56 protein-coding genes, 2 tRNA genes and 1 pseudogene (2 of these 59 cut by a window edge) are annotated in these 56524 nt (G+C 58.4%); 30 read left to right on the top strand and 29 right to left on the bottom strand.

Features of this window, described 5'->3' with window-relative positions; genetic code table 11:
- Together clpB and RA27_RS20910 are read right to left on the bottom strand one after the other, a co-directional pair.
- On the bottom strand, positions 1 to 2374 hold the 5' portion of the coding sequence (gene clpB / locus RA27_RS20915) for an ATP-dependent chaperone ClpB (protein WP_039543481.1). Its footprint begins 245 nt before the window's first position; the window shows 2374 of its 2619 coding nt (coding positions 1-2374); the start codon lies at positions 2372 to 2374; its stop codon lies beyond the left edge, outside the window.
- Positions 2375 to 2500: 126 nt separating this feature from the next.
- Positions 2501 to 2830: a hypothetical protein gene (locus tag RA27_RS20910; protein WP_039543562.1), complete on the bottom strand. Its 330-nt coding sequence runs from the start codon at positions 2828 to 2830 to the stop codon at positions 2501 to 2503.
- A 152-nt stretch (positions 2831 to 2982) separates the two neighbouring features.
- On the opposite strand from RA27_RS20910, the gene pyrF reads away from it, so the two are divergent.
- Positions 2983 to 3687, top strand: a complete 705-nt coding sequence (gene pyrF / locus RA27_RS20905) for an orotidine-5'-phosphate decarboxylase (RefSeq protein WP_039543477.1) — start codon at positions 2983 to 2985, stop codon at positions 3685 to 3687.
- 264 nt (positions 3688 to 3951) lie between these two features.
- Here the strand turns inward: pyrF and RA27_RS20900 are convergent, their stop codons facing one another.
- Entirely contained in the window at positions 3952 to 4350 is a 399-nt protein-coding gene (locus RA27_RS20900) for an NUDIX hydrolase (protein WP_039543560.1), read from the bottom strand.
- A gap of 91 nt (positions 4351 to 4441) precedes the next feature.
- Here RA27_RS20900 and RA27_RS20895 point away from each other — a divergent pair, with 91 nt between their 5' ends.
- A complete protein-coding gene (locus tag RA27_RS20895; protein WP_082025221.1) occupies positions 4442 to 5695 on the top strand; it encodes a DNA polymerase IV in 1254 nt (417 codons plus the stop codon).
- Positions 5696 to 5697: 2 nt separating this feature from the next.
- Here RA27_RS20895 and RA27_RS20890 read toward each other — a convergent pair whose 3' ends face one another.
- On the bottom strand, positions 5698 to 6570 hold the full coding sequence (locus RA27_RS20890; protein ID WP_039543558.1) for an N-formylglutamate amidohydrolase: 873 nt from the start codon (positions 6568 to 6570) through the stop codon (positions 5698 to 5700).
- A gap of 149 nt (positions 6571 to 6719) precedes the next feature.
- Here RA27_RS20890 and RA27_RS20885 point away from each other — a divergent pair.
- Positions 6720 to 6794 (top strand) — tRNA-Val (locus RA27_RS20885).
- A gap of 91 nt (positions 6795 to 6885) precedes the next feature.
- The gene (ykgO, locus tag RA27_RS20880; protein WP_005648635.1) at positions 6886 to 7011 is read left to right on the top strand and encodes a type B 50S ribosomal protein L36; all 126 of its coding nucleotides are present in this window, start codon (positions 6886 to 6888) and stop codon (positions 7009 to 7011) included.
- A gap of 82 nt (positions 7012 to 7093) precedes the next feature.
- Here the strand turns inward: ykgO and RA27_RS20875 are convergent, their stop codons facing one another.
- Genes RA27_RS20875 through RA27_RS20860 form a run of 4 tightly spaced genes read right to left on the bottom strand, consistent with a single transcriptional unit; the run spans position 7094 to position 10248 of the window.
- Entirely contained in the window at positions 7094 to 7882 is a 789-nt protein-coding gene (locus tag RA27_RS20875) for an ABC transporter permease subunit (RefSeq protein WP_039543472.1), read from the bottom strand.
- Positions 7879 to 8631 carry an ABC transporter permease gene (locus RA27_RS20870; protein ID WP_039543470.1) on the bottom strand — a complete coding sequence of 251 codons (753 nt, stop codon included), beginning with the start codon at positions 8629 to 8631 and terminating at the stop codon, positions 7879 to 7881. Before RA27_RS20870 ends, RA27_RS20875 begins: the two co-directional genes overlap by 4 nt.
- 9 nt (positions 8632 to 8640) lie before the next feature.
- A complete protein-coding gene (locus RA27_RS20865; protein WP_039543468.1) occupies positions 8641 to 9405 on the bottom strand; it encodes a transporter substrate-binding domain-containing protein in 765 nt (254 codons plus the stop codon).
- A gap of 45 nt (positions 9406 to 9450) precedes the next feature.
- Entirely contained in the window at positions 9451 to 10248 is a 798-nt protein-coding gene (locus RA27_RS20860) for an ATP-binding cassette domain-containing protein (protein ID WP_039543464.1), read from the bottom strand.
- 77 nt (positions 10249 to 10325) lie between these two features.
- Here RA27_RS20860 and RA27_RS20855 point away from each other — a divergent pair, with 77 nt between their 5' ends.
- The 7 genes from RA27_RS20855 (at position 10326) to RA27_RS20825 (ending at position 16957) form a co-directional block, all read left to right on the top strand.
- A complete protein-coding gene (locus tag RA27_RS20855; RefSeq protein ID WP_039543463.1) occupies positions 10326 to 10982 on the top strand; it encodes a TetR family transcriptional regulator C-terminal domain-containing protein in 657 nt (218 codons plus the stop codon).
- Positions 10979 to 12163, top strand: coding sequence for a pyridoxal phosphate-dependent aminotransferase (locus RA27_RS20850; protein WP_039543460.1), 1185 nt, complete (start codon positions 10979 to 10981; stop codon positions 12161 to 12163). The genes RA27_RS20855 and RA27_RS20850 overlap by 4 nt, the downstream gene beginning before the upstream one ends.
- Positions 12160 to 13764, top strand: a complete 1605-nt coding sequence (locus tag RA27_RS20845; RefSeq protein WP_039543458.1) for a 5-guanidino-2-oxopentanoate decarboxylase — start codon at positions 12160 to 12162, stop codon at positions 13762 to 13764. Before RA27_RS20850 ends, RA27_RS20845 begins: the two co-directional genes overlap by 4 nt.
- Positions 13765 to 13767: 3 nt before the next feature.
- Entirely contained in the window at positions 13768 to 14550 is a 783-nt protein-coding gene (locus RA27_RS20840) for an arginine deiminase family protein (protein ID WP_039543455.1), read from the top strand.
- A gap of 205 nt (positions 14551 to 14755) precedes the next feature.
- Entirely contained in the window at positions 14756 to 15772 is a 1017-nt protein-coding gene (locus RA27_RS20835; RefSeq protein WP_039543452.1) for a Fe(3+) ABC transporter substrate-binding protein, read from the top strand.
- A gap of 115 nt (positions 15773 to 15887) precedes the next feature.
- Complete coding sequence (locus RA27_RS20830; protein WP_039543450.1) at positions 15888 to 16442, top strand: helix-turn-helix transcriptional regulator; 555 nt, start codon at positions 15888 to 15890, stop codon at positions 16440 to 16442.
- Positions 16439 to 16957 carry a GNAT family N-acetyltransferase gene (locus RA27_RS20825; RefSeq protein WP_039543448.1) on the top strand — a complete coding sequence of 173 codons (519 nt, stop codon included), beginning with the start codon at positions 16439 to 16441 and terminating at the stop codon, positions 16955 to 16957. The genes RA27_RS20830 and RA27_RS20825 overlap by 4 nt, the downstream gene beginning before the upstream one ends.
- Positions 16958 to 16991: 34 nt before the next feature.
- Here RA27_RS20825 and glp read toward each other — a convergent pair whose 3' ends face one another.
- The 9 genes from glp to RA27_RS23840 form a co-directional block, all read right to left on the bottom strand.
- Positions 16992 to 18236 (bottom strand): gephyrin-like molybdotransferase Glp, encoded by a 1245-nt coding sequence (gene glp, locus RA27_RS20820; protein ID WP_052265426.1) that lies wholly within the window; start codon positions 18234 to 18236, stop codon positions 16992 to 16994.
- Positions 18229 to 18717 (bottom strand): plastocyanin/azurin family copper-binding protein, encoded by a 489-nt coding sequence (locus RA27_RS24495; protein ID WP_052265425.1) that lies wholly within the window; start codon positions 18715 to 18717, stop codon positions 18229 to 18231. The genes glp and RA27_RS24495 overlap by 8 nt, the downstream gene beginning before the upstream one ends.
- Before the next feature lie 14 nt (positions 18718 to 18731).
- On the bottom strand, positions 18732 to 20942 hold the full coding sequence (locus RA27_RS20810; RefSeq protein ID WP_039543445.1) for a HEAT repeat domain-containing protein: 2211 nt from the start codon (positions 20940 to 20942) through the stop codon (positions 18732 to 18734).
- Positions 20943 to 21089: 147 nt separating this feature from the next.
- Complete coding sequence (locus RA27_RS20805; protein ID WP_039543443.1) at positions 21090 to 23771, bottom strand: arsenate reductase (azurin) large subunit; 2682 nt, start codon at positions 23769 to 23771, stop codon at positions 21090 to 21092.
- 14 nt (positions 23772 to 23785) lie between these two features.
- Positions 23786 to 24355, bottom strand: a complete 570-nt coding sequence (locus tag RA27_RS20800) for an arsenate reductase (azurin) small subunit (RefSeq protein WP_039543441.1) — start codon at positions 24353 to 24355, stop codon at positions 23786 to 23788.
- A 5-nt stretch (positions 24356 to 24360) separates the two neighbouring features.
- The gene (locus RA27_RS20795; RefSeq protein ID WP_039543439.1) at positions 24361 to 25536 is read right to left on the bottom strand and encodes a cytochrome c peroxidase; all 1176 of its coding nucleotides are present in this window, start codon (positions 25534 to 25536) and stop codon (positions 24361 to 24363) included.
- A gap of 11 nt (positions 25537 to 25547) precedes the next feature.
- Positions 25548 to 26654, bottom strand: a complete 1107-nt coding sequence (locus tag RA27_RS20790; protein WP_241484121.1) for a cytochrome c peroxidase — start codon at positions 26652 to 26654, stop codon at positions 25548 to 25550.
- Positions 26655 to 26949: 295 nt separating this feature from the next.
- Complete coding sequence (locus tag RA27_RS23845; RefSeq protein ID WP_082025219.1) at positions 26950 to 27156, bottom strand: hypothetical protein; 207 nt, start codon at positions 27154 to 27156, stop codon at positions 26950 to 26952.
- 311 nt (positions 27157 to 27467) lie between these two features.
- Positions 27468 to 27722: a BolA family protein gene (locus RA27_RS23840; protein WP_082025218.1), complete on the bottom strand. Its 255-nt coding sequence runs from the start codon at positions 27720 to 27722 to the stop codon at positions 27468 to 27470.
- 107 nt (positions 27723 to 27829) lie between these two features.
- Between RA27_RS23840 and RA27_RS20780 the strand changes: the two genes are divergently transcribed.
- On the top strand, positions 27830 to 28453 hold the full coding sequence (locus RA27_RS20780) for a DnaJ domain-containing protein (RefSeq protein ID WP_039543434.1): 624 nt from the start codon (positions 27830 to 27832) through the stop codon (positions 28451 to 28453).
- 33 nt (positions 28454 to 28486) lie between these two features.
- Here RA27_RS20780 and dld read toward each other — a convergent pair whose 3' ends face one another.
- From dld to RA27_RS20765, 3 genes are all read right to left on the bottom strand, one after another.
- Positions 28487 to 30169, bottom strand: a complete 1683-nt coding sequence (gene dld, locus RA27_RS20775) for a D-lactate dehydrogenase (RefSeq protein WP_039543432.1) — start codon at positions 30167 to 30169, stop codon at positions 28487 to 28489.
- A 14-nt stretch (positions 30170 to 30183) separates the two neighbouring features.
- The gene (locus RA27_RS20770; RefSeq protein ID WP_039543429.1) at positions 30184 to 32250 is read right to left on the bottom strand and encodes a TRAP transporter large permease subunit; all 2067 of its coding nucleotides are present in this window, start codon (positions 32248 to 32250) and stop codon (positions 30184 to 30186) included.
- 128 nt (positions 32251 to 32378) lie between these two features.
- Positions 32379 to 33431: a TRAP transporter substrate-binding protein gene (locus tag RA27_RS20765; protein ID WP_039543427.1), complete on the bottom strand. Its 1053-nt coding sequence runs from the start codon at positions 33429 to 33431 to the stop codon at positions 32379 to 32381.
- A gap of 329 nt (positions 33432 to 33760) precedes the next feature.
- On the opposite strand from RA27_RS20765, the gene RA27_RS20760 reads away from it, so the two are divergent.
- From RA27_RS20760 to RA27_RS20715, 9 genes and pseudogenes are all read left to right on the top strand, one after another.
- Entirely contained in the window at positions 33761 to 34534 is a 774-nt protein-coding gene (locus RA27_RS20760) for a FadR/GntR family transcriptional regulator (RefSeq protein WP_039543424.1), read from the top strand.
- A 69-nt stretch (positions 34535 to 34603) separates the two neighbouring features.
- Positions 34604 to 35341 (top strand): annotated as a pseudogene (locus RA27_RS23835) (IS5 family transposase).
- A 209-nt stretch (positions 35342 to 35550) separates the two neighbouring features.
- Positions 35551 to 36753: a 3-oxoadipyl-CoA thiolase gene (gene pcaF / locus RA27_RS20745; RefSeq protein ID WP_039543422.1), complete on the top strand. Its 1203-nt coding sequence runs from the start codon at positions 35551 to 35553 to the stop codon at positions 36751 to 36753.
- 15 nt (positions 36754 to 36768) lie between these two features.
- Positions 36769 to 37761: a 1,2-phenylacetyl-CoA epoxidase subunit PaaA gene (paaA, locus tag RA27_RS20740; RefSeq protein ID WP_039543419.1), complete on the top strand. Its 993-nt coding sequence runs from the start codon at positions 36769 to 36771 to the stop codon at positions 37759 to 37761.
- 23 nt (positions 37762 to 37784) lie between these two features.
- Positions 37785 to 38069, top strand: coding sequence for a 1,2-phenylacetyl-CoA epoxidase subunit PaaB (paaB, locus tag RA27_RS20735; RefSeq protein WP_039543416.1), 285 nt, complete (start codon positions 37785 to 37787; stop codon positions 38067 to 38069).
- Complete coding sequence (paaC, locus tag RA27_RS20730; protein ID WP_039543414.1) at positions 38069 to 38827, top strand: 1,2-phenylacetyl-CoA epoxidase subunit PaaC; 759 nt, start codon at positions 38069 to 38071, stop codon at positions 38825 to 38827. The genes paaB and paaC overlap by 1 nt, the downstream gene beginning before the upstream one ends.
- 6 nt (positions 38828 to 38833) lie before the next feature.
- Positions 38834 to 39295: a 1,2-phenylacetyl-CoA epoxidase subunit PaaD gene (gene paaD, locus RA27_RS20725; RefSeq protein WP_039543412.1), complete on the top strand. Its 462-nt coding sequence runs from the start codon at positions 38834 to 38836 to the stop codon at positions 39293 to 39295.
- 13 nt (positions 39296 to 39308) lie between these two features.
- On the top strand, positions 39309 to 40382 hold the full coding sequence (gene paaE, locus RA27_RS20720) for a 1,2-phenylacetyl-CoA epoxidase subunit PaaE (protein WP_039543408.1): 1074 nt from the start codon (positions 39309 to 39311) through the stop codon (positions 40380 to 40382).
- 15 nt (positions 40383 to 40397) lie between these two features.
- Positions 40398 to 41156 carry a Phenylacetic acid catabolic protein gene (locus RA27_RS20715; protein ID WP_039543407.1) on the top strand — a complete coding sequence of 253 codons (759 nt, stop codon included), beginning with the start codon at positions 40398 to 40400 and terminating at the stop codon, positions 41154 to 41156.
- Positions 41157 to 41160: 4 nt separating this feature from the next.
- On the opposite strand, the gene RA27_RS20710 is transcribed toward RA27_RS20715, so the two are convergent.
- The 5 genes from RA27_RS20710 to paaG form a co-directional block, all read right to left on the bottom strand.
- Complete coding sequence (locus RA27_RS20710) at positions 41161 to 41376, bottom strand: hypothetical protein (protein WP_039543404.1); 216 nt, start codon at positions 41374 to 41376, stop codon at positions 41161 to 41163.
- Between the two features lie 70 nt (positions 41377 to 41446).
- Positions 41447 to 42043, bottom strand: a complete 597-nt coding sequence (locus RA27_RS20705) for a TetR/AcrR family transcriptional regulator (protein WP_039543403.1) — start codon at positions 42041 to 42043, stop codon at positions 41447 to 41449.
- Positions 42044 to 42064: 21 nt separating this feature from the next.
- Positions 42065 to 43372, bottom strand: coding sequence for a phenylacetate--CoA ligase PaaK (gene paaK, locus RA27_RS20700; protein WP_039543401.1), 1308 nt, complete (start codon positions 43370 to 43372; stop codon positions 42065 to 42067).
- Positions 43373 to 43387: 15 nt separating this feature from the next.
- The gene (paaI, locus tag RA27_RS20695) at positions 43388 to 43816 is read right to left on the bottom strand and encodes a hydroxyphenylacetyl-CoA thioesterase PaaI (RefSeq protein WP_039543400.1); all 429 of its coding nucleotides are present in this window, start codon (positions 43814 to 43816) and stop codon (positions 43388 to 43390) included.
- Between the two features lies 1 nt (position 43817).
- Positions 43818 to 44603 carry a 2-(1,2-epoxy-1,2-dihydrophenyl)acetyl-CoA isomerase PaaG gene (gene paaG, locus RA27_RS20690; protein ID WP_039543546.1) on the bottom strand — a complete coding sequence of 262 codons (786 nt, stop codon included), beginning with the start codon at positions 44601 to 44603 and terminating at the stop codon, positions 43818 to 43820.
- Positions 44604 to 44803: 200 nt separating this feature from the next.
- Between paaG and RA27_RS20685 the strand changes: the two genes are divergently transcribed.
- The 8 genes from RA27_RS20685 to RA27_RS20650 all read left to right on the top strand — a co-directional run bounded on the left by RA27_RS20685 (position 44804) and on the right by RA27_RS20650 (position 53336).
- A complete protein-coding gene (locus RA27_RS20685; protein ID WP_039543398.1) occupies positions 44804 to 45823 on the top strand; it encodes a TRAP transporter substrate-binding protein in 1020 nt (339 codons plus the stop codon).
- A gap of 58 nt (positions 45824 to 45881) precedes the next feature.
- Entirely contained in the window at positions 45882 to 46385 is a 504-nt protein-coding gene (locus RA27_RS20680; protein WP_039543397.1) for a TRAP transporter small permease subunit, read from the top strand.
- Positions 46385 to 47737 (top strand): TRAP transporter large permease, encoded by a 1353-nt coding sequence (locus RA27_RS20675; RefSeq protein WP_039543394.1) that lies wholly within the window; start codon positions 46385 to 46387, stop codon positions 47735 to 47737. Before RA27_RS20680 ends, RA27_RS20675 begins: the two co-directional genes overlap by 1 nt.
- A 28-nt stretch (positions 47738 to 47765) precedes the next feature.
- A complete protein-coding gene (gene paaZ / locus RA27_RS20670; protein ID WP_039543393.1) occupies positions 47766 to 49790 on the top strand; it encodes a phenylacetic acid degradation bifunctional protein PaaZ in 2025 nt (674 codons plus the stop codon).
- Positions 49791 to 49843: 53 nt separating this feature from the next.
- On the top strand, positions 49844 to 50644 hold the full coding sequence (locus RA27_RS20665; protein ID WP_039543391.1) for a PaaX family transcriptional regulator C-terminal domain-containing protein: 801 nt from the start codon (positions 49844 to 49846) through the stop codon (positions 50642 to 50644).
- Positions 50645 to 50735: 91 nt separating this feature from the next.
- Positions 50736 to 52211 carry an NAD(P)/FAD-dependent oxidoreductase gene (locus RA27_RS20660; RefSeq protein WP_039543390.1) on the top strand — a complete coding sequence of 492 codons (1476 nt, stop codon included), beginning with the start codon at positions 50736 to 50738 and terminating at the stop codon, positions 52209 to 52211.
- Complete coding sequence (locus RA27_RS20655; RefSeq protein WP_039543389.1) at positions 52208 to 53176, top strand: alpha/beta hydrolase; 969 nt, start codon at positions 52208 to 52210, stop codon at positions 53174 to 53176. The genes RA27_RS20660 and RA27_RS20655 overlap by 4 nt, the downstream gene beginning before the upstream one ends.
- 83 nt (positions 53177 to 53259) lie before the next feature.
- A tRNA-Met gene (locus RA27_RS20650) sits at positions 53260 to 53336 on the top strand.
- Positions 53337 to 53516: 180 nt separating this feature from the next.
- Here RA27_RS20650 and RA27_RS20645 read toward each other — a convergent pair.
- From RA27_RS20645 to RA27_RS24135, 3 genes are all read right to left on the bottom strand, one after another.
- Entirely contained in the window at positions 53517 to 53969 is a 453-nt protein-coding gene (locus RA27_RS20645; protein WP_193746558.1) for a DUF2513 domain-containing protein, read from the bottom strand.
- Positions 53970 to 54035: 66 nt separating this feature from the next.
- Positions 54036 to 55085, bottom strand: coding sequence for a collagen-like protein (locus RA27_RS23345; protein WP_052265424.1), 1050 nt, complete (start codon positions 55083 to 55085; stop codon positions 54036 to 54038).
- Positions 55078 to 55440: a hypothetical protein gene (locus RA27_RS24135; RefSeq protein ID WP_039543384.1), complete on the bottom strand. Its 363-nt coding sequence runs from the start codon at positions 55438 to 55440 to the stop codon at positions 55078 to 55080. Before RA27_RS24135 ends, RA27_RS23345 begins: the two co-directional genes overlap by 8 nt.
- 219 nt (positions 55441 to 55659) lie before the next feature.
- On the opposite strand from RA27_RS24135, the gene RA27_RS20630 reads away from it, so the two are divergent.
- Entirely contained in the window at positions 55660 to 55959 is a 300-nt protein-coding gene (locus tag RA27_RS20630; protein WP_039543383.1) for a hypothetical protein, read from the top strand.
- Positions 55960 to 55969: 10 nt separating this feature from the next.
- Here RA27_RS20630 and RA27_RS20625 read toward each other — a convergent pair whose 3' ends face one another.
- On the bottom strand, positions 55970 to 56524 hold the 3' portion of the coding sequence (locus RA27_RS20625; protein ID WP_039543381.1) for a DNA adenine methylase. Its footprint extends 255 nt past the window's final position; the window shows 555 of its 810 coding nt (coding positions 256-810); the start codon falls outside the window, past its right edge; it ends in the stop codon at positions 55970 to 55972.

Raw genomic sequence — 56524 nt, 5'->3', positions numbered from 1 at the left:
GCTCGATCTTGCGAGCGGCCAGACGTTTTTGCAGACGTGCCATCTGGATATCGACGATGCCATCCATATCGGCCCGTTTGAGACGATCGAAGATGATGGTCTCGTCCAGACGGTTCAGGAATTCCGGCCGGAAATGCGCCCGGACCGCATCCATCACATCCCGCCTTGCTTGCGCGCTGTCCGCACCTTCGGGCAGTTGGCTCAGCGCCTGAGAACCAAGGTTCGACGTCAGGATGATCAGCGTCTGTTTGAAGTCCACGGTGCGGCCCTGACCATCGGTCAGCACGCCATCATCCAGAACCTGCAACAGCACGTTGAACACATCCGGGTGTGCCTTTTCGACCTCATCGAACAGCACGACCTGATAGGGCCTGCGCCGCACGGCTTCGGTCAGCACACCACCTTCGTCATAGCCGACATAGCCCGGAGGGGCACCGATCAGACGAGCAACCGCATGTTTTTCCATGAACTCGGACATGTCGATGCGCACCATCGCATTGTCGTCGTCGAACAGGAAGTTCGCCACGGCTTTGGTCAGTTCGGTTTTCCCCACACCGGTCGGGCCGAGGAACAGGAACGAGCCCAGCGGGCGGTTTTCGTCATTCAGACCGGCACGCGCACGTCGCACGGCGTTGGCCACAGCGGTGACCGCCGCATCCTGACCGATAACGCGGGAGTGCAGATCGTCTTCCATCCGCAACAGCTTCTCGCGCTCACCTTCCAGCATTTTCGAGGTTGGGATACCGGTCCAGCGCTCCACGACGGAAGCGATCTGTTCCGGGCGCACCGTTTCCTCGGCCATCATGGCGTTGCTTTCGGCGTTCTCGGCTTCGGTCAGCTTTTTCTCAAGCTCGGGGATGACGCCATAGGACAGCTCCCCGGCTTTCGCCAGATTGCCTTCACGCTTGGCGATCTCCAGATCAGCGCGCGCTTTGTCGAGCTGTTCCTTCAGATCCCGCGCGCCCGCGAGTTTGTCGCGTTCGGCCTGCCATTGGGCAGTCATCTCGGCGGATTTCTCCTGCAGGTCGGCCAGATCCTTCTGCAAGGTTTCCAGACGATCCTTCGAGGCCGCATCATCCTCAAGCTTTAGCGCCTCTTCTTCGATCTGCATTTGCAGAATCTGACGATCCAGCTGATCGAGTTCTTCGGGCTTGGAATCCACCTCCATCCGCAACCGCGACGCCGCCTCATCGACCAAATCGATGGCTTTGTCGGGCAGGAACCGGTCAGTGATATAGCGATGCGACAGGGTCGCCGCCGAGACCAGCGCCGAGTCCGAGATACGCACACCATGGTGCAGCTCGTACTTTTCCTTGATGCCGCGCAGGATGCTGATCGTGTCCTCAACGGTCGGCTCTTGTACCATTACGGGCTGGAACCGGCGCGCGAGCGCTGCGTCTTTTTCGACGTATTTGCGGTACTCGTCCAGCGTAGTCGCGCCGATACAATGCAGCTCACCCCGGGCAAGCGCGGGCTTGATCAAGTTGGCGGCATCCATCGCGCCGTCGGATTTACCAGCGCCGACCAGAGTGTGCATCTCGTCGATGAACAGGATGATCTCACCGGCGGCCTCGGTGACCTCGGTCAGAACCGCTTTGAGGCGTTCTTCGAACTCCCCACGATATTTCGCACCAGCAATCAGCGCACCCATATCGAGCGCGAGCAGTTTCTTGTCTTTCAGCGATTCCGGCACGTCGCCGTTGACGATGCGCAGAGCCATGCCTTCGGCGATCGCGGTTTTACCGACGCCGGGTTCCCCGATCAGAACCGGATTGTTTTTGGTCCGACGCGACAGAACCTGCATCGAGCGGCGGATTTCCTCATCGCGCCCGATAATCGGGTCGATCTTGCCCTCAGCCGCTGCCTCGGTCAGATCGCGCGCGTATTTCTTGAGCGCGTCATAGCCCTCTTCCGCCGAGGCCGTGTCTGCGGTGCGGCCCTTGCGGATATCGTTGATCGCTTCGTTCAGTTTCTGTGCAGACACAGCGCCGGCTTCCAATGCCTCTTTGGCCTTGGATTTCACCATACACAGCGCCATCAAAACGCGTTCGACCGGCACGAAACTGTCGCCCGCCTTGGTGGCGATCTTCTCGGCCTCGTCCAGAACCTTGGCGGTCTGGCCGTCCATGTAAATCTGGCTCGCGTCACCGCTGACCTTCGGGATTTTCACCATCGCAGCATCCAGCGCTTCAACCACGCGGTTCGGTGCGCCGCCAGCGCGTGTGATCAGGTTGCTGGCCAGCCCCTGATCGTCATCCATCAATGCTTTGAGTATATGTGTGGGCTCCAGCCTCTGGTGCCCCTCGCGCAGCGCAATGGTCTGCGCTGCCTGCACGAATCCCCGTGCCCGCTCGGTGAACTTGTTCAAGTCCATAGTATTCTCCTTCTCTAAGCGCCCCGTTTTGATGCGCCCGCCTGGCGGCACGCATCGGTCTGGGCCTCGCATTCAATTTGGGAAATATCTGCGCCGGTTCAAGGGGCTGGACCACGGATTCCAGCCCTATTCGCGCTGTATCGAATAGACAGTGTATCCACCGGTTTCAGCCACCTGTCTGGCCCCATAGGTGTCGACGAGCGACTGCGCGGCGTTACTGCCGGTCGGGCAGGAGACCAAATCAGCCGTGTGATCAAGAAACTCGGCGGTAAAAGCCGTTTCACCCGTGACCTGGCACCAGTCATCCGCCGATCTGTATCCCCGAACGAGGTTCAGGTTGTCAGTCGTCGGCAACGGGGCCGGATCGACGATGACATCGGGCTCCGGGTATAAGGTATTGCCCCCTTCGCACCCTGCCAGAGCGATTGCCATCCCCAACACAACCAGTTTCTTCATTTCAAGTCCCTCCATTCGGTCGACGATCTGTTTTGCGTTGACCTTAACATACCCAACTGTCTGCAACGTGATCTGAATCACGTGCGCAGATGCATGGACAGATCGCCCGGAACCCGTTAGGACGCAAGCGTTTGTCAAAAAGGAGCCCGCCCATGTCCGATGACCGCCTGATTGTCGCCCTTGATGTTCCGAACGCCCTGCAGGGGCTGGCATTGGCCGAACGGCTGGGGGACAGCGTCTCGTTCTACAAGATCGGATTGGGCATGTTGACCGGTGGCGGGCTGGCGTTGGCCAATGAACTAAAACAGGATCACGGTAAACGCATCTTTCTGGACATGAAACTGTTCGACATCGGCAATACGGTCGAGAATGCCGTGCGCGGGCTGGCACAGTTCGATTTGGATTTCCTCACCGTGCATGGTGATCCGCACGTGGTGCGCGCGGCCAAGGAGGGCGCTGCAGGCAAGGACTTGAAGATCTTGGCAGTAACCGTTCTGACATCGTTGAACAGAGATGATCTGGATGCCAGCCTCTTGAAAGCAGGCGATGTACAGGATCTGGTTGTCGAACGCGCGGCCAAGGCGTTTGAGGCGGGTGCCGATGGTGTCATCGCCAGCCCTCAGGAAGCCGCGTTGATCCGCGCCCTGCCCCAATCCCAAGGCCGCTTGATTGTGACACCCGGGGTGCGCCCGACCGGTGCCGCTCTGGGTGATCAGAAACGAGTCGCGACCCCCTCCAGCGCAATAGGCGATGGCGCCGATCATATCGTGGTGGGCCGACCGATCTACCAAGCGGATGACCCCAAGGCTGCGGCCGAAGCGGTGTTGAATGAGTTAAATTCTTTGACTCGCCATTAGATCGATTGACCGGAAGCCATGGCGGGAAGGACCCGCAAGCAATTGCCCTAGCGTCAAATTTCGACATTTTCGGGCCAGACCGCCCCTGTGCCCGAAAACACACATGAAAAACATGAGTTTTGACGTGTCCCGGTTGTGGCTATCGAAAATCGCGGATTTGAGCGATTCTAACTATGAGACACTCCCCAACGGACCATGTCTTCCTGAGGTCCGTTACCTCCCCCCGCACGTGCGGGGGGTTTTCTTCTGAAAACGCGCCTCGATTCAGATCGCACCTGTTTCGGACAAGTAATGCCGCAGGCGGGCGACAAAGTTGGGAATGGCCAACGAATGCGACAGGTAGTCTTGCGGGCGCATCAACCGCCACCCCTGCCCTTCGTCGCCAAAGCGGATCAGGCTGACATCTTCCGGCGGGCGCAAAGCGACAAAGAACCAGCTTTGACCATATTGCCGTGACCAGATGAGATCGGCGGCGCACAACCGCAGGCCAACTTCTTCAACCGTTTCCCGCAGCGCGCATTCAACTGGCGTTTCGCCGGGTTCCTTCCCTCCGCCGGGAAAATCGAGATACCCCGGAAACGGTATATCCGACCTTGCGTCTCTTTGGATCACAAGCAACTCTCTGCCAAGAAACAATGCGGTTTTCGCCCCAGTGAAGTCCATTGGTCCTCTTTTTATTCCGATCCATTCCGGATAGATTCTAACAAATAGAAGGGCTGAGCCTAGCCGCATCTGGCCGAAAAGAACCTGCAACATGCCTGCCATCTGTCGCGACTGCCTGAAACAAATAGAGCAAGGCCCACGCTGCCATTTCTGCGGCAGTCCACGTGTGAAATCGCATCCCGAGTTATTCGACCTGAGCATTGCGCATATGGATTGTGACGCGTTTTACGCCTCGGTCGAAAAGCGGGACAATCCTGAACTGGCGGACAAACCGGTGATTATCGGCGGCGGAAAACGCGGTGTGGTTTCAACAGCGTGTTATGTGGCACGCATTCGGGGGGTGCGTTCGGCTATGCCGATGTTCAAGGCGCTTCAACTTTGCCCCGATGCGGTCGTGATCAGACCGCGCATGTCGCTCTATGCCAGCGTGTCACGCGAAATTCGCGCGATGATGGATGAGTTGACGCCAGATGTGGAGCCGCTGTCGCTGGACGAGGCATTCATGGATCTGTCGGGCACGGAACGCCTGCATGGGGCGCCACCTGCGGTGATGCTGGCACGACTGGTCAAACGCATGAAGGATGAGCTGGGTCTGACGGGCTCGATCGGGCTGAGCCATAACAAGTTTCTGGCCAAGGTGGCTTCGGACCTCGACAAGCCACGAGGGTTCTCGGTGATTGGGAAGGCCGAGACGGCTGATTTCCTGCATGACCAACCCGTGCGTCTGATCTGGGGAATTGGTCCGGCGGCGCAGGAATCGCTGGACCGCGCCGGTATTCGCACCTTTGCCGATCTTCTGCGCTGGGATCAGGAGGCGCTGACGGCGCGGTTCGGATCGATGGGCTACCGGCTCTGGCATCTGGCCCGAGGACAGGACAAGCGGCGCGTGTCAGCCCATGAGCCTATGAAATCGATCAGCAACGAGACCACATTTTTTGAGGATACGGCAAGTATCGATATACTGGATGGCCATTTGTGGCGCATGTCCGAGAAGGTGGCTGACAGGGCCAAGGCCAAGGGCTTGGCCGGGCGCGTTGTGACGCTGAAACTGAAACGGGCCAATCATAAGATCATCACCCGACGGGTGTCATTGCGCGACGCAACCCAGATCGCCGACCGGATTTATCGCACCGCACGCGGGCTGTTCGATCAGGTGGGGGATCAGGGACCCTATCGCCTGCTGGGCTGCGGCCTGTCCGATCTGTGCCCGGAAGATGAGGCCGATATCTCTGGCGACCTCCTGGACCCTGGCGCCACGCGCCGGTCGCAGGCCGAGCGCGCGACGGATGAAATCCGCCGCCGATTTGGCCATGATGCAATCGTAAAGGGACGTGCGCTGCGCTAAAATTACTCTGCCGCCAGCGACATCGGGTCGGCCCCGATACCGGCAATCTGGGCCGTGACCCGCCGCAGCAGATCCCGCAACGCCTGAAAATTCCCGTTCGGCTGGATCGTTTCCTCGTCCATATATAGCGAACGATCGATCTCAATCTGAATTGCGTGTTGATGCCGGGTGGGACGGCCATAGGTTTGCGTGACATAGGCCCCTGCAAAGGGTGCATTGCGCGCGACCTGCAGACCTGCATTGGTAAAGGCTGCCTCGATCTGGTCAACGATCACACCAGATGCAGCAGCGCCAAAACGGTCGCCCAGAACGATCTCGGGCCGCGCACTGCGAGAGCCGCCGGCCATCGCCACCGCCTCATGCGGCATTGAATGGCAGTCGACCAGAATCGCCTGCCCGAACATTTCATGCGATTCGGCCAGCAGAGATTTCAGACGCGCATGATAAGGGCGCCAATAGGTGTCGATCCGCAGGCGCGCCTCGTCCATGGTCAGTTTGCCACTGTAGATCGCCCGCCCATTGGCAACCACGCGGGGAATCACCCCAAGACCCGAAGAGACGCGCGGATTGTGGCCGTGACGGCGGGCCCCCTGTATCAATGCGGGGTCCAGTTCATCCGAACTGCGGTTGAGGTCCAGATAGGCCCGCGGCATGGCCGCAGCAAGCAGGGGTGCACCAAATTCAGCCACCGAAGCAAACAGCTGATCCACATAGGCATCCTCGGACGACCGAATCATATCGCGGTTCAGCACAGACCGTTGCAACAGCGAGTCAGGATAGGTCCGGCCGCTATGCGGTGATGCAAATACCACGCAGGATGTGCGGTCTGTTGGCATATCCAGAACATAGGCTGTATTTGGTGCGGCGTTGGGCATGGGCTCTCCGTTGTTCGCATTGAACATAGACCGGAAAATAGTTCTGCCAAACCCCTTGATCCCCCCAGCGACTCCTTTTATAGACCCCGCTACCGGCGCGGGGTTCCGCGCCCCATTTCGTTATGGGGCAGGTCACGCGACGGTTTCATGGGCGGTTAGCTCAGCGGTAGAGCACTTCGTTGACATCGAAGGGGTCACAAGTTCGATCCTTGTACCGCCCACCATGAATTCATTGTTCCGGCCCGCCGGAGCACCCGATTAACCCAGGCGCTGGCCACGTCTTTGATGAAGGCGCCGCAGATTGGAGACAGACCCATGAAGGTCAAGAACTCGCTCCGCTCGCTCAAGAACCGGCACCGTGATTGCCGGGTTGTGCGTCGCAAAGGCCGCGTCTACGTGATCAACAAGACGCAGCGCAAGTTCAAAGCTCGCCAGGGCTGAGAACTGCACATAACTCAATTAGAAAAAACCGCGCCATTGGGCGCGGTTTTTTTTGTTTGTCAAAGACCGCACAGGTGGGAAATCAACCGGCGCGCTTGCCTGTTCCCAAAACCTGAACTTCCAACCAGTGGAAGGCAAGGGCAATCAAACCTGCGATCAGAATGTAGAACACTGCCAGCAGAAGAAGCGGTTCATAGATGATGAACGTATCCGAGCGCACGCGAGAGGACACAGCATAGATATCGACAACGGTGATGGTCGCAACCAGTGGCGTTGCTTTCATCTGCAGGATGGTTTCTCCACCCAAGGTGGGCAGCACGTTGCGGATCGCTTGCGGCAGCCAGATCCGGCGGAACATGGTCAGCCTTGGCATACCAAACGATTTGGCCGCCTCCAGCTGACCTTTGGCAACCCCTTTGAAGGCGCCGCGCATGACCTCGCCCTCGTAGCCCGCATAGGAAAGCGTCAGTGCCAGCACCGCGTAGGGCCACGCCTGACGCAGATACGGCCAGAGCTCCGACGAACGTATCCACGGAAACTGAGGAAAGAGCGAGCCAAGCCCGTAATACAACAGCCAAAGCTGCAACAGCAGCGGCGTGCCCCGAATGATGGTGCAAAAAACCTTTGCAGGGGCCGCGAGATACCACGGGCCAATCGCCTGCGCCAAACCGAGTGGCACCGCAAGAAGAAATCCAAGAACGACGGTGACAACCAGCAGCCAGATTGACGTCCAGATGCCCTGCAAGGCAAGCGGAGTGTACTTCGGTATCCAGCCCCACTGCAGTGAAAAGGCACACCAGACGACGATCCCGGCAAATACCAGCATCATCACGATACGGTGCGGCTGCATCAAAGATCTGAAATCAATCATGTGCGCCCTCCTGTCAGAGAAGGCTGGCCGCGACGCGCCCATTTCTCGATCCGTGTAAAGATGACGCCCGAGCACAGCGTAACCATAAGATAGAGGAAACCCGCCGCCAGAAAAAAGGTGAAGTAAGCCCGAGTGCTGCTGGCGGCCTGCCGCGTTTCCAGCGTCAGTTCATTGAAACCGACAACCGCAAGCAGCGCAGTATCCTTGGTGGCGATCAGCCACAGGTTGGCCAGCCCAGGCACTGCGAAACTCATCATGGCCGGGATTGTCACGCGGCGCATGGTCATGAAGGCTGGCATCCCGAAGGATTTGGCCGCCTCGATCTGACCCGGAGGCACCGCCTGAATCGCGCCGCGCAGGATTTCGGTCGCATAGGCGCCCTGAACGATGCCCAATACCCAAATGCCGGCGGCAACGCCGTTGATTTCGACCCGTCCACCACCCATCGAGGATGAGATTTTGTTGATGATATCCGACCCAACATAATACAGAATCAGAATCAGGACCAATTCCGGCACGGCCCGAATAACGGTCGTATAGATGGCCAGAAGATCACGCGTGACCTTCCCGCCATACAGTTTTCCATAAGCTCCGAACAATCCGATCACCAGACCCAGCGCATATGCGCCAAAGGCGATCTGCAGCGAGTGGGACAAACCGCGCAGCAGGTTGCCCCCCCACCCCGGAGGCGAGAGCGACAGAAGCTCTGCGCTCTGCGCCAATCCCAGCGAATCCAGAAGTCCGGTCACAGCGACGGCTTAGTAGATGCTGGCCGAAAAGTAGTTCGAGGTGATCTTTTCGTGGGTGCCGTCGGCCAGAATGGCCGCGATGCCCTTGTTCAGCGCCTCACGCAGATCGTCCTGGCCCTTGCGGACACCGGCCCCGACGCCGCGGCCCAGAATTGCGGGATCATCCTTGACGGCACCCTTGATTTCGCAGCACGCACCCGCATCGGAGTTCACAAAGTCCGCCATGGCAATGCTATCGGCTTGAGTGGCATCGATGCGACCTGCGAACAGGTCCTGATTGGCCTCATCCTGAGTCTGATAGACCCGCAACTCGGAATCCTTGAAGTACTCCTGCGCATAGGCCTGATGGATGGTTGATGCCTGAATGCCAACGACTTTACCCGCCAGCGACTCGGGGGTCGCTTCGATGTCCATCGATTTATCGGCAACGATGACCGCAGGTGTGTTGTAGTAGGGATCGCTGAAATCAATGGTTTTCAGACGCTCTTCGGTAATCGACATCGAGGCCATGATGGCGTCGATCTGCTGACCGGTCAGCGACGGGATGATGCCATCCCAGGCCACGGGCGTGATTACGCATTCCAGCTCTGCGGCGGCGCAAACCGCATTGATGACGTCAATCTCCCAGCCGACCCAGTTGCCGGAACTGTCCAGTGAGGCGAATGGCGGATAAGGCTCGGCCGCGATGCCAATCTTCACCTCTTCGGCGCTGGCGACACCAGCCGACAGGATTGCCGCGGCAACGCCGGATGCGAGCAATTTCTTGATGTTCATTTTGTTACTCCCTTTTGGATTCGATTTTTGTTTTGTTTTTCCGGATCAGCCGACTGAACTGAGGAACTGTTTCAGCCGTGCCGATTCTGGGTTCCCAAAGACCTCGGCAGGTGGCCCCTGCTCTTCGATGCGGCCCTCGAAAAGATAGACAACGTGATTGGCGACTTCGCGGGCGAATTTCATCTCGTGGGTGACAAGCAGCATGGTGCGCCCCTCGGCGGCAAGGTCGCGGATTACGGTCAAAACTTCACCAACCAGTTCGGGATCAAGCGCCGAGGTCGGTTCATCAAACAGCATGACCGAAGGGTCTACCGCCAAAGCCCGCGCAATCGCCGCGCGTTGTTGCTGCCCCCCGGAAAGATAGGCCGGGTAAACATCGGCCTTGTCGCCAAGTCCCACTCGTTCAAGCAACTCATGCGCCCGCTCGATGGCCTGAGCTTTCGGAACTTTGAGAACATGCACCGGGACTTCGATCACGTTTTCCAGAAGCGTTCGATGCGTCCACAGGTTGAACTGCTGGAATACCATGGCCAGCCGGGTGCGGATGCGCTCAATCTGGCGTCGGTTGGACGGGCTGCCGTCGGCGTGCATCTCAACCTGTTCTCCACCGATGGTGATCTTTCCGGAACTTGGCGTCTCCAGAAAGTTGATGCAGCGCAGCATGGTGGATTTGCCAGAGCCCGACCCCCCGATAATCGCAACAACATCGCCTTTGTGCGCTGTGAGCGAGACGCCTTTCAGAACCTCCAGCTGGCCGAAGGATTTGTGCAGGTTTTCAACCTTTATCGCCTCTTGATTCGATGTCGCATCGTCTGCGGGTGTAACGGCTTTGGCTGTGTCCATATCCAAGAATCTTCTGATTTCAGCTTGCAGTAAGCCCCGAATCTCGCAATTATGCAAGTGTATAATAATTCCACGCCATGGATGAGCCCAACGTGCAGGACGACAGCCGCAAGTTTACACGTGAGTCCGCGGAATATCGGCGCGAGGCGCTGATACTGGCGACTCTGGACCTGATCGCCGAGATGGGCGTTCGGGGCGCCACGGTGCGTGAAATCGCCGCTCGTGCAAACGTGACCCAGGGCCTGATCCGGCACTATTTTTCATCAAAGGACGAACTGGTTCAGGCGGCATACGAGCATCATATGAATACGCTGACGGATCAGACCGCCGCCTCTTCAGGCGAGGGCACGGCGCTGTCCCGGCTGTCGAATTTCGTTGACGCTTCGCTGCGACCGCCAATTGTTGATCCCAGCGCCGTCGCCCTGTGGGCAGGGTTCCTGAACAAGGTGCAGCACGACCCGAAGATGCAGCGCATTCACCAGCGAACCTACAATTACTTCCGGGATCACCTTGAGACCCTGATCGTAGCTGCGCTGCGGGAATGCGGTCGTTCGGTCGAGGCATCCGAAGCAATGCAACTTGCCATCGCCTGCAATGCGGTGATCGATGGCCTCTGGCTTGAGGGCGGCGCGCTTCCGGATGCATTTGCCGAAGGCCAGTTGGCGCAGATCGGATTGGAATCGGTCAGCGCAATAATCGGAATTCCGTTGAAGAAAGAGGTGGAGCAGCCATGAGAACCACTGCTGTAACAAAACGACTGGCTGGTTTGGGTGGCGCCAAATGGGGCGTACACCTGAAAGCGCGTGAACTTATCCGGGCCGGAGCGGACATCGTCGAAATGACGATTGGTGAGCCGGATGTTCCCGTGCCCGACGCCCTGATCGAAACCACCGTAACCTCATTGCGAGCATCACGTACAGGATACTCGAACGGGCGCGGCGAGGCCGGTTTGCTGAACACGCTCGCCGAACGGTATTCAACCTCTCGCGGACGCGCGTTCGAGCCAGAGAACTTTCTGTGCTTTCCCGGAACGCAGACCGCCCTGTTCGCGGTCATGGCCGGTGTCGCTGAGGCGGGTGACGAAGTACTGGTCGGCGATCCGATGTATGCAACCTACGAAGGGGTTGTACGTGCAACCGGCGCAGATTTAGTATCGGTGCCCTTACGGCCCGAACACGGGTTTCGCATTCAGCCCGACGATATCGCTGCACGGATCACTCCGCGCAGCCGCGCCATTCTGCTGACAACCCCCCACAACCCGACCGGAGCGATCCTGACGGCTTCAGAAATTGCCGAGATAGGCCGATTGGCGATTAGGCATGATTTGTGGATCATATCCGACGAAGTCTACGAAGACCTGATCTTTGACGGTGTAAAGTTTGTCTCGCCCCTTGCCAATCCGGACCTGGCGGAGCGCGTCGTTGGAGTCGCCTCTATTTCCAAGTCACATGCGGCGCCGGGGTTTCGCAGCGGCTGGTGTGTTGGACCAGCGGCCTTTTGCGAGGCGTTGCTGCCCTATTCCGAAACCATGCTATTTGGAAATCAGCCCTTTATTGCGGACATGACCGAAAAGGCAATCCGTGACGGGTCTGAAGTCGCCCCCGGCATGGCCGCACGCTTCTCAAACCGGGCCAGTTTGCTGGCGGATCGTTTGCAGGCGGAAACCGAGCTTACCGTGCACCGGCCTGAGGCTGGGATGTTTGCACTTATAAATGTTTCGTCCACCGGGCTCGATGGCGAGGCGTACGCCTGGGATCTGCTGCAAGCCGGGGTTGCTGTCATGCCGGGATCAGCCTTCGGTGACAGCCTGAAACACTGGGTGCGTGTGGCCCTGACGATCAGCGATGATGATTTTGCCACCGCCGTGACCCGCATCATCGATCATGCCAACAGAAAAACGTGCGAGGTCGCATGAACGGAATTACGGTAGGCGAAGCGCTCGTTGCAGAGCTTCGGCGAAGGGGCGTGGACTGCGTTTTCGGAATTCCCGGAGTGCACACGGTCGAGCTTTATCGCGGCCTTGCGGCATCGGGCATTCGTCATGTGACACCCAGGCATGAGCAGGGCGCGGGGTTTATGGCTGATGGCTATGCACGCGCATCGGGGAAACCGGGCGTGGCTTTTGTTATCACCGGCCCGGGCTTGACGAATACGTTGACGCCCATGGCGCAGGCTCGGGCGGATTCGGTGCCGATGCTGGTCGTGTCCGGGGTCAATACAACCGCATCACTTGGAAAGGGCATCGGGCATCTGCACGAATTGCCCGACCAGTTGGGCCTTGCCCAAACGGTGGCGCTGATATCTGAACAAATCTCGGACGCAAGCGGGCTGGACCCGGCAGTGGACCGTGTCTTCCATCGGCTGGCCAGCGGGCGACCCGGTCCAGCGCATATCGAGGTTCCGTTAGATGTAGCGGCAGCCGGATACGCAGCTGGGCCACGTACGCCGCTTGCTCCTGCGCCCCCGACCGACCCGGATTTGATCCGGCAGGCAGCAACGCGATTGGCCGAGGCGCAAAGAGTTGTCATTCTGACAGGCGGGGGCGCGAAGCGGGTTGAAACCGGCCTGCGTGCACTAGCCGACACGCTGGATGCGCCTGTTGTGCAAACAGTGAACGCGCGCGGCCTGATGCACGGGCATCCGCTCATTGTGCCCGCCAGTCCCAGTCTAAGCGCGGTGCGCGAGCTGATTGAAAACGCCGATTGTGTGCTGGCTCTGGGAACCGAACTGGGGCCTACCGATTTTGACATGTACGCAACCGGCCGGGTTACGGCGATGCCAGGTTTGATCCGGGTGGATCGATGCCGCGATCAACTGTCCCGGCACAAGGCCGATCTTGCCATTCACGACGACGTCGACATGGTTGTGCCCGCGCTTCTGGCGGCGATTCCAACAAAGAAGACAAAGGGCGGGGGCGCCAAACGCGCGGCGCTTACGCGCGCCGCTGCGTGGAACGAAATAGGTGCAGATTACCGCCTTCAGGTTGAAGTACTGAACGCGATACGCGACGCCGTGCCAAGTGCGCTGATCGTCGGGGATTCGACTCAGCCGATTTATGCCGGAAACCTTTACTACGACCATGACCGGGCCGGTGGCTGGTTCAACGCGGCAACAGGGTATGGTGCACTTGGCTATGGGATACCTGCCGCGATCGGCGCAGCCATCGCTGCCCCCTCGGCCCGAGTGATCTGCATCGTCGGCGATGGCGGAGCCCAGTTCTCACTGCCCGAGATCATGGCAGCGGTGGATGAAAACCTGCCTGTCACTTTCATGATCTGGAACAATCACGGATATCGAGAGATCGCCGCCTCCATGCAGGATGTCGGCGTAACTGTCATCGGCTGCGATCCCTCGCCACCCGATTTTTCGGCGACCGCAAAATCATTTGGCATTCCGTTCGCAACAACCCCGGCCGAACCCGACGCCGTCGCGCGGGCACTGCGCGAAGCGGACCGCCTTGATGGGCCATCCATGATTGAAGTCACCGCCCCGAAATTCGAACACCGGAAAGATTGAACAATGACAGACCCGACCTTTGAGTTCACACGCGCCATCACCCGTCGACCGGCACCCACCATCGCGGGCGGGTTGCGCGCAGAGGATATCGGCAACCCGGATTTCGAAGGGATGTTGGCGGCACACGGCGCTTACGTGGCCGCATTGAAAAGCACCGGCGCCGAAGTCATCGAGCTTGATCCCCTCGACGCGTATCCTGACGCGCAGTTTGTCGAGGACACGGCGCTGTGCCTGCCCCAAGGTGCAGTGCTGATGCGCCCCGGCGCACCATCGCGGATGGGCGAAGTGGCCGAAATAGCACCGGCCCTTCGTGCCTGCTATGATACGGTTCACGAGATCGAAGGCCCGGGCCATATCGAAGGTGGCGATATACTGGTGACCGGTCGGGAAATACTGGTTGGCCGATCCGACCGCACCGATGCGGCAGGCGTTGCCGAGCTTGCCAAAATCACCTCTGACTGGGGTCACAAGCTGCGGGAGGTCTTCACGCCCGAGGGTGTTTTGCACTTCAAGACGGATTGCTCGCTGATGGATGCGGAAACGATCCTGTCTACCCGGCGACTGGATGCATCGGGTTGCTTCAATGGCTACCGGGTGTTGCATGTTGCCGAAGGTGAAGAGGCTGCCGCCAACGCGATCCGGTTCAACAATCTGGTCCTGATGGCTGCGGGCTTCCCGCGCACCGCGGACATGCTGAACCGCGCAGGCTACGAGATCGTTGAAATCGACAATGCTGATTGCGCCAAACTGGATGGTGGTATGTCCTGCCTCTCGTTGAGGTTCTAGACTCGATGCGGACGGTAGATATCTGAACGCGTACTAACGCAATTTGCGCAATCGCGGCCAGATCAATCCGATTGCAAACATCGTTAGCAGAGCGACCATTTGCCCTAGTAAATCTGTCGGATTTCCTTGCATCTTGTCCGAAATCGTCTAATTGACTGTTTCAGTCGGGTAGTACCCGCAGCGAATTCTAGCGTTGGGACACATCATGCTGAAATCTTCCACCTGCGTTGCCGCCGCTCTGTCGGCTCTGATAGCCACCTCGGCTACCGCCGAAGGCGAACTGAACCTGTACTCGTCGCGCCACTACGATACGGATGATCGACTTTACAGCGATTTCGAAGAGGCGACCGGTATCACGATCAACCGCATCGAGGGCAAGGCTGATGAGCTGATCGCCCGAATGGAAGCTGAGGGCGCGAACTCACCCGCTGATGTTCTGCTGACCGTCGACACCTCGCGCCTGTCGCGGGCGAAGAACGCAGGTATTCTGCAACCGATTGACAGCGCTGTTCTGGAAGAGCGCATCCCGGGCAACCTGCAAGACCTCGACAACGAGTGGTTTGGGTTCTCTCAACGCGGTCGGATCATCTTTTACAACAAGGATGAGGTCGCAAACCCCCCGCTGACTTATGCGGATCTGGCAAAACCGGAATACAAGGGCATGGTTTGCATTCGATCCTCAAGCAACACCTACAACCAGACCCTGCTGGCCTCGATCATAACACACGAAGGGACCGAAGCGGCGAAGGAATGGGCCGAGGGCATCGTCGCGAATATGGCGCGTGACCCTCAGGGAGGCGATACCGATCAGCTTAGGGGCATCGTTTCCGGTGAGTGCGGAATCGCCGTTTCAAACACCTATTACTTTGCCCGCGCCATCCGAAAGGATGTCAAAGGCGTATCGGCAGAGCGGGACGTTATTGGATGGGTCTTCCCAAACCAGGATGGTTATGGAGCACATATGAACCTGTCGGGTGCAGGTGTTGCCGCAAATGCGCCCAACAAGGAGAACGCGATCAAGTTCCTCGAATATCTGGCAAGCGATCAGGCGCAAGTCTACTTTTCATCCGGCAACGATGAGTTCCCGGCTGTCCCAAGCGTCGAGGTGGCGGCATCGGTCAAAGAGCTTGGCGAGTTCAAGGCGGATGAAGTGAACCTGTCGGAAGTTGCCAAGAACATCCCCGAGGCACAGAAGATCTTTAATGAGGTCGGTTGGAAGTAATTCGACCTGAACCCCGAACAGCGAAAGGTGCGGATTTTTCCGCGCCTTTTTTGTTGCACACATATAAATTTAAGACAATAATCCCATATACGGAATTGATTCCCATATCTGATCTATGCTTGATACTCTCTCAAACCGCCTTGCCAAACGCCTGAACGAACTGCGCCAGGGGCGTGGTTGGTCGCTGGAACAGCTGGCTGACCAAAGTGGTATCAGCCGCGCCACGCTGTCACGAATGGAAAACGGCGACGTCAGCCCGACCGCTGAAACCCTTGGCCGTCTATGTGCGGCCTACGGCCTGCCCATCTCGCGCCTGTTGATGATGGTCGAGGACAGTTTCGACCCCAAGGTTCCCTTTGAAAAGCAGCCCGAATGGCATGACCCCGAGACTGGATTTACCCGCCGGTCAGTATCTCCTCCTGCGACGGGGCTCAGCGGAGAAGTGCTGGAGGGTCATTTGCCCCCAAAGACAGTCATCACCTATGACACCCCACCCCAACCCGGACAGGAGCATCATCTGATCGTCCTCGATGGCGGGTTAACGCTGACGGTGGACGGTATCGACCACACACTCAGCGGCGGCGACTGCCTGCGCTATCACCTGTCCGGCCCCACGCGGTTTGAAACCGGATCGAAACGCGGCGCACGTTATCTGCTGGTACTGATATGATCACACGTTTGTCCGGGGCCTATTTCGACGAAGCGCTGGAGGACCTGGCTGATATTCTTCACGCCTGTGTCCAGACCGGCGCGAGTATCGGGTTCATCCTGCCCTTTTCGCGTGATGACGCCCGCGCCTATTGGCGGGATCGCGTGCGCCCCGGGTTGCACGCGGGAACGCTCGATCTGTTCGCAGCCTATGGCGAGGGGCGGGTTCAGGGCACAGTACAATTGATTCCTGCGGCCATGCCGAACCAGCCGCACCGGGCCGATGTCGCCAAACTGCTGGTCCACCCCGACGCGCGCCGTCGCGGGTTGGGTCGTGCACTGATGGCCACGCTTGAGCAGCGGGCGGCGGAGTTGGGGAGAACCATGCTGGTACTGGATACCCGCAGTTCCGACCCCTCGCGCATCCTGTACCAGTCACTGGGGTTCCGGGTCGCCGGCGAAATCCCGGACTATTGCCGTAACCCGTTCGAGGACCGGCTTGAACCCACAACCTATATGTTCAAAAAACTCGGCTAAGCGACTTTGGTTTGCGCTGGTCCGTCCCGAAAAGTCAGAACCTCAGAAACTCCAGCGGGTGGTCTTCCGGCAGATACCCGGTCTCTGCCGGGATCACCGCAAGCCCATCAGCCTGCGCCAGCAACGCCACGCGCCCGCTATACGAGGCAGCCAGCAATCGCAAACGCGGGCGACCGTCCGAGTTCGAGCCATCAATACGCACCGGACGGTATTCCTGCCGACCGGGAAGGCGCTGCAGCGGCTCGGCCAGAACCCCCCGCTCAGAGACCAACCGGGGACGACGCAATCCGGCACGACGCGCCATCATCGGCGATCCGATGATCCGCCAGGTGACATAGGCCGAAACCGGGTTGCCCGGCAGCCCGATATAAAGTGCATCGCCCCGGCGTCCGAACATGACCGGTTTGCCGGGCTTCATCGCGACTTTCATCACATCCGTCTCACCACCGATTTCGCTGAACAGGCGCGGCATATGATCCTCGTCCCCGACCGATACGCCGCCCGTCGTGATGATCAGATCAGAGGTATCACATGCCTCACGCAGAACCTGTTCCAGCAGATCGGGATCATCCGCGACCGGGCCACGGTCGGTCAGATCAACCCACGGCTTGTCCAGTAAGGCCAGTAGCATGTAGCGGTTGGAATTATAGATCTGGCCAGGGCTCAGTTCCTCATCCGGCTGCCGCAGTTCACTGCCGGTCGAAAAGATCGTCACCTTGAGCTTGCGGCAGACCCTGACCTGCCCGTGGCCGGACGAGGCCAATGCCGCAGCCTCACGCGGGCCAATCTCGCAGCCCCTGCACAGGATCGGCGCACCGGCTTTCAGGTCCTCACCGGCGCGGCGGATGTGTTGCCCCGGCCTGGGGCGACGCGCAAAACGGATATGGGTCGCAGACGCCTCACAATCCTCCTGCATCATCACGGCATCGAATTCGGGCGGAACCGGAGCGCCGGTGAAGATGCGCAGGGCGCTGCCGGCAGGTGCGTCGTGCGCTCCGCTATCCCCGGCAGCCACACGACCGCCAATAGGTAAATCGAACAAAGGACCGTCGCCCAGATCGCCGGTCCGGATCGCATATCCGTCCATCGCGGAGTTATCGAAGGCGGGCATATCGACCTTGCTGCTGCAATCCTCGGCGAGAACACGGCCAATCGCCTGTTGCAGTGGCAGAGTTTCGATGCCGGTTACCGGGTGCGCGACCGACAGGCCGCGCCGCAACGCTTCGGCGACGGTCAGGTACATATGAACATGCCTGTCGCAGGCGCATCCATCAGCCATTTCGAGCCTCCAGATATGCAAAGAGTTCCTCGAACCCGGCCCGTTCCGCCTCGCCGAGCTTGGGCAGATAGGCCTTGGCCTCTTCCAGATTCGCACCCGGATCACCAACCACCAGAAGCATAACCATACCGTGACGACCGTGCACACGGCAGCGGATGCCATAGACTCCCTCTTTCTCGAAGGTCAGGTCAAGCTCAGGCTTGCCGCGAATTTCGAAGACGCGCGCACCCACAGGGATCATCCTGGGGATAGCCGTCACCGTATGCCGCCCGGTCGAGCCCTTGAAGCGTACAGTGGTCCCCGCAGGGACTTGCAGGAACTTCGGCTCGAACCGGAACGTATGTGCCGGAGTGTTCGCGTTCAAGTCGATGACCTGATGCACGACGGCGATCTCGGGCAAGTCCTCGGCTTGCACTGCGGGGGCAACGAAAACCGTCCCCGCGACCAGCAACAACCCTAGTGCCTTGCGTACATTCAGCATCCGTCCCTCCGGTCTCAGCCCGTGCGGGCGCTTTCCCGCAGCAGATCAGCCAACGCGTTGATCATCACCGGCCATTGCGCGCGGCGATCTATATCGCGCAGCCCGGTCAGCAACTCGCGCCCAATGGACACCACAGCGGGGGTGCTGTCATTGACATAGGTCACGATACGCTGCTCTGGGTTGGCCAAAAGGAAGGGCACGATAGCCGCCCCCGCCTGATCCGGAGCGGTTTCCGACAAAAGCCGCATCGCCGCCTGGCGCACGGGGGCCGAGACGTCATCCAAAAGGCTGCGCGCCACGTCAGCGGTGCCATCCCACCGTGTCAGGATGCGCATGGCATCGATGCGGAAGGCGGTATCGCCGGTCTCCAGCATTGCCCTCAGCTTGGCACGCAAACTGTCCTGGGGTGGCATATCGGCCTGTTGCAACAGTTTCAGCGCCTGCAGCGAGAGAGATGCGTCGGTATGCGAGAGGCCACTGGTGATCAAATCGACCAATTGGCCCTCATCCATTGACGCACCCTCTCGGGCAATCGCTACCGCCAGTGCGGCAAAGGCTTGCTGGGCGACATCAGTGTCAGGGTCCCGGGCGATCTGCGCCAGCATGATCTGCATCCCTTTCACCTCGCCCAGCAGTCGGATGGCGGACAAACGGGTTTCGCGCTCAAGCGCCTCGGTATTGTCATCAAGCGCAACGCGGCGGCGTTTGGGATGGCGGGTTGCCTTGGCCAGCAACGCCTGTTCGCGCGGGCTGAGGGGTTGGACGTCGTCCTCTTGGGCCTCTTGCGTCATCTCAGCGGCGATGGCGTCATGACCAAGGATCGCACCAAGGCTTGACGTCGGGCCATTCTCTCCGCCTTTCGTGACATCTAGACCGGCCTCTTCCAGCGCGGCAATGTCGGTTTGCGGTTCGATTTCGGGTTTGGGTTCCTCTGGGGCGGACACGGGCATCGGAGCCAGCGCAAAGGACAACAGCAATTCGCGGCCCTGTTGCTGATTCACATGTGGGCGATCCGCATCGATGACAATCATCGCCAGCGATGCCAAGGCCTTCAACCGAACCGAGCGGAACGGAGACCGGCAGGCGCGCTGCAGCCATTCTGCCGCCTCGCGCAGGGGCGAGGTTGCCAGCGAATCGACAATGGCCCACTGGATGCGCTCGGCTTTGAGGTCATCTGCCTTGACCGCGAACAACTCATTCAAACGGTCGGCCACAAGTTCCGGCGCCAGTGCGGCCAACAAGCCCAGCGCTTGCGCCGAGACCTCGGGCTGTTGACCGGTGGCGAGGAAATCCAGCACCTGCCAGCGCAGATCCTCTTGGTCGGTTATCGGTGTTTCGCGGTCCAGCCGGTCGAGCAGAGCCAGCTGCACCTTGGCGCCGGGGTCGCGCATCATGCGGTCCAGCAGTTCGGGTTCCGAGAAGCCCGAGAGATTCAGTGTCGCGATACGAATATCCTCGACCGCGTCGGCCAGCGCCTGTTCGACCAATGCGGGGTCGCTTGGCATCAGCGCCTCATAGGCGATCAGACGCACGGCCCCGTCCTTGTCGGTGACAGCCTTGCGCAAAATGGCTTCGGCCTCGGTCCCGCCAACGGTGGCCAGCGTCCGCAGAGCGCAATGGCGCAGGCGGCGGTTCGAAGATTGGGTGAACACACCCAAGGTCGGCACCGCAGGCTCGCCAATTCCACCCAGCGCTTCGCAAGCGACATCGCCCAGCTCCTGCCCGTCTTCGTCCATCAGGGCCATCACGATGGGTTCAATCGCTGCCACGTCGCCCATCTGACCCAGTGCCTTGATTGACGCAATTTGGGTGTCGAGCCAGTCATCCCATTCGTCCTGATGCAGTTCGTCCTCGTCCCATGTAATCTCATCCCCGCGTCCGGTAACGAGGGTGCGCAGATAGGGCGCGGCCTCTTCCGATTTCAACTCGGCCAGAGCCGTCACGCAGGCGAGTTTCACTTCGCCGCAGGGGTCATGGATCAGGTTTTCCAGTAGCTGAGGCGCAGCCTCTTGCGCACGCAACGCGCCAAGCGCTCGGGCAGCGTCCTGGCGGACGTCTTCGTCGTCATCCAGCAACGCTTCGATCAAGGCCGGGCAGTTGCTTGCACCAATCGCAGCCAGCGCTTGAACGGCGCGCAGGCGGATCACGTCATATTCAGATTTTGCGTATTCAGAGAACAGGCTGGTGGCCTCATCACGCAGGGCGGTATCGGAATGCATGTTCATATCAGGTCTGCCATGTTTTGCGTTGGGAAAGGTTGGGTGAAAGTGGAAGACAGGTTTCCCAACCGATACCTGCCTTCCAGGTGGTCCCTTCTGCAGTGGGACCAGACCCGAGGGGCGGCATGGCGTCCGCCCCCCGGAAAGCGGTCATCAGGCGATGTCGCGCGGTGCAAAGGACATCGTGCGGAACGAGGTCTTGTAGGGGCTCGGCCCCAGTTTGCGCAGCTTGGCAACGCCCATCTTGTAGTTGTAGTTGCCGCTGATCCAGTCGACGATCCGGCCCTCAAGCGCATTGGCAGGCTGCTGCATGTGCAGGAAGTCCATGTAAACCACGCTTTTCTTGATGGCGGGCGTGACCATGGCCACGGCGGTGATCGCCGCTTTTGTCAGTTCGATATGCCCGTTCTCCATCAGTTTCGAGAACTGGAAGTCATCGCCTTCCACACCCAGCAGCGTGTGTTTATTGCCTGGAACACGCTCCGAATAGACCATCACATAGTCGCCACTTTCGATGCCACGCTCGGCTGCATCATCGGGATGGATTTCGACCCAGTTTTCCGGCCAGCGCTGCACGATGTACGGGCGGCGGCGATCGTCGAAACCGGACTGCCAGCGTTCGTTGATCCGACCCGAGGTCGCCCACAGCTCGCCTTCTTCCTTATTGGGTTTCAGCCATTCCCAATAGTCCGAGAACAGGCCCCAGGGCGATTTCTGGATGTTGCATTTGCCGGTCTGGCTGTTGAAATGCGTGAGCTTCTTGTTGAACACATCCGCTCCGGCTGCTCCGGTTTCGGGCAGGGTGCGGGTTGTGTCATGAAGACGCTTGGTTTCAATCAGCGTGACACCGTCGGGATCCAGCATGACCGGGCATTGCACACCGTCGGTGCCGAATTCACGGACCTTCTGGTGCAGGCCTTTACCTTCCATCTTGGCCAGTCGGTAGACCGCGTGGAAGTCCTTGCGCGACCCGCGCGTAAAGCGCACGGCCTCTTCGGCAACCTCGTTCGAGTTCTGCCAGTCGAACCCGTCAAAGCCCATCCGCTGTGCCAGTTGCGCAATGATCCACCAGTCGGGTTTCGCCGCACCGGGCGCATCATAGAATTTCTGGTACAGACGCAGGCGGCGTTCGCCGTTGGCGCGCAAAAAATCCTCTTCGCCCCAGGTCGCTGCGGGGAACACGATGTCTGCGTAACGGTTGCCGATCGGATCCTGCAGATAGATGTCTTGATTGATCACCACCATACCGCCGCTGTCGGCGCGAGCCTTCAGCGTGTCGATCATCTCTTGCTTGTCGAAGCTGGTGATCTGGTGCGGGTTGCGAACGGTCAGTTCCTCAAACTTGTCGGCCAGCTGCTGCGATCCGCACATGGATTGGATCCAAGTGGTGCCGATCACATGGGCCATACGTGTGTGACCTGCGATCAGATACCGGTCGGTATCCATGGCGCGGCGGCGGCGACCTGGCAGTTTTTCGGGCGATTTGTTGCGCGGGTATTTCCCGCCCTTCACGCCGCCCCGCTGGTGACCACCGGCCCGGCCAATGACCTGACCCGGACGACCGCCACAACCACAGATGATGCCCAGCGCGGAAATCGCTTGTGTGTTGCCGGTGTTGTTGGACCAATAGAAACCTTTCTCGATCATGACCGAGGTTTTAGGCCGTGTGCCATCTGCCTTGGGTTTGGCAAGCCATTCGGCAGCCGTATAGATCTTCTGCACGTCGATCTCGGCCATGGCTGCAGCGGTTTCAGGCGCGAATTCGTCCTGCGATAGTAGCCACTCTTTCCAATCCTCGAAACCCTTGGTCTGGAACTTGCCCCAGGTCGTACGCCACTGCCATGGCGTGTTCCGAGTACCCTGACCGAAGCCGGACGAGCTTTCCCACTTGTTGTTGACCCATTTCTTGATCCAGTCGCTGTCTTCCCAGCCATTTTCCACTATGACGCGGGCGATGGCGTTGACGACCAACAGGTCGGTGCCGGGCAGAACGTCGATATGCAGGCCGCCCATTTTCTCGGCATGGGCCACACCGGCAGACCGGCGCGGGATCAGATAGATCTCTTTCTGACCGTTCTGCATCCCCTTCATCATCCACTGGGTATAGAGGATGGTCTTGGTCTCATACGGGTCGGTACCGCAGACCAGAAGGGTTTCCGCATCGCGCCAGTCCTCATAGGAGGGGCCAAAATTGTCAAAGCCCGCATCCCTGAAACCGGGGGTCGAGGTCACATCGGACGGCGTGTCGTGGAAGGTGAAGTTGGCAGTATTGATATGGCGCAGCGCGTATTTTGAGATCGCATAAGTGTTCTCGATATACTGATAGCTGAAGGTCTTCACACCATAGGCATTGGTGCCGTGCTTGGCGATGACGTGGTTGCCCACCTCCGCCGCCACATCCAGCGCCAGATCCCACGGGATTGGCATCAATGTGCCATAGATCCGCATCAGCGGTGTCTTCAGACGGTCACGTGTCGGTGTCTGCGGGTTATAGCATTTCTGCGCGATACACCCGCCCCGCAAGGAGCTGTCGCCGTCGGTGTTGACGTATTGTGTATCCTTGTCAGGGATGATCACCACGTGGTGGGGCTGACCTTTGTGCAGAACGATATTGTGCTGGTTCGGCGCGACCCAGGCACCCAGCGGTGCAACGGGGAAATCCTCGCCAAATGCGTTCTCGTTCGCTGTTGGGCCACCGGGCTTGGCCGTCACGGGCCAGCGATAGACTTTGTAACCACAGGCCACGATGCAGTAATCGCAGGCGGTCGAGATGACCTCGGCGCCTTTGGGCGGCAGCGGGACGTTGGTTTCGGGCACGTAATACGGGGTTGCCATGATACCGTTTCCCCTTAAGCAATCAGGTTGTCGTAGCGGCCATAGATCAGGCCGAACATGCCAACGGCGTAGATGTCATCGCCGTCCAGCTCCAAAAGGACCTGCGGCAGCGACTGATAGGCCTGCCCCGAGACGAGGATGCCGTGCCGTGTCACGTCATAGGTGGACAGGTGCAGCGGGCATGGGCCCAGCACCTTGTGTTCGGGCTTGTAGCTGTCATACATCGACCCGCCTTGGTGGGTGCAGGTGAGGTTGAAGGCCACAACGTCCCGCTGAGGACCGATGCCGCCGCCACTTTCCACGCCGGTCTTGACCAGGATCGAGTCCGAATAGTCGCCTTCATCCGGGTAGTAGAACTCGACCGGCACATCCTGCTCCAACTCGGACAGTTTGCCAATCAGCTTGCGTGGATAGGTGGAGACCAAGGCGGGAACTTGTTCAGCCTGGCCATGGCGGGTGGGCATGGCCACCATTACGGCAAATGTCGTGGCCCCCGAGGCGAACAGGAATTGGCGGCGGTTCACGGTGCAGGCCTTCTTGGCCTCGCCCGAACAGCTGCATCCGGTTGCGTTATGATCTGTCATGACACTTACTCCTCTGCTGCGACCGCAGGGAACGGCTGGTAATCCGGCAGGTCGGGTTCTTCGACCAAGATTTCCTCGCCGGACAGGGATTTCAGGAAGGCCACCAGATCCGCCTTTTCCTGATCGTTCAGGCCAAGGGGTTGGATCAGCGGGGATTTGTTTTCAGCGAACTCATTCTCGCCACCGCCCTGATTGTAGAATTCGACCACATCCTCAAGCGTCTCCAACATGCCGTTATGCATGTAGGGCTCGGTATAGAGGGTGTAGCGCAGGCTTGGCGTACGGAACTTACCCTTGTCGGCCTTCTCCTTGGTACGGAAATAGAAGCCGGGGTCGTCCTTGGTGTGGCGGTACATCTCTTCGGTCGAGCCTTTGGCGTAAAGTTCGTACCGGAAGGTGATCTGCGCCAAACCGTCCTCCTGCCAGCCATCATAGGGCGGAACGCCGGTGTTGTAGTATTTCTCATCCGACAGCAGCGCTCCGTTGTGGCATTCGGAACATTGCGCCTTGCCGGTGAACAACTCCAGCCCGCGTTTCTGTTCCTCGGTCAGCGCCGCATCATCCCCGCGCAGATAGTTGTCAAAGGGCGTGTCGGTCTGAACGATAGTCCGTTCAAACGCGGCAATCGCCCGCCAAGCGTTGCCGATGCGTGGCCACTGATCGCCGAACACATCGTTGAACCGTTCGACATATTCAGGGACGAAAGCCAGACGGGCCTCCATCATGTCGGCCTCGCCATTACCGGCGACCGCACCGCTTGCGGCGGATTTGGCCTGGCTTTCAAGGCTTTTGCTTGAGCCCGCCCAGAACAACTTGCCGTAATAAGCCGAGTTCACGATCGTCTGGCTGTTGCGCCAGTGGGTCGTGCCCGGATACCCGAACGAGATTTTTGCTTCGACGTCCCAGCCCATATACGGGTTGTGGCAGGCCGAACAGGGGGTCGACTCGTTCCCGCCCAAACGTGGGTCAAAGAACAGCATCTTGCCCAATTCGATCTTGGGGGGGGTCTGTGGGTTATCCAGTGGGATGGGTGGTGCGCCCAGCGCCACTAGAGGTGCATCCGGGTCAGGGTCTGCCCCGCCGATACCGGCCTCAATCGCCATGCTGTCTGCAGAAAATGCCTGTGAACCGAGGGCGACGAACACGGCCGCGGTAGTGAAATAAGACTTTAGGTCTGTCATGGCTACACTCCTCAGTTTGTCGTTTCGCGCCAGTTCTTGATCGGCGCATAGTCCGTATCGATTTCCTCGGCGACGAAGTCAGGACCGATCAGCGGCTCGCCGGACAGGGCTTTGAGGAAGGCAACCAGCTGAACCTGCTCCGTCTCGGATAGGTTCAGTGGCTTGATGCGCGGGTCCTTGTTTGCGTCCTCCCCACCACCGGCATTGTAGAAGGCCACCACATCTTCGAGCGTTTCCAGCGTGCCGTTGTGCATATACGGCGCGGTATAGGTCAGCTCGCGCAGCGTAGGGGTCAGGAAGGAACCGAATGTGTCGGCGGTATGAGTGCGGATGTACGCCCCCGGATCGGCGCGCAGATTCATATAATTCTCGACGCCTAGGAACTTCATCATGGTCACAAAGGTGATATGACGTTCCGGCTCCGCCCAGATATCGGGGTTGTCGCCAACGCCGACATTATGCGGCAGATCATCCGTAAACCGCTCACCCGAATGGCAGGAGTTGCAGCCGCTGGCGTTAAACAGTTCGTAGCCCGCTTTGGCGTCATCCGACATCTCTCCGGTGTCAAATGCCGCACCGCGCGAGATCAGCGTTTTCAGATATTCCGGGATCGCGTTGCGGACACCGCCATTCGAAGGCTCGCCAAATCCGGCGGCTTCGAACATCTCGACATAGACCGGGTCCTGCTTGATACGTTCCTGCATCAGACGCATGTCCATGTTCATGGAATAGGTCTCGGTGATGCTTTCGCGGGTCACGTCGTTGAGGTTTGTGCCGATGCGCCCGTCGTGAAACCACGCGGCGCGCTTGGCGCTGTTGATCAGCGTCGGCACGTTGCGGAAATGCAGGCTGCCCGCATAGGCATCCGACAGGGCCTGCCCGTCGGTGAACCCGTTTCCCGGTTGGTGGCAGCTGGCGCAGGACAATTCCGTGTCGCCGGACAATCTCGGATCAAAGAAAAGTCGTTTGCCCAGGGCTGCCTTGGCGGGATCAAACTCTATGGCTTTTACCGAACCTGGCTGCTCTGCCTGGGCCCGGTGAACCGGTACCGCAGCGCAAATCGTCAACAGCGAAACTGTCGATAGTGCCGAGACCCATATTCTGGCTTTGGTCATCATTTGAAAGCCCCCTTTTTCGCTGGTCCGGTCTCGCCCTGTGGCCAGGGACCGGCACGGCGAACCATAAGGGACAGTTGTGTTGTGAGGATTTGATCGAGATTAAAGTCTGTGAAGAGATGTTAAGAAATGTAAAGATCACCTAGCTGACCAGACACCGAACAAATCTCGCAAGAGTTCTAATCTCCAATGGTTCTTGCGCGACAATAGGGATTTCGGCAAGTGTCAGGGTTTCGGCGTCATCAAAGTAGCTACTGACCAGAATCGCGGAATTATCGCTGCACACTGCGCGTTTCGGTTAGATCTTGTCCGACAGTGGAGCAGGCCCCTGCCCGGAATGATCCGGCTGAAGTATGCGCGGTGTGTGACCGTCAAACTCGTCAACTTCATAACAGCTGAGGGCAAAAGCCTTTCGATCGGCGTATTCGACCCTGAGGTCGGTGTCGGCGGTCGGGGCCGGGCCTTGCTCCCCCGCGCGAGCCAGTTTGCGTTCGGCCAGTTCCACCTATTGGCGCAATGCAAGTTCGCCCTGAAGCCGATGATGGTCCGAAGGATATATGCGACAAAAAGCGGTGTCAGGATCGCGATCACACCCACGAAGATGATCAACCCCAAGAACAGAAACGAACAGTCTCGAATCAACAACCCACATAAAGAGAAGGCCAGCACCATACCCAGCATACTCCGATCTGTTCTTGCTGAGGAGGGCGCAACTCGCAACGCTTCGCGGTTACGGCTCATGCACACGCCTGCATCGAGGCGTCAGCACGGGTCAGGCCAACCGGTGAAGCACGCACAAACCCGGCACCAGAGCAGTCATACGTCGATGTCCAACGCCAGCGCATGGATTCGCGGCACTATATCGCCCAGCGCCGAATGGACCGCGCGATGGCGGGCGACCCGGGATTGCCCCTCGAATGCCGCTGCCCGAATGCGGATATTGAAGTGACTTTCGCCTCCTTCGCGGTATCCGGCATGGCCACGATGGCTTTCACTGTCATCGACCACGTCCAGCTCACGTGGGTTAAATGCCGTTTGCAGGCGATTTCGGATTTCCTCGGTCACGTTCACTTTTATGCTTATCGGCAAATTAATTGCCGTCCCCCTCTTCTACTTTCGGCTGCTTAGATTAAACTGCTGCCTCCGAGTCGAAAAGATGCGTTCGTAAGGATGAGCAGATGGTAAAATCAGATCCCTTCGGGTTCGATATGTCCGTATCCACCGCCAAGAAAAAGAAACCGCGCGGACGCCGGGGCATGTCCGGCGCGTCCGAAACCTCGGTGCGAATCTGTGATCATGAGGGCTGTGAAGAGGCCGGCAAGTTCCGCGCGCCCAAGGCCCCGGATGTGCTGGATGATTTCTTCTGGTTCTGCCAGCAGCATGTGCGCGAGTATAACCAGAAATGGAATTTCTTCGACGGCACCACCGAGGCTGAGCTGAACGCCCAGCGCTCGAAAGATAAAGTATGGGAGCGCGAGACCAAGCCCATGGGCGACCCCGAGGCCCGCGCCTGGGCCCGTCTGGGTATCGAGGACCCGCACCAGGTGCTCGGAGAAAACGCAACCAAGAATCCCGGCCGCGCCAATACCGGTGGCCGCCGCCTGCCCCCGACTGAACGTCGCGCGATCGAGATTCTCGAAGCGCAGGATAGCTGGTCAAAGGCCGAGATTCGCAAAGCATACAAAAAGCTGATCAAGGTGCTGCACCCCGATATGAACGGTGGCGACCGGTCTCAGGAGGAACAGCTGCAAGAGGTCGTCTGGGCCTGGGATCAGATCAAGGACAGCCGGAGCTTCAAGTAAGGCAAAAAGGGCGCGGATCGACCGCGCCCCGTTTCACGAATAATGCTTGTTCCGGGACATCTTTCCGATGCCCGGGTTCATGCTGTTTGTCGGATCGACCGACTTGTAGAACGCAGCCAGATCGGGTTTGGCGGCATAGAGATGGCCAACATTGTGCTCTGCCGGATATTCGGCACCGCGCTTATCCAACAGTTCTAACATCGCGGATTTCAACGCTTTGGGGTCGGCCCCCTTCTTGACGATGTAATCCTGATGCAGGACATGGCACATGAAGTGCCCATAGTAGAGCTTGCTGACCAGTTGATCCGCGATCTCAGAAGGCAATTCCTCGAACCAGTCCGTATCATTGCGGCGCAGCGCGATATCCAGAGCAATGATATCTTCCACTTCGGTTGCGTGAACCTTCATATAGCGGATGGCGGCCCCCGCGGCGGCAAAACGATGTAGCCCGGCAATCTTGGCCTCACGCGGGTCGCATTCGAAGAAATCCAGCTTTCCATCCGCCGTCATCATATCGAGCAACGCACGCGCTTCGTCTATTCCGCCATCGCGCATCTTGAGGATCAGGTGATGCGGATAACGATGCCGAAAAGCGCGCATCCGACCCGGCAGGATATCGGGCCAGAACCGCATCGCGAACTGCATGAAGCGGTCGGTAAAATTCGACAAGCCCGGTATACCTTCCAACCGAGCATCCACCGCGCCTTTTAGTGCAAAGAAAGTGGGCAAACGATCGGTGCCCAGCTTGTCGATCATGACCATCGTGTCTTTGCCGTAACGGTCTGAGATGTCGAACACCTCCTCATGCATGTATTCGGCACTGACCGGTAGCGTCTTGAAATCCGAAAGGATGTGACGGCGCAGCTCTGTTAGCGCCCCGGTATCCTTCGCTCCGACATAGAAAGTATGTTCGGTTTCGTTCTTGGCGTAGGTGTCCAACCGCACGGCAAAAACGGCGAGTTTTCCGGCACATCCGGCGGCCTCGTACAATCGAGACTTGTCCGCGTTGAAACGCGCCGGGGTGTCGGCGTCAACATTGCGCACGCGTCGGGCGTAATCAGTGTCCGAGGCCTTGCGATTGTCAGTTTCGACATCTGCATCGCTGAAATCGCCTTCCTGTAGGCGCGTCAGGATTTCTTCGGGGGTATCGCCCAGATGTATTCCCAGATGGTTGACCAGCTCAAGCTGCCCCTCCCGGGTGATACGGGCATAGACCGACAGTTCGGTATAGGACGGGCCGCGTTCAACCAGCGAGCCGCCCGAATTGTTGCACACGCCGCCCACAACCGAGGCGCCGATGCAGGAAGATCCAATGACCGAATGCGGCTGGCGGCCAATCGGGGCCAGTAGCTTTTCCAACGCGAACAATGTGCTGCCCGGAAAACTGATCACCTGCTTGCCGTCATTGATCAGATGCAAGCTGTCCATACGGCGCGTGTTGATCAGCACCACATCGCGGTCATAGCTGCCCTTGGGCGTCGAACCCTCGGTCAAACCGGTATTGGCGGCTTGCATGATCACGATCTTGTCGGCCTCGACACACGCCTGCAACACCCGCCATTGCTCCAGCAGCGTGGCGGGTTGCGCCACCGCCAGCGCATCACCTTCACCCGATCTGAACCCCCGGCGAAACCGCCGGGTGCTGCGGGCCGAGGTCAGCACCCGACGCCGCCCGCAAATCGCTTGAAGACGCTTGATCAGATCGGCATCGGTCATCACTCAGCCCTCCGTTAATACGCGACCGAAGGAAGCCAGGTCGCCAGTTGCGGCCAGAGGAAGACGAAGAACAGACCGGTCAACTGCAGGATCACGAACGGAATGATACCTTTGTAGATATCAGTCAGCTTGATCGCGGGCGGGCAGACCCCTTTCAGGTAGAATAGCGCGAAACCCACCGGGGGTGTCAGGAACGAGGTCTGCAACGTCACCGCCACAAGAATCACGAACCACACCAGCGCAGGCTCATCGATGACGCCAAAGCCTTCGATATCCAAACCCAGCCCGTTCACGATGGGGCGCATCAGGGGTAGGACGATCAGCGTGATCTCAATCCAGTCCAGCACGAAGCCCAGCAGGAAGACTATGAACAGGATCATGAAGACGGTGCCATTCGGGCCGAAACCCGTGCCCTGGATCATCTCTTCGATCAGTGCGTCTCCACCCAGCTCCCGCAGGACGTATGAGAACACGGTCGCGCCGAGGAAGATCGCGAAGATATAGGCGGTGGTATTGAACGTGGCTTTCAGCACGTTCACCAGCTTGGCCAGCGTCAACTTGCGATATCCCAGCGCCAGCAGGGTCGCGCCCAGCGCGCCCACGCCTGAGGCTTCGGTCGGCGTGGTCAGGCCCGCGAAGATCGAACCCAGCACCGCGAGGATCAGCGCCAGCGTCGGCAGCACAGCGATCAGCACGTCTTTGACAGCAGCCCAGTCGGGACGCTTTGCGCCCTCGGGCACCGGGGCCACGTCGCGTTTGATCAGGGCGATCACGAAGATATAGGTCAGGTAGAGCGCGCCGATGATCACGCCGGGGAAGACCGCTGCCATGAACAGATCGCCGACCGACAGCGCCATTTGGTCGGCCATGATCACCAGCATGATCGACGGCGGGATCAGGATGCCCAGCGTGCCTGACGCACTGACCACACCAGCGGCCAGCGAGGGGCTGTATTTCTGCTCCATCATCGAGGGCAGCGACAGCACGCCCAGCAGCACCACCGAGGCTCCGATGATGCCGGTCGAGGCGGCCAGAATGATGCCGATCATCGTCACGGTAATGGCCAACCCGCCGCGCACCGTCCCGAACAGGCGCTGCATCGAGGTCATCAGACGCTCGGCCACACCGGATTCGTCCAGCATCAGGCCCATGAAGATAAACATCGGCAGGGCCACCAGCACCGCGTTGGACATGGTGGCATAGACCCGGTTCACCACCGCTCCCAGCGTCAGATAGTCCAGCCCGGTCAGCGTTTCCTCAAGTCCGGTCCAGTTCATCAGGCCGTTGTCGAACAGATAGGCCAACCCGCAATAGGCCACGCCAACACCTGCCAGCGTCCAGGCCACCGGGAATCCGGTGAAGAGCAGTGCGATGAAGGTCAGGAACATGGCGATGACCAGCTTCTCCTCGGTCGTTTCGACAAGGAAGGTCAGCGCCGTCGCCACTACGGCAAAGGCAAGCAAGGCCCAGATGATCAGACGCAGGCCCTTGCCCTGACGCTCTTCATCCAGATTCATGAACAAGGCGTGGACGTCATGGATCAGCCGCGCGCCTGCAGCCAGAGCCAGCAGGATAAAGCTCGCCGGGATCACGCCTTTCAGGGCCCAACGCGCAGGCAAGCCAGTCGGGCTGTCCGAGGATTCATTGACCCTCCAGCTTTCGTAGAAATAGTCGTAGCCCTGATCGATCATCAGATAGATGAAAGGCACCAGAAGGGTGAAGATCCCGATGATCTCGATAATCCGCCGCGCCCGCTGGCTGAGCTGCATATGCAGCAGGTCCACCCGCACATGACTGTCGGTGACCAGCGCATACGAGATGCCGATCATCGTCACCAGACCGTAGAAATGCCACTGAATCTCGTCCAGCTTGGGATAGTTCTGGTTCAGCAGATAGCGCATCGCCACTTGCGACACGATGGCCGCGACGAGCAGCAGATTTGCCCACATGACCACATGGCCCACCGCTTTGACGCCATTATCGATGGCAACGGCCAGTTTCTGGCGGTCGGGTTCGCCATGCTCAAGGATGCTTTCATAGACTTCAATCGGGTCGTCCTGATGACGCTTTGTCTCGGCCATGGTCTCCTCCTCGAGAATTAGGCGATGGGGACGTGAATGCGCCCGGAAAACGATTGGAAAAGGAAGAAAATCAAAAGGTCTGAGGGCAGCGGAAGGAAGCCGCCCTCAGACAATCGCAAGCGGTTAAATTACTTGCGAGGGAGGAACGCGTTCTCTTTCCAGACAGCGTAGCCATCGCGGAACTCAGTCATGTCGGCCAGAACCTTCGCGAAGAATTCGTCATTGGCGGCCTGTTCAGCAGCAACCTCTTCCCAGGTCGCGCGGAAGGTTGACAGCATCTCGTCGTTCCACTGCTTGATCTGGACGCCATTGTTTTCGACGTTGTCCAGCAGGGCCGCGTGCTGGATCGCCTCACCTTCGGCAAAGCTGTCGGCCATCGACGCCTTACAGGCGTTTTCGATGATCGCCTTGTGCTGGTCGCTGGCTTCGTTCCAGACGTCCTTGTTGATCATCAGCTCAAACACTGTCGCTTGCTGGTGCCAGCCGGGGAAGTAATTGTACTTGACCAGCTTGTGGAAGCCCAAACGTGCGTCGATGGCAGGCATCGAGAATTCGGTCGCGTCAATCGCGCCTTTCTCCAGCGCCGGGAAGATTTCGCCACCGGGCAGCAGCGAGGTGGCCACACCCAGCTTCTGCATCACTTCGCCGCCCAAACCGAAGAAGCGCATCTTCAGGCCGTTCAGATCTTCGGGGCTGTTGATCTCGGTCGCGAACCAGCCTGAAGTTTCGGGGGCTATGATCGCACAGGGGATGACATGGACGTTGAAACCAGCCTGATCATACATCTCCTGATACAGGCTCATGCCGTTGCCATAGTACAACCACGCCATGTATTCGCCCGCCTCGGGGCCAAACGGAACGGCCGAGAACAACGGTGCAGCCGGAATCTTACCCGCCCAGTATCCGGCAGTGGTGTAGCCCGAGTTGATCTTGCCCGAAGACACCGCATCCAGAATTTCAAACGGCGGGACCAGCTTGCCGGGCTCATAAACCTTCATCTTCAGCGTGCCACCGGACATCAGGTCCAGCTGCTCGGCCACGCGCGGGATCGGCGAGCCGAGGCCCGGCAGCGCGGTTGAAAACGCGATCGGGGTTTTCAGCAGCATCTTGTCTGCGGCGTGGGCAACCGGCGCTGCCAGCAACGAGGCCGCGACGGCAATCGAGGTCAGGGTCGTCTTCATGAATTCTCCTCCAAGGTACAGATCAGCCAATGGTCCGGCTGTCACTCTCACCGCTTGAACGGCTTCAGTGGTAAATATTCTTTACCATATGATTCAGTCAACAAATTTATCTACCACTAGACATAACTAGCAGTGAGCCAGAACGGCGCGCGGTTCCCGAAATTTTGGATTTATTTTCTTAACTATTTTGACGGATACAATAGAAACAAATACTTATAGGCACAGGCGGCATCCGTATTTTTGGGTAGTTTCTCTTGCAATACATACGCCCGGTGGTAAATATTATATACAACCACCATGGTCCTCTTTTTAACTGCCGGTCAGGAACTATGAGCAAGAACAGCCTCTTTGATCCCGTAGGTCACGAATCAATCGCGGATGCGGTCGTCGCGCAAATCGAGACGATGATTGTCGACGGGATATTGAAAGAGGGTCGCAAAATTCCGTCTGAGAGGGACCTTGCCGACGCCTTGGGCGTCTCGCGCCCAAAGCTGCGCGAAGCGCTTCAGACTCTGGAAAACCGCGGCCTGGTCACCGTGCGTCATGGCGAAGGGACATTTATCGCCGCCTTGACCGGACGGGCCATGTCCCCTGCCCTGCTGTCGCTTTATGCGCGCCACGGCAGCGCATTCTACGATTATCTCGAGTACCGGCGCGAACAGGAAGCCTTTGCCAGCCGCCTGGCAGCGCAACGCGCTACACAATCCGATAAGGAACGTATCGCGGAAATCATCGGTGACATGCAAAAAGCCTGGGAAGAGGATGATCAGGACGCCAGCGAGGAGGCTGACTTTCGGCTGCACGCCGCAGTCGCCGATGCCAGCCAGAACACAACCCTCATCCACATGATGGCCTCGATTTACGATCTCACGCGTCAGGGCGTGTTCTACAACCGGCGGTTCCTGCGGGCCATGGATGGCACCGGCGAGGCGCTACTGGAACAGCACAAGGAAATTGCCCAGGCCATCATCGACGGCGACCCGGATCACGCCGAAACCGCCGCCCGGCGCCATATGGACTTCGTCGAATCATCTTTCCGCGTAGGTCAAGAGCAGCAAGCCCGCGAAATCCGCGCAGCCAAAAGGCGACAGTTTTCTGCCTAGCTTCTAGCCCACCAATCCGGTTGTTGCCTTGGCAAGATGGTTCAAGCCTCTGAGTTTAAGGCGTACATCATGAGCGACCTTTTCTGGCCAACCGCCGAGCAGATGGCCGAGCTTTTCGTTTTCTTCCCGCAGTCGTATGGCAAGCCATGCGCCGATGACAAAAGGGGGCTGAGCGGTATTATATTATTTAATTGCAATGGGTGCGGTGACGTGACGCCCCCACGGAATACGGACCGCACAAGACGCTTTATAACCAATGGAAGCGTTGAAGCGAGAAAGCTATCTTCGCTCGGATGATGGTCGGCCCGGCAGCCGGACACGACAAGGAAAAGCCCGTGGTGATCGACGCGCCCCACCTAAAGGCGCATCTCGCGGCAACCAGTATGGCTGCGACAAAGGGGACGTGGCCGCCTGATTGGTCGAACCTAGGGTGGCATGAGAGCCAAACCGCGTGCTGCCGGTAACCGACAAGGGCGGCCGCTCAGCCTTTTTCACTACCGGGCAAGTCGCCGCTCGGACCCTGCTCGGCAGCATACCAAATGTGGACTGGTTGCCCGAGGATCGTGGTTACGATGCCGACTGGTTCCGAGATGCGTTGAAAACCAAAGGGACACGCGCCTGCACCCCTGGTCGAGAGCAACGCAACATTTCCGCGACGTATGACAAGCGCCGCCACAAACGACGCAACCGCATCGAGATCATGCTTGGCAGGCTCAAGGATTGGAGACGCGTGGCGACACGTCATGATCACTGCCCAGGGTCTTCCTCTCTGCAATCGCCCCCGCTGCAACCATCATCTATTGGTGATGAAACCTGACCCTAGAGCGTGATTGTGCCCAATTTTGTCAAACGTACACGCCTTGCGGATTTATTCCGAGCACCAAGACAATTCGTTACCAAAATATCCAGATATGGAAACTGAAGTAACATTTATCTTGCCGCGAATCGATGCGGCGCGTATTAACCGACCTATCGGTCACTTAATAATGTGACATCAAATTCGGAGTGTTCGACCCATGGACGCCTTTATCTGCGATGCCCAGCGTACGCCCATCGGACGATATGGCGGTGGCCTGAGCCAGGTACGCACAGATGATCTGGCCGCAATACCAATTGCTGCGCTGGTCGCGAGAAATCCACAGGTGGACTGGTCCAGTTTGGATGACGTGATCTATGGCGATGCCAATCAGGCAGGCGAAAGCAATCGCAACGTGGCGCGGATGGCGGCGCTGCTGGCGGGTTTGCCGATGGATGTCCCGGGCACAACGATCAATCGGCTGTGCGCTTCAGGCATGGATGCGGTCGGCATGGCTGCCCGTGCCATAAGAGCTGGGGATTATGACATGGCGATCGCGGGAGGTGTTGAAAGCATGTCGCGCGCACCTTTCGTGATGCCCAAGGCAACATCCGCCTTTTCACGCGCAAACGCCGTTTACGACACCACGATTGGCTGGCGGTTCGTGAACCCGAAGATGAAGCAGGAATTTGGTATCGACTCCATGCCCCAAACGGCAGATAACGTCGCGGAAGCTTACGGTATCAACCGCACCGATCAGGATGCGTTTGCCGAACGCAGCCAGGCCCGCTGGGCCGCGGCGCACCAGGCCGGGGTGTTTCAGGAGGAGATCACCCCGGTCACCATTCCTCAGCGCAAAGGCGATCCGATTGTCATCGACACGGATGAACACCCACGCCCCGGAACGACCGCAGAGAAGCTTGCCGGCCTTAAGGGGATCAATGGCGCTGAAAAAACCGTCACCGCCGGGAATGCCTCGGGTGTAAATGATGGCGCAGCCGCAATTTTGATGGCCAACGAAGCATCGGCTGTCAGGAACAGCCTGACGCCGATTGCGCGTGTGGTTGGGATGTCGGTCGCGGGCGTCGAACCGCGCGTGATGGGGATTGGCCCGGTTCCGGCCAGCCGTAAGGTTCTGGCTCGCGCAGGGTTAAGCATCGAACAGATGGATGTGATAGAGTTGAATGAGGCTTTTGCCTCGCAAGGCCTTGCCACTCTACGTGAATTGGGTGTGGCTGATGATGCACCTCATGTGAATCCAAACGGCGGCGCAATCGCGATTGGCCACCCGCTTGGGATGAGCGGTGCGAGACTGGTCATGACAGCCGCCTATCAGTTGCGGCGCACTGGTGGGCGATATGCGCTCTGCACCATGTGTGTCGGAGTGGGCCAGGGCGCCGCACTTATTCTTGAACGCGTGTAAGGGAGGAGACCCGTCATGTACGCTCAGATGGTAAAATCCGCTGGAACCGGCGTGAAACCCCGCGAGGAAATGACAGAGCAGGAGCGCGCCTTTCAGGACAAGATCGACGCCGATATCAAGATCGAGCCCAAGGACTGGATGCCGGATGACTACCGCGCAACCCTGATCCGCCAGATCGGCCAGCACGCGCATTCCGAGATTGTCGGCCAGCTGCCCGAGGGGAATTGGATCACTCGCGCACCGACATTGGAACGCAAGGCAATCCTGCTGGCAAAGGTACAGGATGAGGCCGGACATGGCCTGTACTTGTATTGCGCGGCCGAGACGCTGGGTGTCAGCCGCGATGAAATCACCGAGATGCTGTTGGACGGTCGAATGAAGTATTCGTCGATCTTCAATTATCCGACGCTGAACTGGGCGGACATTGGCGCAGTCGGTTGGCTGGTTGATGGGGCCGCGATCATGAATCAGGTGCCACTTCAGCGAACCTCATTTGGCCCTTACTCGCGCGCCATGATCCGGATCTGCAAGGAAGAAAGCTTTCACCAGCGGCAGGGCTATGACGCGATCCGCAAGATGGCCGAAGGCACGCCGGAACAACGCAAGATGGCTCAGGATGCGATGAACCGATTGTGGTACCCGTCGCTGATGATGTTTGGTCCTTCAGACAAGGACAGCGTGCATTCGGCGCAATCCATGGCGTGGAAGATAAAAATCAACACCAATGATGAGTTGCGCCAGAAATTCGTGGATCAGACCGTGCCGCAGGCCGAATATCTGGGTCTGAGCATCCCCGACCCGGACCTGAAGTGGAACGAAGAACGGGGACACTACGATTACACCGACCCGGACTGGTCCGAGTTCTTTGATGTGATCAAAGGCAATGGTCCCTGCAACGTCGATCGTCTGGCTGCGCGCAACAAGGCTTGGGACGACGGCAAATGGGTCCGTGATGGCCTGCTGGCCCATGCCCGCAAGAAACGCGCAAAACAGATGGCCGCTGAATAAGCCCACCCTGAGGAGGAAACCCGATGAACAACGAATGGCCCCTGTGGGAAATCTTTATCCGCGGTCAGCATGGCATGAGCCACCGTCACGTAGGCTCGCTGCACGCCCCTGACGCGGAAATGGCGATCAAGAATGCACGGGATGTCTACACCCGTCGTAACGAAGGTGTTTCGATCTGGGTCGTCGAAGCCAACAATATCTCGGCTTCGTCGCCGAGCGAAAAAGGTCCGCTGTATGAGCCGAGCGAAAGCAAGGTGTATCGCCATCCGACTTTCTTCGACATTCCCGATGAAGTGGGGGCGATGTGATGACCCGCGACGAGGCATTTTCGCAGTTCCTGCTGCGGATGGGAGACAACACGCTGATCCTCGGTCATCGCGTGAGCGAGTGGTGCGGTCATGCTCCGGTGTTGGAAGAGGACATTGCCCTGGCCAATACCGCACTGGATCTGATTGGTCAGACACAGATGTGGCTGGGTCTCGCGGGTGAGATTGACGGCGGAAAAAGCGCCGACGAGTTGGCCTTCCTGCGCGACGCTTGGGATTTTCGCAATGTATTGCTAGTCGAAGTTCCGAATGACGATTTCGGTCGTACTCTTATGCGACAGTTCCTCTTTGATGCGTGGCACTCGATCATGCTGGGCCGTCTGATGAAATCCTCTGACGAACAAGTGGCAGCCATCGCTGTCAAAGCCAGCAAAGAGGTTACCTATCATCTTGAACGTTCAAGCGACACGGTCGTAGGGCTTGGCGACGGGACCGAGGAAAGCCACGCCCGGATGCAAGAAGCTCTGGACTACCTCTGGCCCTATGTCGGCGAGATGTTTGTCAGCGACGAAGTCGATACTGAGATGGCGGCGGCCGGGATTGCCCCCAACCCCGCTGATCTGCGCGAAGAATATGATGCTTTGATCACGCGGGTGCTGACCGAGGCCACGTTGAGCATCCCAGATAGCCGTTTCGCGCACAAAGGTGGGCGCGATGGACGGATGCATACCGAGCATCTGGGGCACCTGCTGACACAAATGCAGTGGTTGCAACGCGCTTACCCCGGCGCAAGCTGGTAACGCCAAATGCCACGCGCCTCGACAGATCAGATCTGGGCCTGGCTGGATGCCGTGCCCGACCCCGAGATCCCTGTGATCTCGGTGGTGGATCTGGGCATTGTACGAGATGTGCGGTGGGATGCCGAGACATTGAAGGTCACCGTGACGCCAACCTATTCCGGCTGCCCAGCCACCTCGGTCATTAGCATGGATATCGAGACCGCCTTGCGCGACCACGGGATCGAAGATGTTCGAATAGAAACCAGCATCTCGCCCGCCTGGACGACCGATTGGCTGAGTGGCAAAGGCCGCGCGAAACTGGAAGAGTTTGGCATTGCCCCACCACAACCCGCAGGCGGCCCTGAACGCTGTCCGCGCTGCGGCAGCAAGGCGGTTGAAAAGGTCAGTCAGTTTGGCTCGACCCCGTGCAAGGCGCATTGGCGCTGCACGGACTGTCTGGAACCGTTTGATTATTTCAAGTGCATCTGAGGAGGAGCACCGGATGGCACGATTTCACGATCTTGAGGTCACCGACATTCACAAAACCATCCGCGATGCGGTGGTGGTGACCCTGAAGCCGCAAAACGGCGCGGCTGAAGAATTCGATTTCACCCAAGGCCAGTATCTCACGTTCCGGCGTGATTTCGATGGCGAAGAACTGCGCCGGTCTTATTCGATCTGCGCAGGCAAAGATGAAGGTATCCTTCAGGTCGGTATCAAACGCGTCGATGGCGGCGCATTCTCGACGTGGGCAAATACGGACCTGCAAGTTGGTGATGTCGTGCAGGCGATGCCGCCGATGGGAAGCTTCCACACCGCAATAGACCCTTCTGCGGAAAAGCAGTATCTGGGCTTCGCTGGCGGGTCAGGCATCACACCGGTGTTATCTATCCTCAAGACAACCTTGGCGCGTGAGCCGCATTCACGTTTCACACTGGTCTATGCCAACAAAGGCGTGAATACGATCATGTTCCGTGAGGAGCTGGAGGACCTGAAGAACCTCTATATGGGTCGCCTGAACGTGATCCACATTCTGGAAACCGACGCGCAGGAGATCGAGCTGTTTACCGGTCTGGTGACTCAGGATAAGTGCGCTCAGCTGTTTGAGCACTGGATTGACATCCAGAACGTCGACACCGCCTTCATCTGCGGACCCGAACCGATGATGTTGGGCATCGCTGCCGCTCTGCGCGCCCACGGGCTGGACGATGGGCAGATCAAGTTCGAACTGTTCGCAAGTGCTCAACCGGGTCGAGCCAAGCGCAAGGTCAGCGATGCAGGTACTGCGTCTCAGGCCAACCAGACCAAAGCATCGATCACAATGGATGGCGCTACGCAGACCATTACGATGCCCAAGGATCAATCAATCCTCGATGCCGCGCTGGAAAATGCGATGGACGCGCCTTACGCCTGTAAGGCCGGGGTCTGTTCAACTTGCCGCTGCCGCGTGATTGAAGGCGATGTTGAGATGGTCGCCAACCATGCGCTTGAGGATTACGAGGTCGAGAAAGGTTATGTGCTGAGCTGCCAGGCCTATCCACTGACCGACACTGTCGTCGTCGACTACGACCAGTAGGGGGAGGGAAAACCAATGGCCGAAGATATGACACTCGATAGCTATCTCGCAGCAGGTGGGGTACTGACCAACCCAACAAACGTACCGCCGCGTTATCGTGCTGAGCTCATGAAGCTGATGGCGACTTTTGTCGACAGCGAGTTGGCAGGGGCGGCGGGATTTGCCGACATCATCAACCAGGGGCCGGGTATCAAGGAGCGCATTGCCGCCGCAAAAATCGTTCTGGAAAAAACGGACAATGCCGACCGTGTGCTGAAGATCATGGGCGAATTCGGCGCCGACACCGATCGCTATGCAACACACCATCCCTGGACCACCCGACTGGATCGCAACGCCGACATCGGCGCCACCCGGTCCGAGCACGATATGCGTCTTGCGGTATTCAATTATCCGATTGAAGGCTGGGAAGACGCCGTTGTTATGAATTTGCTGATGAGTCAGGCCGTCGCGGTTCAACTGGCCGAATTCTCGCAAGTTTCTTACCAGCCGCTTGCCGAAGCTTTTCGCGACATCATGCCTATTGAAGCGCGCCATGGCGAACTTGCTATGGAAGGTGCGGTCAAGCTGATTGAGCTGGGCAAGGCAGCGCAAATGCAATCTTCGATCGATTACTGGTGGCCACGCGTTGCGGCAAGCTTTGGAACTGGAGGCGCTGAAAAAACCGAAGCCTTACGCAAGATGGGATTGCGAAAGCAAACCGGAACAGAGATGAAAGATAGCTGGTCCACCCAGGCAACCGAACTGATCCAAAAATTAGGGCTGAAAGCGCCTTAAGCCTTCAGTTTTGGCGCTTACGGCTGATCAGGCCATATTTCATTGCCCAAGAACGGAATGACCTGCGTTTGCGCTTATCTTGCTTCAACGCCTGTTTCGATTGCGCGCCGCCTTTTCGATTAAACTCGAAAACGTCGATAATGCGTTCGGCGCAGCCGCAGGCTTCGCCCATGCCCACTTTGGCGAAATAGAACTTTTCGAAACGCTCCGGGTTTTGCATTGCAGTCCTCCTGCAGCTATTGAACCCAATTGCGTTGAATTCTCCAAATCAATTTTCTGCCAAACGGCGGTCAGAGCCCGGCAACGCCAGACAGAGTCAGATCGCTGACAAGCGCCGCATAGTCGCCACGCGCTTCGGCGTCCGCACCGGCGTTCCACATGTAGAACCAGTTCAGCATCCCAAAGACTGACATCGTCGTTGCGCGCAGCTTGGTTGCATCCTCACGGAAAGTTTCGGGGGCAGCGTCAGCAATGATCTCACTAAGAAACTCCACCATATCCCGCTGATAACCGCGCAGCAATTTCTGCTGATCCTCCGGCAGGGCAGACATACCACTGGTCTGCACCCGGTGTTCGTCATCCACGCCATGATAGGCCATCAGAATCTCGTGCACGACCCGGCGCAGACGCTCGGCGGGGCTGAGGTTTTGTAGATCCAGCCCGCAAATCAAATCGCGCAGTTGCCGCAGATAGCTGTCGAGCATGTCGAACAGAATGGCATCCTTGCTATCATAATAGTGATAGATATTAGCCTTCGATATTCCGCACTCGCGCGCCAGTTGCGACATCGAGGCCCGGTCGAACCCTTCCCGTGCAAACACGCGCGCCGCCGATTTCAGGATGCGGGCGCGCTTATGATCGTAGTCTTTTGCTATCGTACGAGCCAAACCCTTGCTCTCCGTTCTGACTTACTCGCTTCGATTGTCGATCACACGGCGGGCCTTGCCCTGACTGCGTTCGACTTCACCGGGGTCGCCTATATCGATCTCGGTCGAGATGCCAACGACCTCTTTGATCCGGCGTGACAACATCCGCGCTGCGGCGGTTTTACTCAGCTCATCTGCCGCGCCGGGCGTTGCTTCAACATGGATGCGCATCGCATCCATACGACCCGAACGATACAGTTCGATCTGGTAATAGGGCGCAAGGCCACCGGTGGCCAGAACCTGTTCCTCGATCTGGCTGGGAAAGACATTGACGCCCCGCAGGATGATCATGTCATCCGAACGGCCCGTGATCTTCTCCATCCGCCGCATCGAGCGTGCGGTGCCCGGCAACAGACGGGTCAGATCGCGGGTCCGGTACCGGATCATCGGCAGGCCTTCTTTGGTCAGCGTCGTGAAGACCAGCTCCCCCATCTCGCCATCCGGCAGGACCTCGCCGGTTTCGGGGTTGATGATTTCCGGGTAGAAGTGATCCTCCCAGATCACCGGACCGTCTTTGGTTTCAACGCATTCGTTGGCCACACCGGGACCCATGATCTCGGACAGACCATAGATATCGACCGCGTGCATGTCGAAGGCCTGTTCGACCTCGGCCCGCATCGAATCCGTCCAGGGTTCGGCGCCGAAGACGCCCACAGACAACGAGCATTCGCGTGGATCGAGACCAACTTTATGATATTGCTCAAGAATGTTGAGCATATAGGATGGCGTGACCATGATGCCATCGGGTTTGAAGTCAGTGATCAGATCGACCTGTTTTGCCGTCTGTCCACCGCTCATCGGTACAACCGTCGCCCCAAGGCGCTCAATCCCGTAATGCGCGCCAAGCCCACCGGTGAAGAGGCCGTAGCCGTAGGCGTTGTGTACCATATCACCGCGCCGTAGCCCGCTGGCGCGCAGGGATCGCGCCACCAGATCGGCCCAGGTATCAATATCGCCTTGCGTGTAACCAACGACAGTTGGCTTGCCAGTGGTTCCTGATGAGGCATGAACGCGCACGATTTGGTCACGCGATACAGCAAACAAACCAAACGGATAGTTATCGCGCAGGTCGTTCTTGTAAGTGAACGGGAAACGGGCGAGATCGCTGAGGCTTTGCAGGTCATCCGGGTGTACCCCTGCCTGATCGCAGCGTTCGCGATACATTGGCACATTGTCATATGCGTGACGTAGCGACCATTTCAAACGGTCCAGTTGGAGTGTCCGAATTTCATCGATCGAGGCGATCTCAATCGGATCAAGATCCGCCTTGTTCGGAGTAAGATCCTTCATGCTCTCTCCCTCATATCAGGTCTCATCGAAAACCGGGCCTTTGACCGCGCGGGAAAACCCGCGAAACTCGGCGATCTTCTGGCCGGTCTGATTGGTTACGGTGACATCATAGATACCGCTGCGCCCGGTCAGGCTTTGTTCGCTGGCTCGGGCGGTCAGCAGATCGCCAGCCCGGGCGGGCGCGACATAACTGATCACGTTGTGCTGCGCGACGGTAGACTGGTTGCGGCTGTTGCAGGCAAACGCAAAGGCGCTGTCCGCCAGCATAAAAGTCACCCCTCCGTGGCAGATGCCGTGCCCGTTGCAATGGTGATCGGTAACCTGCAGCTCAAGCGTCGCGGTCCCTTCGTTCACCTCGACTAGCTTCATCCCCGCCCATTTCGAGGCATTGTCCCGTCCCCACATCGTGGTTGCCGCTTTTTCCGCACGATCTTTCGGTGTCATTTCATTCACCTCGAAAAACGGGGGCGCGCTTTTCCAGAAACGCGGTCACGCCTTCGGCGTAATCCGCGCTTTGCCCACAGGTTTTCATTGCGTCCGCCTCGACCTCCAGATGGTCGGTCAGGGAATTCACGGTAGCGGCCTGAATGGTCTGCTTGGTAAGCCCCAGGCCCAGTGTTGGCCCATTGGCAAACTGCTCTGTCAGGGCACGCGCCTCGGACATCAGATCGGCATCGGGCAGAGCCTTCCAGATCATGCCCCAGTCCGCGGCTTGTTGCGCCGGTAATGGCTGACCTGTCAGCGCCAGACCCTTCGCCCGTGCTTCGCCCAGGAGATGCGGTAAATGCCAGCTTCCACCGGTGTCGGGAATCAGGCCGACCTTCGAAAACGATTGGATGAACTTGGCGGATTCGGCAGCAAGCACCACGTCACAAGCCAGTGCGAGATTTGCGCCAGCCCCGGCGGCAACACCGTTTACGGCGCAAACAACCGGAAAATTCAGTGACCGGATCAGGCGCACCAAGGGGGCATAAAAGGCACGGACCGTATAACCCAGATCAGGTGGTCCTTCCATCGTGGCTGGATTGCGGTCACCTAAATCCTGCCCGGCACAAAACCCTCTCCCCGCACCAGTTAACAGCACGGCTCGGGCACCACCGTCGCGCGCGGCCTCCAGTGCAGACCGCAGAGCAAAGTGCATCTCGTCGGTAAAGCTATTCAAACGATCGGGGCGGTTTAATGTGATTTCCACCCATTGACCGTGATTCTGCGAAATAATCGTATCAGACATACCCAGTTCGCTTTGCATAAGTTACAATAAATATCTTGCATAAACCGAACGGTTGGTCAATAAATTCTACAGCCCTTTGTGACTCGACGATCAGATAAGCGCCTTAGTCAACTCGTTGCCCGGACCTGCTCATCGTTGATAGTTACAAAACGTACCATTAACACATTCACGACTTGCGCTTTTGAGGAGGAGACCCGGTCATGAAATTCACCAAGCTTACCACCCTGCTGGCCTCGGCGACGCTGGCGGTGTCCGGCACCATCGCTTTTGCGGCCGATTATACCCTGACAATCTCAAGCTGGGCGCCGCCCACCCACGGCATCAATGCGAAGATGTGGCCCAAATTCGTCGAGATGGTTGAAGAGGCCACCGATGGGCAGGTCACAGCCGAGCTTAAGCTGGGCATCGCACCGCCACCTGCGCAAATGGACCTGATCATGGATGGCGCGGCGGATGCCTCGATCATCTTTCACGGCTATCAGCCCGGGCGTTTTGTCACCACCAAACTGATCGAGCTTCCCGGCTACGAAGGCTCTGCCGAGGACGCCTCGGTGGCCTACTGGCGCGCCTATGACGAGCATCTGAAGGCAGCGGATGAGCATCGTGGCGTAAAGGTCATCGCACTGCACACACATGGTCCCGCGCAGTTGCATTCCAGTAGCCCTGTCACCTCGCTTGACGACGTCGCGGGCCTTAAGGTTCGCATCCCGGGTGGTGTCGGCGGTGACGTCGGCGCAGCGCTTGGCGCAACCGGCATTCAGGTTCCTGCTCCGAAAGTCTATGAGACGCTTGCCTCAAAGGCCGCAGACGGGGTTGTCATGCCGCTGGAATCCCGCAAGGGTTTCAAACTGACCGAAGTGGCACAGAACGTCTATGAAATGCCCGGCGGCCTGTATCGGGGTTCCTTTGCCTTCATCATGAATGAAGATACTTTCGCCGATCTGCCCGAAGACCTGCAGGCGGCATTGGAAGAAAACGTGTTTGGTGAACCTCTCAGCCGTGAAATCGGTAAAATCTGGGACGAAATCGATGCCACTGGTCGCGAGGCGACCGAAGCCACCGAGGGCAATACCATCAATGCGGCCAGCGACGCGGACATGGAGAAATTCTCGGCCATTGCCGAAGATGTCCGTGGCAAGGTCATTGCCGAGGTTGACGCGGCGGGTGTTGATGCTCAGGCGGCCTATGACATGATCAAGTCGGAAATGTCGTCGAACTGATCCGATAGCGGGGCGGTCCCCGAGCCGCCCCGGTACCATTGCCCTGTAAGAGGTGCCGATGTCCCCCTTCATTCAGTTTGTTCGCCGCGCGAGTATCCTTCCGGTGATCGTGGCCAGTATCGCTTTGTTTATCCTCATGGTGATGACCTTTTGTGACGTCATTCTGCGCTCGGTTTTCAATGCCCCGATTGAGGCGGCGACTGAATTGACCCGCATTTTGATGGCCATTCTGGTATTCTCTGTCCTGCCCATCATTTCCACGACAAACGGCCATATCGCGGTTGACCTGACTGACGGTATTTTCCATCGCCTGCATCTGTCGCGTGCCCGGGATGTCGTGATTTATCTGGCCAGTGGCGTCATGCTGTTCTGGCCGGTTCAGCGCGTCTGGATTCTCGCTGAACGCGCAAGGGATTACGGAGACGTCACCGAATACCTCTCGATCCCGACATATCTGATCGGCTGGTTCATCACGCTTTCCGTCGCCGTAACGGCGCTGGTGATGATAGCGACCGGCCTGCTCAAAGCCTTTGCCCCCAATTCTCTGTCGGAGCCTATGTAATGACCGCAGCGCTGATCGGATTTGCGATTGTCTTGATTCTGGTGCTGCTGCGCCTGCCCATTGTCTTCGCCATGGGCCTTGTCGGTACACTGGGTTTTGCCTACGAACGCGGCGGCTCGATCTTTGACGAGCGTGGGCTGAAGGCTGCGATGTCCATGGTGGGCCGCCAGATCACCGACACCGCGCAGGACTATGGTTTGTCGGTGGTGCCGCTGTTCATTCTGATGGGATTATTCGTGAACAAAGGCGGCATGGCGCGCGAGCTTTATGCGGTTTCCAACGCCTTTCTGGGGCATATGCGGGGCGGCATCGCCATGGCGACCGTTGCAGCCTGCGGTGGTTTCTCGGCTATCTGCGGATCGTCACTGGCCACAGCCGCGACCATGTCAAAGGTCGCCATGCCGGAAATGCGTCGATATGGCTATTCCGATGAGCTCTCGACAGCCTCGATTGCCGCAGGTGGCACGCTGGGCATCCTGATACCGCCCTCGGTCATTCTCGTCATCTATGGGCTGCTCACCGAAACCTCGATCGGGAAACTGTTCATGGCCGGTATCATCCCCGGCATTTTGGGCATTCTCTTCTATCTCTTCGCCGTGCGCTGGACTGTCTGGCGCACCCCCGAGGCCGGGCCCGCCGGGGAACGCGCCAGCTGGTCTGAACGCATTCGCGCGCTGGGTTCGGTCTGGGCTGTGCTGCTGCTGTTCTTTCTGGTGATAGGCGGACTTTACGGAGCGTTCGACTTTGAGCCGCTAAACCTAACCTTCTCCCCCACCGAGGCTGCGGGCATGGGCGCCGCCGGAGCGTTCCTGATCGCCCTGTTTCGGGGTGGCCTGACCGTTGGCTCAACCTTCGAGGTGCTGAAAGAGACCTGTTTTACTGCCTCGGCGCTGTTCGCGGTGCTGATCGGCGCGCAGATTTTCTCGAACTTCATAAATCTGGCGGGCCTGCCTGAGGCTCTGATCGCACTGGTCACGGCCTACGATGTGTCACCCTTTGTAGTGATCCTGATGATCCTTGGCATTTACATCATTCTGGGTTGCGTCTTCGAATCCCTCTCGATGCTGTTGCTGACGGTCCCGATCTTCTTCCCGCTGGTCACATCGCTCGGCTATGACCCGATCTGGTTCGGCATCGTTGTTGTGGTTGTCACCGAAATCTCTCTGATCACGCCGCCCGTGGGCCTGAACGTCTTCATCCTGAAAGGTGTGGTGGGGGACGTTTCGACTGGCACCATCTTTCGTGGCGTTACCCCATTCTGGGTCGCCGATATCTTCCGCCTCGCGCTGATCGTGCTTGTGCCCATCGTGGTTCTGTACCTGCCGCAGCAAATGGGCGCGTTGGGGCATTAAGCCTCGCCTCATCAAACAGGAGAACACCATGTCCCTGCATCAGATTTCCAGCTTTGCCGCTGGCGCATGGATCGCGCCTGGAAACGGCGCACGTACCATCGCATCCGCCATCACCGGTGCACCGTTCGCAACTGCCGGGAACGCGGCGCTTGATGTGCAGTCCATGCTGGACTTCGCGCGCAGTACCGGTGGCCCAGCACTGCGCAAACTCACGTTTCATGACCGTGCGCGGATGTTAAAGGCGCTGGCGCAGGAGCTTTCAGCGCATAAACAGGCGCTTTACGACCTGAGTTTCGAAACAGGCGCAACCCAGAAAGACCACCTGATCGATATCGATGGCGGCATCGGCACCATGTTTGTCTTTGCCTCGAAGGGACGGCGAGAGATGCCGGATTCGCAGGTTTATCTGGATGGCGACGCCGAGCAACTTTCGCGCAACGGTACTTTTCTTGGCCAGCATATATGCACGCCCTTGCTTGGCGTGGCGGTTCATATCAACGCTTTCAATTTCCCGGTATGGGGGATGCTCGAAAAGCTGGCGCCGACCTTGTTGGCCGGAGTTCCGGCCATAGTAAAACCAGCCACCAATAGCTGCTACGTGACCGAACTGGCCGTCCGGATCATGCTGGACAGCGGTATCCTGCCCGCTGGAGCATTGCAGTTGGTGTCGGGCGGATTGGGCGACATGCTGGATCACCTGGGCTGTCAGGATGTGGTCAGCTTTACCGGCTCTGCGGATACCGCGCTTAAGTTGCGGAAGACGCCCGCGATACTGCAAAATTCAGTCCGGTTCGTGGCCGAACAGGACAGTCTGAATGCATCGATCCTTGGCCCGGATGCGGTACCCGGCACGCCCGAGTTCGATCTGTTTGTCAAGGAAGTCACCCGCGAGATGACCACCAAGGCGGGCCAGAAATGCACGGCCATCCGACGCATCATTGCGCCCGAGGCGCAGGTCAACGCGGTGATTGATGCGCTGTCGGCGCGGCTGGCCAAGATCACCATCGGCGATCCTCGGGCAGAGACCACACGCATGGGCGCGCTTGTGTCAAAAGGGCAAAAGGCCGATGTACTCGAAAAAGCCGCCCTGATCGGGCAAGAGGCCGAACGGGTATTCGGCAACCCGGATGCGTTCGACCTGCAAGGCCCCGAGACCGGCGCATTTGTTCCCCCGATGCTGTTCCACTGCGCCAATCCCGACACCGCGCTACGCATCCATGACACCGAGGCATTCGGCCCGGTTTCGACTCTCATGGGCTATCGCGATCTGAATCATGCGGTGGCGTTGGCCAATCGGGGTCAGGGCTCTTTGGTGACGTCGCTGATCACCCACGACACCAATGTCGCGCGCGATGTTGTGATGGGCACGGCGGCGTATAATGGGCGAATTTACATCAACGACCGTGACTCGATGGCAGAGTCGACGGGTCACGGCTCGCCGCTGCCGCATATGATACATGGCGGGCCGGGCCGTGCGGGCGGAGGCGAAGAAATGGGCGGCGTGCGCGGTGTGAAACACTATATGCAGCGCACCGCGATACAGGGTTCGCCGCGCATACTGACCGAAATCAGCTCCAACTGGGTGCCCGGCGCGCCCGAAATCAAAGGTCCTGCGCACCCCTTCACCCGTAAGTTCGGCGAACTGAGCATCGGCGAAACGCTGCACACCGCTTCCCGCACCATCTCGCTGGCGGATATCGAACACTTCGCCAATTTCACCGGCGACACCTTCTATGCCCATATGGACGAGGATGCGGCGGCGCGAAATCCGTTCTTCCCGGGCCGGGTGGCGCATGGCTATCTGTTGCTCAGCTTCGCGGCAGGCCTGTTTGTCGAACCGAACGAGGGGCCGGTTCTCGCCAATACGGGGCTGGACGGTTTGCGCTTCATGAAACCCGTTGTCGCAGGTGACAGCATCAAAGTCCGCCTGACGGTCAAAAAGAAGACGCTACGGAACGACGAATATGGCGAAGTGCGCTGGCATGTGACCCTGACAAATCAGGATGACGAGTTGGTCGCCGAATATGAGCTGCTGACAATGAACGCCTGCTGAGCAGCAGCACATACCTGTTTTTCTTGTTTGCGCGGACAGGATAAGCTGGTCGTATGAGCAAACAGAACTCGTGGTTCGAAACAACTGTAGCCGAACTGGCGGACCCGCATGACCAGCGGGTGTGGTCGGTTATCGTATCACTCTTTGGCGATATGGCGCAGGAGCCCGGCACTCAGATCTCCGGCGGTGCATTGACACGGATTATCGAGCCGATGGGCATCAAACCCGAAGCCATCCGCGTTGCCCTGCACCGGCTGCGGAAGGATGGTTGGATTGAGAGCGATCGCATCGGTCGCGTCTCGCGGCATGTTCTCAGCGAGTTCGGGAGGACGCAATCGGCAGCCGTTACTCCACGCATCTATGCCCGCGGCCCGACGCCCGCTGAACGCTGGCATTTGCTGATCGCTCAGGAGGGAACCACGCAGGTGCTGGAGGACGTTATGCTCAGCCACGATTATATCCCGATCAGTCGGAGTGTAGCGCTGGGGTCGGGTCCCGCACCGGATCAGTCAGACGGGTTGCTGGGTCTTGATATCTCGCCCCGGACCGCTCCGACGTGGCTGCAGGATCGCCTGTGCCCGAAAGACCTGCGTAAATCGTGTCAGGCGTTGCTGGATGCGGTCGAGCGTGCCACGCGAACCCGCCCCGAAAACTGGTCACCCGCGCCACTTCAAAGCGCAACGCTGCGCACGCTACTGGTGCATCGCTGGCGGCGCGTGGTGCTCCGACAGCCCGACTTGCCCGTGGCCTTTTACCCACCGGACTGGGCTGGCCCCGCGTGCCGAGATAGCGTTTTCAATCTTCTCGATACGCTTCCTCGTCCACCCGCAGAAGCGCTCAGCGGCACTGGTTGACTCAAAGGCAATCTGTTCAGACGGTGGTGCGGCCCCATATCATTGCGGGGTAATTCCCTGACGATACCTTGCGGGAGGATCTGGAACAGATATGGCCACCGAAACCGACATGCTAATTATCGGTGCGGGTTTTTCCGGGCTGACGATGGCGCTCGAGGCGCGCCGACGCGGTATCTCTGACATTGTCATATTGGAGAAGGCGGGTGATATCGGCGGAACATGGCGCGAAAACACCTATCCCGGTGTCGCTTGCGATATTCCTTCGCATCTCTACTCGATGGCGACGCATTTGAACGCAAATTGGAGCAGGGCCTATGCCGGTGGCGCTGAGATCCAATCCTATCTGCAACAAATCGCCCTCAGCGAGGGGCTGTATGATCTGTGCCGGTTCTACCAGGAACTAAGCTCAGCCCGCTGGGATGGAACACGCTGGCAAGTTGAAACAAAGGGCGGTCACCGCTGGTCGGCCCGGTTTCTGGTTTCGGCCATCGGTGCATTGCACTTCCCCCGGACACCTGACATCCCCGGAGCTTGCAGTTTTTCCGGCCCCAGCTTCCATTCGGCCGAATGGGACCACGATATCGCGTTGGCGGGCAAGCGGATCGCCGTCATCGGAACCGGTGCGTCGGCAGTACAATTCGTACCGGAAATCGCGAAATCGGCACAACACGTCACCATCTTCCAACGCAGTGCGCCCTATGTCCTGCCACGCCCCGACGGGCCGATCGCACCTTGGGTAAGACGCCTGTATCGGCGCCTTCCAGTGCTGCCCCGTGTTCGGCGTCATCTGATCTATCTGTTGTTCGAATTCCGGCACCGCGTCTTCCGGAGAGAGCCGCGTGCGGTTGCCTTCGCGATGAAGATGTGGCGGCAGGCGATGGACAGTGCAATCTCTGATCCGGCGCTGAAGAAAGCACTCACACCTGACTACGCCATCGGCTGCAAAAGGATACTCAGCTCAAACGACTGGTATCCGGCACTGGCGCGCAACAACGTGGACGTGGTTCCCCATGGCGTTGCCTCGATTGATCGGCATGAAATCACGGCGACCGACGGCACCCGGGTCGAGGCCGACATCCTGATCTGGGGCACCGGTTTCCATGTCACGGACATGGTCAAGCGACTGAACATTACCGGAGCGGATGGGCTGACGCTAAAGCAAGCCTGGGCAGATGGTATGAAAGCCAATCTGGGCACCGCAATCGCCGGGTTCCCGAATTTGTTCATGCTTCTGGGGCCACATACCGGCTTGGGCCACAATTCGGTTGTCCTGATGATCGAGGCGCAAGTCGCCCATGTAGGGCGCGTTCTTGATGCCATGGAGAGGCAAGGCGTTCGGATCGTCGAGACTGACGCAAACAAACAATCTGCGTTCACGCAAGAGATGCAGGATCGTCACGCCCACAGCATCTGGCAAGCCGGGGGCTGCACATCCTGGTATCAGGACGCCGACGGGCGCAACACAACGCTCTGGCCTGGCACCGTGTCCGAATTCAGAAAGCGCATGGCACGTTCAGGGCTGGAACAATACCATACTGTTCCTGAAACGAGTGGAGATAACCCATGACCATAGTGTTGACGATTGCCGGTCTTCTGGCCGCCTTCCTGTTGACGATGGCGCTCTGGACCCGCCGCCTTACCCGGCAGGGCACAGAGATGGTACCGCAACTGGGTCAGATCGTTCCCGTGGATGGAGGCAGCGTTCATTACGTCGAGAAAGGCGATCCCGCCAATCCGACCATCGTCATGATTCACGGGTTGTCCGGGCAGTTACAGCATTTCACGTATGCGCTCATGGATGACCTCGCCAACGACTTTCATGTTCTCGCAGTGGACCGCCCCGGCTGTGGCTATTCCACACGCGATTCCGCAGAGCTTGCCGCCCTGCCCGAACAGGCCCGCATGATCCACGAGTTCCTCGACGTGAAAGGCGTTGAGAACGCCGTTCTGGTGGGGCATTCGCTGGGCGGCGCGGTTGCCTTGGCCATGGCGCTGGACTATCCCGATGAAACCCGTGCGCTGGCCTTACTGGCCCCCCTTACGCGGGAACTGCCCGGAACGCCCGCTGTCTTCAAACCGTTGGAGATTCGCACCGGATGGCTGCGAAATCTGATCGGCCACACCATCGCGGTACCGCTGGCCCGCAAAACCGCACCGTTGGTGCTGCGTGATGTCTTCGCCCCGGAACCGCCCCCCGCAGATTTTCTGGATCGCGCGGGCGGCGCGCTCGGACTGCGGCCCTCAGCCTTTATCACCGCTTCGCAAGACGTGATCGGCGTCGAAACCAGCCTTGGCCCCCTCAGCCGACGTTACAAGAACCTGCGAGTGGGCGGAGGCATTCTGTTCGGCGCCGAAGACCCGGTATTGGCGGCAGACGTACACGGAGCATCCATGACCGAATACGGCCTGACATCAAGCATTCTGGAAAATCGTGGACACATGATCCTTATCACGACGCCCGATATATGCGCCGATTTCATCCGGCGGATTGCTGAAAAAAACACTGCTGAGGCGACGAACGTTGATGCCTGAACAAGATAATCCAAAGAATCTCTGCAGGCGTGTTTTCCCTCTTGACCCGACCCGGCCTCTCGCTTAAATCGCCTGACACTTGCGGCGGAGTAGCTCAGTTGGTTAGAGCAGCGGAATCATAATCCGCGTGTCGGGGGTTCAAGTCCCTCCTCCGCTACCAAATTCTCCTTAAAAATTAAGTAGTTGCGATCAACGACTAAAATCATCCCTGCGGGTTTCCCGCCGAGACTGCAACGGGACACCAGCCCGGCAGCAAGGATTCTAACCCAGCACTAACGACTGTCCTGTTGTAGCGCGGCGCGACTATTGGCAGACAGCGGCGTGGTTATTGGCAGTGGTATTATTCACTTAGCCCCAGCTTCTTTTTGGCGGCAGCCAGTGCCAGTTCTTTGGCAAGACCTGCGATCTCCCGCAGTGAGAAAGCTGCCAACTCTGCGGGGTTGAGGGTGCTGTTTAGCCTGTTCCAAATGTCTTGCTGCTCTATTGCGGCCAAAAAATTATGCCCCGCAGTGGTCATATCGCTCACAAAGACCAATGGCGCTTCCATTCCGAGGGCTTCGGACACGGTTCCTTCGATCATTCCATCATCATGCAGGCGTATTACATGCCGCATCACCAAAACTGGTTCATAGCCCGGTACTTGGATTGGAGCGGGACGCAAATTATCCTTTTCTCGGATGGCAATGAGGATTTTGCGTGTTAGCTCGATGTCGTTTTGCATGTCGGCGATTCTCAGGTGGAAGAGATGCCCGACGATACCGTGCCGACGCCAGTGCTCATAGTTAAACTGCAAATCTTGTTCCTTTCGTCTGGTCATTTGGATGAGGACTTCAAATGCGGCATTGCTGATCGCATACCGCTACGCCGTGCGTTGCCAGACTGCGACTGTGACCGACGCGTGGCTGTGGGTTAGATCGATCGCTGCACCATTAAAATTGAAGTTTCGGACGACGTTAACTGTCGTCCCCCTGTTGCCGCGTGCAGAGTTAGTGATTGTCGGCGCAGGTAATGTGCGGTTCATATCGCTCTCGGCTGCCAAGCTGCCCCCATTTTGTCCAGCAACCAGATAGCGGTCGGCCAGATCATCACGGCGTTCCCAACTGGTGCCGGGATAACGTGCATTGGGGTCAGAGGCGTCAAAAAAAGGAACGATCATTCCAACGGGCCAGACCACATCAAGGATGGTCTTTGCAGTAGGTGCACCACCACCGCTTCCTGAAGGCGGGTCAACCCAATGCGTATCATGGTCAGCTTCTGACGCCTTGGCCAGAATCTGACCTACTGCTCCGCCTGGCGCAACACCTGCACCGGGGTCGCCTTTTTGACCGTCTTGACCATCTGTGCCAGCAGGACCGGTCTCTCCCTTCTCACCACGTCCACCAGCTGGACCGGGTCCACCGTTTTCTCCGGTATCGCCTTTTTCTCCCTTTGGCCCTATGGGCCCGACAGGGCCTGGACCGCCATCTGACCCGGCAGGACCCATTGGCCCTTCCGGCCCCTGATCACCTTTGTCACCTTTTGGTCCTTGAATGCCGTGCGAACCTTCCGGCCCCACATCTCCTTTGAGGCCACGAGGTCCGATTGCGCCGGGCTCGCCTTGGTCGCCTTTTGCACCCTCTGGACCTGCAGGTCCTTCAGCGCCCCTTTCGCCCCGCTCCCCCTTGAGAGAGGTTAGCCAGGCGGTAACTGTTCCGATAAAGCCATGCGTACGGGCTATCTCATAAGCTGAATGTCCGGCAATACCTTGCGGTCCTGAAGGACCTACTGACCCCGGATCGCCCTTGTCCCCTTTGGGCCCGGCTTCGCCGGGTTGCGTGCCAGTGGGAATTTCTGTGCTTGCGGGCAAGTGGATTTCCACAACTGTCGGCCCGGCGTCATGAGCAACCTCAATTGTTTTGATTTCAGTCATTGTCGATTCCTCGCACCAACGTAATGGCACCTTCGAGCAGACAGCGCTGGTGACCATCGAAACGGCGCTCGATTTCGTAACGAACTAGTTGCCCGCGCGGCACATTTCGGAATAGGCTCGGCTCCCGGAATGGCAGTGCTATGATACCTTCATCTGGTTTGATCGTTAGATGTTCGCCTTCCTGCCAATGCAACCAAAGCCCACCACCACCGCTGGCAAAAAAGTGGATCTCCGACCCAGTGAGATCAAATGGCTGATCTTTTGCCAGAAAGCGCAGGACAAGACCGTCACGAGACTTCAGCGTGCCGGTGTTTCCTACCCTGATCTGGAAATTGTAATTTGGAACCTGGCTCATTGGTAATTTCCTCAAGTGTCGAGTGCCCTGCTGATGGCTTGCCGCAGCGCAAACATGGTCAGCCCGTTTGATGTGCAACACGCCAAACTTCGTGTAATCGGTTCTCCTGTGTTTGCTTTGCCTCGGCGCGGCCAAGCAAATTCATCTCGGCGGGTTCTGGGAACTCTTTCCTCATGATAAAACGCTCCGGATTTCTGATTCGACTATTGGGAGAGCGGCATGTTCGGCCAACGGAAGTTTGTTGATCTTGATGCGGTCCTTCAAAATTACGTCGAGTTTGCCTTGCACCTCGGCCTTGAGAAGGAAATGGCGAAAGAACTGCAGAAGATCAGCCCTGAGGGGTACGATTTTTCCAGGCTTCGTACCTTTGCGATGGAGCACGCAAGAGACACTATACTTGCCCTTACTGAGGGCAATGAGAATGCGCCGGAAATTACAGAGTTTATTTTTGACCGTATTCAGCAGATATTTGACGACATGGAAGATCATGTAACGAAATGCGTAGCGTCGGCAGATTGAACCCACTTGACTAACTCCGATCAAAGTTGCTGATCAGCAGCTCGGCCCGAGCGCCACGCGCGTCGTTGGACCTTCCGACGGTATAGGTGGTTTCGACCTCTTGCAGATAGAACCCGCCGAATATCTCGCGGATCTCCGGCACATCGTTGATCGACATGATGAACCGCCCCCGAATGCCGCTGAGCTGTCTCGCCATCTGGTCGAATGCGCTCCGATCAAACAGTGCCTTGCCATAGTCGCCTTCGCAGCCCCAGTAGGGCGGATCGAGGTAGAACAGGGCACTCGGCCGGTCGATACGCCGGATAAAGTCGGCATAATCCATGCAGGTGATGGTGACGCCAGACAGACGGCTGTGCAACGCCTCAAGATCCGGCTCCAGCGTCGTCAGATTGAAACGGGCTGGCCGATCAGCTGAAAGGCCGAAGTTCCGTCCCGAGATCTTGCCACCAAATGCTGTGCGCTGAAGGTAAAGGAAGCGAGCCGCGCGCTGCATATCGGTTAGCGTTGACGGATCGGTTTCGAGCAAACGAAGGAAATTGGCCTGCGTCGTCAGCTGAAACCGCAA

It is taken from the genome of Ruegeria sp. ANG-R (genome assembly GCF_000813985.1).
In the GTDB taxonomy this organism is placed as follows: Bacteria; Pseudomonadota; Alphaproteobacteria; order Rhodobacterales; family Rhodobacteraceae; genus Ruegeria.
The sequence above is the reverse complement of the archived record's forward strand: the minus strand, read 5'-3'. Positions and strand labels throughout refer to the sequence as shown.

Coding starts and splice junctions, on each gene's coding strand:
- RA27_RS20910 (WP_039543562.1), bottom strand. CDS start 2,830: ATGAAGAAACTGGTTGTGTTGGGGATGGCAATCGCTCTGGCAGGGTGC.
- pyrF (WP_039543477.1), top strand. CDS start 2,983: ATGTCCGATGACCGCCTGATTGTCGCCCTTGATGTTCCGAACGCCCTG.
- RA27_RS20900 (WP_039543560.1), bottom strand. CDS start 4,350: ATGGACTTCACTGGGGCGAAAACCGCATTGTTTCTTGGCAGAGAGTTG.
- RA27_RS20895 (WP_082025221.1), top strand. CDS start 4,442: ATGCCTGCCATCTGTCGCGACTGCCTGAAACAAATAGAGCAAGGCCCA.
- RA27_RS20890 (WP_039543558.1), bottom strand. CDS start 6,570: ATGCCCAACGCCGCACCAAATACAGCCTATGTTCTGGATATGCCAACA.
- ykgO (WP_005648635.1), top strand. CDS start 6,886: ATGAAGGTCAAGAACTCGCTCCGCTCGCTCAAGAACCGGCACCGTGAT.
- RA27_RS20875 (WP_039543472.1), bottom strand. CDS start 7,882: ATGATTGATTTCAGATCTTTGATGCAGCCGCACCGTATCGTGATGATG.
- RA27_RS20865 (WP_039543468.1), bottom strand. CDS start 9,405: ATGAACATCAAGAAATTGCTCGCATCCGGCGTTGCCGCGGCAATCCTG.
- RA27_RS20860 (WP_039543464.1), bottom strand. CDS start 10,248: ATGGACACAGCCAAAGCCGTTACACCCGCAGACGATGCGACATCGAAT.
- RA27_RS20855 (WP_039543463.1), top strand. CDS start 10,326: ATGGATGAGCCCAACGTGCAGGACGACAGCCGCAAGTTTACACGTGAG.
- RA27_RS20850 (WP_039543460.1), top strand. CDS start 10,979: ATGAGAACCACTGCTGTAACAAAACGACTGGCTGGTTTGGGTGGCGCC.
- RA27_RS20845 (WP_039543458.1), top strand. CDS start 12,160: ATGAACGGAATTACGGTAGGCGAAGCGCTCGTTGCAGAGCTTCGGCGA.
- RA27_RS20840 (WP_039543455.1), top strand. CDS start 13,768: ATGACAGACCCGACCTTTGAGTTCACACGCGCCATCACCCGTCGACCG.
- RA27_RS20835 (WP_039543452.1), top strand. CDS start 14,756: ATGCTGAAATCTTCCACCTGCGTTGCCGCCGCTCTGTCGGCTCTGATA.
- RA27_RS20830 (WP_039543450.1), top strand. CDS start 15,888: ATGCTTGATACTCTCTCAAACCGCCTTGCCAAACGCCTGAACGAACTG.
- RA27_RS20825 (WP_039543448.1), top strand. CDS start 16,439: ATGATCACACGTTTGTCCGGGGCCTATTTCGACGAAGCGCTGGAGGAC.
- glp (WP_052265426.1), bottom strand. CDS start 18,236: ATGGCTGATGGATGCGCCTGCGACAGGCATGTTCATATGTACCTGACC.
- RA27_RS24495 (WP_052265425.1), bottom strand. CDS start 18,717: ATGCTGAATGTACGCAAGGCACTAGGGTTGTTGCTGGTCGCGGGGACG.
- RA27_RS20810 (WP_039543445.1), bottom strand. CDS start 20,942: ATGAACATGCATTCCGATACCGCCCTGCGTGATGAGGCCACCAGCCTG.
- RA27_RS20805 (WP_039543443.1), bottom strand. CDS start 23,771: ATGGCAACCCCGTATTACGTGCCCGAAACCAACGTCCCGCTGCCGCCC.
- RA27_RS20800 (WP_039543441.1), bottom strand. CDS start 24,355: ATGACAGATCATAACGCAACCGGATGCAGCTGTTCGGGCGAGGCCAAG.
- RA27_RS20795 (WP_039543439.1), bottom strand. CDS start 25,536: ATGACAGACCTAAAGTCTTATTTCACTACCGCGGCCGTGTTCGTCGCC.
- RA27_RS20790 (WP_241484121.1), bottom strand. CDS start 26,654: ATGATGACCAAAGCCAGAATATGGGTCTCGGCACTATCGACAGTTTCG.
- RA27_RS20780 (WP_039543434.1), top strand. CDS start 27,830: ATGGTAAAATCAGATCCCTTCGGGTTCGATATGTCCGTATCCACCGCC.
- dld (WP_039543432.1), bottom strand. CDS start 30,169: ATGACCGATGCCGATCTGATCAAGCGTCTTCAAGCGATTTGCGGGCGG.
- RA27_RS20770 (WP_039543429.1), bottom strand. CDS start 32,250: ATGGCCGAGACAAAGCGTCATCAGGACGACCCGATTGAAGTCTATGAA.
- RA27_RS20765 (WP_039543427.1), bottom strand. CDS start 33,431: ATGAAGACGACCCTGACCTCGATTGCCGTCGCGGCCTCGTTGCTGGCA.
- RA27_RS20760 (WP_039543424.1), top strand. CDS start 33,761: ATGAGCAAGAACAGCCTCTTTGATCCCGTAGGTCACGAATCAATCGCG.
- pcaF (WP_039543422.1), top strand. CDS start 35,551: ATGGACGCCTTTATCTGCGATGCCCAGCGTACGCCCATCGGACGATAT.
- paaA (WP_039543419.1), top strand. CDS start 36,769: ATGTACGCTCAGATGGTAAAATCCGCTGGAACCGGCGTGAAACCCCGC.
- paaB (WP_039543416.1), top strand. CDS start 37,785: ATGAACAACGAATGGCCCCTGTGGGAAATCTTTATCCGCGGTCAGCAT.
- paaC (WP_039543414.1), top strand. CDS start 38,069: ATGACCCGCGACGAGGCATTTTCGCAGTTCCTGCTGCGGATGGGAGAC.
- paaD (WP_039543412.1), top strand. CDS start 38,834: ATGCCACGCGCCTCGACAGATCAGATCTGGGCCTGGCTGGATGCCGTG.
- paaE (WP_039543408.1), top strand. CDS start 39,309: ATGGCACGATTTCACGATCTTGAGGTCACCGACATTCACAAAACCATC.
- RA27_RS20715 (WP_039543407.1), top strand. CDS start 40,398: ATGGCCGAAGATATGACACTCGATAGCTATCTCGCAGCAGGTGGGGTA.
- RA27_RS20710 (WP_039543404.1), bottom strand. CDS start 41,376: ATGCAAAACCCGGAGCGTTTCGAAAAGTTCTATTTCGCCAAAGTGGGC.
- paaK (WP_039543401.1), bottom strand. CDS start 43,372: ATGAAGGATCTTACTCCGAACAAGGCGGATCTTGATCCGATTGAGATC.
- paaI (WP_039543400.1), bottom strand. CDS start 43,816: ATGACACCGAAAGATCGTGCGGAAAAAGCGGCAACCACGATGTGGGGA.
- paaG (WP_039543546.1), bottom strand. CDS start 44,603: ATGTCTGATACGATTATTTCGCAGAATCACGGTCAATGGGTGGAAATC.
- RA27_RS20685 (WP_039543398.1), top strand. CDS start 44,804: ATGAAATTCACCAAGCTTACCACCCTGCTGGCCTCGGCGACGCTGGCG.
- RA27_RS20680 (WP_039543397.1), top strand. CDS start 45,882: ATGTCCCCCTTCATTCAGTTTGTTCGCCGCGCGAGTATCCTTCCGGTG.
- RA27_RS20675 (WP_039543394.1), top strand. CDS start 46,385: ATGACCGCAGCGCTGATCGGATTTGCGATTGTCTTGATTCTGGTGCTG.
- paaZ (WP_039543393.1), top strand. CDS start 47,766: ATGTCCCTGCATCAGATTTCCAGCTTTGCCGCTGGCGCATGGATCGCG.
- RA27_RS20665 (WP_039543391.1), top strand. CDS start 49,844: ATGAGCAAACAGAACTCGTGGTTCGAAACAACTGTAGCCGAACTGGCG.
- RA27_RS20660 (WP_039543390.1), top strand. CDS start 50,736: ATGGCCACCGAAACCGACATGCTAATTATCGGTGCGGGTTTTTCCGGG.
- RA27_RS20655 (WP_039543389.1), top strand. CDS start 52,208: ATGACCATAGTGTTGACGATTGCCGGTCTTCTGGCCGCCTTCCTGTTG.
- RA27_RS23345 (WP_052265424.1), bottom strand. CDS start 55,085: ATGACTGAAATCAAAACAATTGAGGTTGCTCATGACGCCGGGCCGACA.
- RA27_RS24135 (WP_039543384.1), bottom strand. CDS start 55,440: ATGAGCCAGGTTCCAAATTACAATTTCCAGATCAGGGTAGGAAACACC.
- RA27_RS20630 (WP_039543383.1), top strand. CDS start 55,660: ATGTTCGGCCAACGGAAGTTTGTTGATCTTGATGCGGTCCTTCAAAAT.